The organism is Gemella haemolysans (assembly GCF_012273215.1).
Taxonomy (GTDB): Bacteria; Bacillota; Bacilli; order Staphylococcales; family Gemellaceae; genus Gemella; species Gemella haemolysans_A.
Window position 1 is genome coordinate 342,920 of record NZ_CP050965.1, and the last position, 56,890, is coordinate 399,809.

The 56,890-nt window shown below is 30.6% G+C and carries 70 protein-coding genes, 2 tRNA genes, 1 other RNA gene and 3 pseudogenes (2 of these 76 cut by a window edge); 75 read left to right on the plus strand and 1 reads right to left on the minus strand.

Annotated features, from left to right (window positions below; genetic code table 11):
• From FOC48_RS01605 to FOC48_RS01710, 22 genes are all read left to right on the plus strand, one after another.
• A protein-coding gene (locus FOC48_RS01605; RefSeq protein ID WP_003146652.1) for a hemolysin family protein crosses the window boundary here: on the plus strand, nt 1-317 show its 3' portion. It extends 985 nt beyond the left edge of the window; the window shows 317 of its 1,302 coding nt (coding positions 986-1,302); the start codon falls outside the window, past its left edge; it ends in the stop codon at nt 315-317.
• 215 nt (nt 318-532) lie between these two features.
• Complete coding sequence (gene purR, locus FOC48_RS01610; protein WP_003146651.1) at nt 533-1,387, plus strand: pur operon repressor; 855 nt, start codon at nt 533-535, stop codon at nt 1,385-1,387.
• Complete coding sequence (glmU, locus tag FOC48_RS01615) at nt 1,380-2,762, plus strand: bifunctional UDP-N-acetylglucosamine diphosphorylase/glucosamine-1-phosphate N-acetyltransferase GlmU (RefSeq protein ID WP_003146649.1); 1,383 nt, start codon at nt 1,380-1,382, stop codon at nt 2,760-2,762. Before purR ends, glmU begins: the two co-directional genes overlap by 8 nt.
• 270 nt (nt 2,763-3,032) lie before the next feature.
• Nucleotides 3,033-4,340 carry a DRTGG domain-containing protein gene (locus tag FOC48_RS01620; RefSeq protein WP_003146647.1) on the plus strand — a complete coding sequence of 436 codons (1,308 nt, stop codon included), beginning with the start codon at nt 3,033-3,035 and terminating at the stop codon, nt 4,338-4,340.
• A gap of 16 nt (nt 4,341-4,356) precedes the next feature.
• Nucleotides 4,357-5,349, plus strand: coding sequence for a DHH family phosphoesterase (locus FOC48_RS01625; protein WP_003146646.1), 993 nt, complete (start codon nt 4,357-4,359; stop codon nt 5,347-5,349).
• 354 nt (nt 5,350-5,703) lie between these two features.
• Entirely contained in the window at nt 5,704-6,717 is a 1,014-nt protein-coding gene (locus FOC48_RS01630) for a methionine ABC transporter ATP-binding protein (RefSeq protein ID WP_003146644.1), read from the plus strand.
• On the plus strand, nt 6,717-7,379 hold the full coding sequence (locus FOC48_RS01635; RefSeq protein ID WP_003146643.1) for a methionine ABC transporter permease: 663 nt from the start codon (nt 6,717-6,719) through the stop codon (nt 7,377-7,379). Before FOC48_RS01630 ends, FOC48_RS01635 begins: the two co-directional genes overlap by 1 nt.
• Nucleotides 7,380-7,605: 226 nt before the next feature.
• Nucleotides 7,606-8,484: a ribosome biogenesis GTPase YlqF gene (ylqF, locus tag FOC48_RS01640; RefSeq protein ID WP_003146642.1), complete on the plus strand. Its 879-nt coding sequence runs from the start codon at nt 7,606-7,608 to the stop codon at nt 8,482-8,484.
• Nucleotides 8,474-9,250 (plus strand): ribonuclease HII, encoded by a 777-nt coding sequence (locus tag FOC48_RS01645; RefSeq protein ID WP_003146640.1) that lies wholly within the window; start codon nt 8,474-8,476, stop codon nt 9,248-9,250. Before ylqF ends, FOC48_RS01645 begins: the two co-directional genes overlap by 11 nt.
• Nucleotides 9,243-11,102 (plus strand): ribonuclease J, encoded by a 1,860-nt coding sequence (locus FOC48_RS01650; RefSeq protein WP_003146639.1) that lies wholly within the window; start codon nt 9,243-9,245, stop codon nt 11,100-11,102. The genes FOC48_RS01645 and FOC48_RS01650 overlap by 8 nt, the downstream gene beginning before the upstream one ends.
• A gap of 114 nt (nt 11,103-11,216) precedes the next feature.
• Nucleotides 11,217-12,425 carry a DNA polymerase IV gene (locus FOC48_RS01655; protein ID WP_172497808.1) on the plus strand — a complete coding sequence of 403 codons (1,209 nt, stop codon included), beginning with the start codon at nt 11,217-11,219 and terminating at the stop codon, nt 12,423-12,425.
• A 15-nt stretch (nt 12,426-12,440) separates the two neighbouring features.
• On the plus strand, nt 12,441-13,121 hold the full coding sequence (locus tag FOC48_RS01660) for a tRNA (adenine(22)-N(1))-methyltransferase (RefSeq protein WP_003146636.1): 681 nt from the start codon (nt 12,441-12,443) through the stop codon (nt 13,119-13,121).
• Nucleotides 13,122-13,146: 25 nt separating this feature from the next.
• Nucleotides 13,147-13,917, plus strand: a complete 771-nt coding sequence (locus FOC48_RS01665) for a threonine/serine exporter family protein (protein ID WP_003146634.1) — start codon at nt 13,147-13,149, stop codon at nt 13,915-13,917.
• A gap of 10 nt (nt 13,918-13,927) precedes the next feature.
• A complete protein-coding gene (locus FOC48_RS01670) occupies nt 13,928-14,377 on the plus strand; it encodes a threonine/serine exporter family protein (protein ID WP_003146633.1) in 450 nt (149 codons plus the stop codon).
• Between the two features lie 43 nt (nt 14,378-14,420).
• A complete protein-coding gene (locus FOC48_RS01675; RefSeq protein WP_003146632.1) occupies nt 14,421-14,678 on the plus strand; it encodes a hypothetical protein in 258 nt (85 codons plus the stop codon).
• Between the two features lie 148 nt (nt 14,679-14,826).
• Nucleotides 14,827-15,090, plus strand: an RNA gene (gene ffs, locus FOC48_RS01680) — signal recognition particle sRNA large type.
• An 87-nt stretch (nt 15,091-15,177) separates the two neighbouring features.
• Entirely contained in the window at nt 15,178-16,539 is a 1,362-nt protein-coding gene (locus FOC48_RS01685) for an MATE family efflux transporter (protein ID WP_003146631.1), read from the plus strand.
• Between the two features lie 128 nt (nt 16,540-16,667).
• On the plus strand, nt 16,668-17,096 hold the full coding sequence (locus FOC48_RS01690; RefSeq protein ID WP_003146629.1) for a DUF1836 domain-containing protein: 429 nt from the start codon (nt 16,668-16,670) through the stop codon (nt 17,094-17,096).
• Between the two features lie 18 nt (nt 17,097-17,114).
• Entirely contained in the window at nt 17,115-17,957 is an 843-nt protein-coding gene (locus FOC48_RS01695) for a DegV family protein (RefSeq protein ID WP_003146628.1), read from the plus strand.
• Nucleotides 17,958-18,544: 587 nt separating this feature from the next.
• Nucleotides 18,545-19,198, plus strand: coding sequence for a fructose-6-phosphate aldolase (gene fsa / locus FOC48_RS01700; protein ID WP_003146624.1), 654 nt, complete (start codon nt 18,545-18,547; stop codon nt 19,196-19,198).
• A gap of 155 nt (nt 19,199-19,353) precedes the next feature.
• Nucleotides 19,354-19,503, plus strand: a complete 150-nt coding sequence (gene rpmG / locus FOC48_RS01705; protein ID WP_003145675.1) for a 50S ribosomal protein L33 — start codon at nt 19,354-19,356, stop codon at nt 19,501-19,503.
• 206 nt (nt 19,504-19,709) lie between these two features.
• On the plus strand, nt 19,710-20,048 hold the full coding sequence (locus FOC48_RS01710) for a nucleotide pyrophosphohydrolase (RefSeq protein WP_003146623.1): 339 nt from the start codon (nt 19,710-19,712) through the stop codon (nt 20,046-20,048).
• Between the two features lie 152 nt (nt 20,049-20,200).
• On the opposite strand, the gene FOC48_RS01715 is transcribed toward FOC48_RS01710, so the two are convergent.
• The gene (locus tag FOC48_RS01715; protein WP_003146621.1) at nt 20,201-20,731 is read right to left on the minus strand and encodes a hypothetical protein; all 531 of its coding nucleotides are present in this window, start codon (nt 20,729-20,731) and stop codon (nt 20,201-20,203) included.
• A 376-nt stretch (nt 20,732-21,107) separates the two neighbouring features.
• Between FOC48_RS01715 and FOC48_RS01720 the strand changes: the two genes are divergently transcribed.
• The 53 genes and pseudogenes from FOC48_RS01720 to FOC48_RS01995 form a co-directional block, all read left to right on the plus strand.
• A tRNA-Gly gene (locus FOC48_RS01720) sits at nt 21,108-21,181 on the plus strand.
• A gap of 20 nt (nt 21,182-21,201) precedes the next feature.
• Nucleotides 21,202-21,275: transfer RNA gene (locus tag FOC48_RS01725), tRNA-Asn, on the plus strand.
• A gap of 179 nt (nt 21,276-21,454) precedes the next feature.
• A complete protein-coding gene (gene obgE, locus FOC48_RS01730; RefSeq protein ID WP_003146619.1) occupies nt 21,455-22,759 on the plus strand; it encodes a GTPase ObgE in 1,305 nt (434 codons plus the stop codon).
• Nucleotides 22,760-22,771: 12 nt separating this feature from the next.
• The gene (locus tag FOC48_RS01735) at nt 22,772-23,218 is read left to right on the plus strand and encodes an ACT domain-containing protein (protein WP_003146618.1); all 447 of its coding nucleotides are present in this window, start codon (nt 22,772-22,774) and stop codon (nt 23,216-23,218) included.
• A gap of 91 nt (nt 23,219-23,309) precedes the next feature.
• On the plus strand, nt 23,310-24,650 hold the full coding sequence (rlmD, locus tag FOC48_RS01740; protein ID WP_035466928.1) for a 23S rRNA (uracil(1939)-C(5))-methyltransferase RlmD: 1,341 nt from the start codon (nt 23,310-23,312) through the stop codon (nt 24,648-24,650).
• 503 nt (nt 24,651-25,153) lie between these two features.
• Nucleotides 25,154-25,975, plus strand: a complete 822-nt coding sequence (locus tag FOC48_RS01750; RefSeq protein WP_003146613.1) for an alpha/beta fold hydrolase — start codon at nt 25,154-25,156, stop codon at nt 25,973-25,975.
• A 74-nt stretch (nt 25,976-26,049) separates the two neighbouring features.
• Nucleotides 26,050-26,841: a 23S rRNA (uracil(1939)-C(5))-methyltransferase RlmD gene (gene rlmD / locus FOC48_RS01755; protein WP_231291943.1), complete on the plus strand. Its 792-nt coding sequence runs from the start codon at nt 26,050-26,052 to the stop codon at nt 26,839-26,841.
• A 758-nt stretch (nt 26,842-27,599) separates the two neighbouring features.
• Entirely contained in the window at nt 27,600-27,806 is a 207-nt protein-coding gene (locus tag FOC48_RS01760) for a helix-turn-helix domain-containing protein (RefSeq protein ID WP_003146610.1), read from the plus strand.
• Nucleotides 27,766-28,053, plus strand: a complete 288-nt coding sequence (locus FOC48_RS01765) for a class I SAM-dependent methyltransferase (RefSeq protein ID WP_254263188.1) — start codon at nt 27,766-27,768, stop codon at nt 28,051-28,053. The genes FOC48_RS01760 and FOC48_RS01765 overlap by 41 nt, the downstream gene beginning before the upstream one ends.
• Before the next feature lie 8 nt (nt 28,054-28,061).
• Nucleotides 28,062-28,523, plus strand: coding sequence for a DNA-methyltransferase (locus tag FOC48_RS01770; RefSeq protein WP_231291933.1), 462 nt, complete (start codon nt 28,062-28,064; stop codon nt 28,521-28,523).
• Entirely contained in the window at nt 28,504-28,938 is a 435-nt protein-coding gene (locus tag FOC48_RS01775) for a DNA cytosine methyltransferase (protein WP_003146607.1), read from the plus strand. Before FOC48_RS01770 ends, FOC48_RS01775 begins: the two co-directional genes overlap by 20 nt.
• A 262-nt stretch (nt 28,939-29,200) precedes the next feature.
• Nucleotides 29,201-29,332 (plus strand): DUF1413 domain-containing protein, encoded by a 132-nt coding sequence (locus tag FOC48_RS01785; protein ID WP_438590710.1) that lies wholly within the window; start codon nt 29,201-29,203, stop codon nt 29,330-29,332.
• Nucleotides 29,333-29,465: 133 nt separating this feature from the next.
• Nucleotides 29,466-29,834: an ArsR/SmtB family transcription factor gene (locus tag FOC48_RS01790; protein ID WP_003145044.1), complete on the plus strand. Its 369-nt coding sequence runs from the start codon at nt 29,466-29,468 to the stop codon at nt 29,832-29,834.
• A 145-nt stretch (nt 29,835-29,979) separates the two neighbouring features.
• Nucleotides 29,980-32,061: pseudogene (locus FOC48_RS01800) on the plus strand (heavy metal translocating P-type ATPase).
• Nucleotides 32,062-32,221: 160 nt separating this feature from the next.
• A complete protein-coding gene (locus FOC48_RS01805) occupies nt 32,222-32,683 on the plus strand; it encodes a Csac_0668 family 2Fe-2S cluster-binding (seleno)protein (RefSeq protein ID WP_231291942.1) in 462 nt (153 codons plus the stop codon).
• Between the two features lie 701 nt (nt 32,684-33,384).
• Nucleotides 33,385-33,859 (plus strand): annotated as a pseudogene (gene tnpA / locus FOC48_RS01810) (IS200/IS605 family transposase).
• Between the two features lie 542 nt (nt 33,860-34,401).
• Complete coding sequence (locus FOC48_RS01815; protein WP_003146602.1) at nt 34,402-35,019, plus strand: SAP domain-containing protein; 618 nt, start codon at nt 34,402-34,404, stop codon at nt 35,017-35,019.
• 181 nt (nt 35,020-35,200) lie between these two features.
• Nucleotides 35,201-35,737, plus strand: coding sequence for a ClbS/DfsB family four-helix bundle protein (locus FOC48_RS01820; RefSeq protein WP_003146601.1), 537 nt, complete (start codon nt 35,201-35,203; stop codon nt 35,735-35,737).
• Nucleotides 35,738-35,872: 135 nt separating this feature from the next.
• On the plus strand, nt 35,873-36,637 hold the full coding sequence (locus FOC48_RS01825) for a class I SAM-dependent methyltransferase (RefSeq protein ID WP_003146600.1): 765 nt from the start codon (nt 35,873-35,875) through the stop codon (nt 36,635-36,637).
• Between the two features lie 50 nt (nt 36,638-36,687).
• On the plus strand, nt 36,688-36,849 hold the full coding sequence (locus tag FOC48_RS01830; RefSeq protein ID WP_172497810.1) for a hypothetical protein: 162 nt from the start codon (nt 36,688-36,690) through the stop codon (nt 36,847-36,849).
• 17 nt (nt 36,850-36,866) lie between these two features.
• Nucleotides 36,867-37,211, plus strand: coding sequence for a hypothetical protein (locus FOC48_RS01835; protein ID WP_003146598.1), 345 nt, complete (start codon nt 36,867-36,869; stop codon nt 37,209-37,211).
• 81 nt (nt 37,212-37,292) lie between these two features.
• Nucleotides 37,293-38,570 carry a hypothetical protein gene (locus FOC48_RS01840; RefSeq protein WP_003146597.1) on the plus strand — a complete coding sequence of 426 codons (1,278 nt, stop codon included), beginning with the start codon at nt 37,293-37,295 and terminating at the stop codon, nt 38,568-38,570.
• A 492-nt stretch (nt 38,571-39,062) separates the two neighbouring features.
• Nucleotides 39,063-39,698, plus strand: coding sequence for a TetR/AcrR family transcriptional regulator (locus FOC48_RS01845; RefSeq protein WP_003146595.1), 636 nt, complete (start codon nt 39,063-39,065; stop codon nt 39,696-39,698).
• A 278-nt stretch (nt 39,699-39,976) separates the two neighbouring features.
• Nucleotides 39,977-40,717 (plus strand): ABC transporter permease, encoded by a 741-nt coding sequence (locus tag FOC48_RS01850; RefSeq protein WP_003146594.1) that lies wholly within the window; start codon nt 39,977-39,979, stop codon nt 40,715-40,717.
• A 46-nt stretch (nt 40,718-40,763) separates the two neighbouring features.
• Nucleotides 40,764-41,606, plus strand: coding sequence for an ABC transporter ATP-binding protein (locus tag FOC48_RS01855; protein ID WP_003146593.1), 843 nt, complete (start codon nt 40,764-40,766; stop codon nt 41,604-41,606).
• Nucleotides 41,607-41,627: 21 nt separating this feature from the next.
• Nucleotides 41,628-43,310, plus strand: a complete 1,683-nt coding sequence (locus tag FOC48_RS01860) for an ABC transporter ATP-binding protein (protein ID WP_003146592.1) — start codon at nt 41,628-41,630, stop codon at nt 43,308-43,310.
• 378 nt (nt 43,311-43,688) lie between these two features.
• Complete coding sequence (locus FOC48_RS09915) at nt 43,689-43,916, plus strand: hypothetical protein (RefSeq protein WP_003146591.1); 228 nt, start codon at nt 43,689-43,691, stop codon at nt 43,914-43,916.
• A gap of 1 nt (nt 43,917) precedes the next feature.
• Nucleotides 43,918-44,472, plus strand: a complete 555-nt coding sequence (locus FOC48_RS01870) for a hypothetical protein (protein ID WP_003146590.1) — start codon at nt 43,918-43,920, stop codon at nt 44,470-44,472.
• 345 nt (nt 44,473-44,817) lie between these two features.
• On the plus strand, nt 44,818-45,084 hold the full coding sequence (locus FOC48_RS01875; RefSeq protein ID WP_172497812.1) for a disulfide bond formation protein: 267 nt from the start codon (nt 44,818-44,820) through the stop codon (nt 45,082-45,084).
• Between the two features lie 262 nt (nt 45,085-45,346).
• Nucleotides 45,347-45,613 carry a hypothetical protein gene (locus FOC48_RS01880; RefSeq protein ID WP_003146588.1) on the plus strand — a complete coding sequence of 89 codons (267 nt, stop codon included), beginning with the start codon at nt 45,347-45,349 and terminating at the stop codon, nt 45,611-45,613.
• Nucleotides 45,614-45,822: 209 nt separating this feature from the next.
• Nucleotides 45,823-46,206, plus strand: a complete 384-nt coding sequence (imm48, locus tag FOC48_RS01885; RefSeq protein ID WP_003146587.1) for an Imm48 family immunity protein — start codon at nt 45,823-45,825, stop codon at nt 46,204-46,206.
• A gap of 38 nt (nt 46,207-46,244) precedes the next feature.
• A complete protein-coding gene (locus FOC48_RS01890) occupies nt 46,245-46,697 on the plus strand; it encodes an SMI1/KNR4 family protein (RefSeq protein WP_003146586.1) in 453 nt (150 codons plus the stop codon).
• Nucleotides 46,698-46,880: 183 nt separating this feature from the next.
• Nucleotides 46,881-47,207 carry an Imm59 family immunity protein gene (locus FOC48_RS01895; RefSeq protein WP_003146585.1) on the plus strand — a complete coding sequence of 109 codons (327 nt, stop codon included), beginning with the start codon at nt 46,881-46,883 and terminating at the stop codon, nt 47,205-47,207.
• Between the two features lie 193 nt (nt 47,208-47,400).
• Nucleotides 47,401-47,508, plus strand: a pseudogene (locus FOC48_RS09920) (HNH endonuclease); the annotation flags it as partial.
• Nucleotide 47,509: 1 nt separating this feature from the next.
• Complete coding sequence (locus FOC48_RS01905) at nt 47,510-47,953, plus strand: SMI1/KNR4 family protein (protein WP_003146584.1); 444 nt, start codon at nt 47,510-47,512, stop codon at nt 47,951-47,953.
• A gap of 156 nt (nt 47,954-48,109) precedes the next feature.
• On the plus strand, nt 48,110-48,466 hold the full coding sequence (locus FOC48_RS09925) for a hypothetical protein (RefSeq protein WP_254263189.1): 357 nt from the start codon (nt 48,110-48,112) through the stop codon (nt 48,464-48,466).
• 204 nt (nt 48,467-48,670) lie between these two features.
• Complete coding sequence (locus tag FOC48_RS01915; protein WP_003146581.1) at nt 48,671-49,048, plus strand: immunity 22 family protein; 378 nt, start codon at nt 48,671-48,673, stop codon at nt 49,046-49,048.
• A 38-nt stretch (nt 49,049-49,086) separates the two neighbouring features.
• On the plus strand, nt 49,087-49,629 hold the full coding sequence (locus FOC48_RS01920) for an ankyrin repeat domain-containing protein (RefSeq protein WP_003146579.1): 543 nt from the start codon (nt 49,087-49,089) through the stop codon (nt 49,627-49,629).
• Entirely contained in the window at nt 49,616-49,951 is a 336-nt protein-coding gene (locus FOC48_RS01925) for a DUF2185 domain-containing protein (RefSeq protein WP_000868444.1), read from the plus strand. Before FOC48_RS01920 ends, FOC48_RS01925 begins: the two co-directional genes overlap by 14 nt.
• 157 nt (nt 49,952-50,108) lie before the next feature.
• Nucleotides 50,109-50,570, plus strand: coding sequence for an SMI1/KNR4 family protein (locus FOC48_RS01930; RefSeq protein WP_254263190.1), 462 nt, complete (start codon nt 50,109-50,111; stop codon nt 50,568-50,570).
• Between the two features lie 80 nt (nt 50,571-50,650).
• On the plus strand, nt 50,651-51,151 hold the full coding sequence (locus FOC48_RS01935; protein ID WP_003146576.1) for an SMI1/KNR4 family protein: 501 nt from the start codon (nt 50,651-50,653) through the stop codon (nt 51,149-51,151).
• Nucleotides 51,152-51,396: 245 nt separating this feature from the next.
• Nucleotides 51,397-51,729 (plus strand): HNH/ENDO VII family nuclease, encoded by a 333-nt coding sequence (locus FOC48_RS09740; protein WP_196792836.1) that lies wholly within the window; start codon nt 51,397-51,399, stop codon nt 51,727-51,729.
• A 21-nt stretch (nt 51,730-51,750) separates the two neighbouring features.
• A complete protein-coding gene (locus FOC48_RS01945) occupies nt 51,751-52,314 on the plus strand; it encodes a suppressor of fused domain protein (protein ID WP_172497814.1) in 564 nt (187 codons plus the stop codon).
• A gap of 158 nt (nt 52,315-52,472) precedes the next feature.
• Entirely contained in the window at nt 52,473-52,871 is a 399-nt protein-coding gene (locus FOC48_RS01950; protein WP_003146570.1) for a hypothetical protein, read from the plus strand.
• A gap of 471 nt (nt 52,872-53,342) precedes the next feature.
• Nucleotides 53,343-53,798: an SMI1/KNR4 family protein gene (locus FOC48_RS01955; RefSeq protein WP_003146567.1), complete on the plus strand. Its 456-nt coding sequence runs from the start codon at nt 53,343-53,345 to the stop codon at nt 53,796-53,798.
• A gap of 471 nt (nt 53,799-54,269) precedes the next feature.
• Nucleotides 54,270-54,410, plus strand: a complete 141-nt coding sequence (locus FOC48_RS09745; RefSeq protein WP_155801192.1) for a hypothetical protein — start codon at nt 54,270-54,272, stop codon at nt 54,408-54,410.
• Between the two features lie 40 nt (nt 54,411-54,450).
• Nucleotides 54,451-54,681 (plus strand): hypothetical protein, encoded by a 231-nt coding sequence (locus FOC48_RS09930; protein ID WP_003146564.1) that lies wholly within the window; start codon nt 54,451-54,453, stop codon nt 54,679-54,681.
• Complete coding sequence (locus FOC48_RS01970) at nt 54,678-55,067, plus strand: hypothetical protein (RefSeq protein WP_003146562.1); 390 nt, start codon at nt 54,678-54,680, stop codon at nt 55,065-55,067. The genes FOC48_RS09930 and FOC48_RS01970 overlap by 4 nt, the downstream gene beginning before the upstream one ends.
• 86 nt (nt 55,068-55,153) lie before the next feature.
• The gene (locus FOC48_RS01975; protein ID WP_216842918.1) at nt 55,154-55,588 is read left to right on the plus strand and encodes a hypothetical protein; all 435 of its coding nucleotides are present in this window, start codon (nt 55,154-55,156) and stop codon (nt 55,586-55,588) included.
• 2 nt (nt 55,589-55,590) lie between these two features.
• Nucleotides 55,591-56,040, plus strand: a complete 450-nt coding sequence (locus FOC48_RS01980) for an immunity 22 family protein (protein ID WP_003146559.1) — start codon at nt 55,591-55,593, stop codon at nt 56,038-56,040.
• Nucleotides 56,037-56,423 (plus strand): hypothetical protein, encoded by a 387-nt coding sequence (locus FOC48_RS01985; protein WP_003146557.1) that lies wholly within the window; start codon nt 56,037-56,039, stop codon nt 56,421-56,423. The genes FOC48_RS01980 and FOC48_RS01985 overlap by 4 nt, the downstream gene beginning before the upstream one ends.
• 12 nt (nt 56,424-56,435) lie before the next feature.
• On the plus strand, nt 56,436-56,822 hold the full coding sequence (locus FOC48_RS01990) for a hypothetical protein (protein WP_172497816.1): 387 nt from the start codon (nt 56,436-56,438) through the stop codon (nt 56,820-56,822).
• A gap of 12 nt (nt 56,823-56,834) precedes the next feature.
• On the plus strand, nt 56,835-56,890 hold the start of the coding sequence (locus FOC48_RS01995) for a hypothetical protein (RefSeq protein WP_003146555.1). The gene runs 199 nt beyond the window's last position; only the first 56 of its 255 coding nucleotides appear in the window; its start codon is at nt 56,835-56,837; its stop codon lies beyond the right edge, outside the window.

The following is a 56,890-nucleotide window of genomic DNA, read 5'->3' on the forward strand; positions in this document are numbered from 1 at the left end:
TAGTTACATTAGAGGATATAGTTGAAGAAATTACTGGTGAAATCCGAGATGAATTCGATGAAGATGAGCAAAGTTTAGTTAAAAAATTAAAAAATGGACATTATTTAATTGATGGTTGGGTACCAATCCAAGATGTCAATGCATTATTCCATGCTCACCTTCCGCATGAAGAAGTTGATACAATAGGGGCATATATTTATTTAGAAAAATATGAAGCGAAAGTTGGAGCTGTGTATTCTATTGATAAATTAACTTTTGTTGTGAGAAAAGTAGAAGAAAATCAAATACGAACTTTAGAAGTTTGGAAAGAAAAATAAAAAGAAAAAGAGAAGATAGTTTAATAAAGCTATCTTCTCTTTATTATAGATGATGTGATAAAAAGTTTAGTTAATTAAAATCAACTTAAAAATTATTGTATACCCTTTACTATTCCGAACAATAGTGGTATTATATACATATAATATACGAATAAAATATATTGATTGTATAATCTGTGGTAAAGTTACCGTTTATACAATGTAAGGAGTATAAGATGAAGTTAAAGAGAAGTGAAAGAATAGTAGTGATGACGGAGTATTTATTAAATAATCCGAATAAATTAATTCCATTAACGTATTTCGTTTCAAAATTTAATCAAGCTAAATCTTCAATAAGTGAGGATATACATATAATAAAAAATGGTTTCAAAGAAGAAAACATTGGAGAAGTTAAAACTTTAGCAGGAGTAAGTGGAGGTGTTATCTTTACACCGACTTTAGTAGAAGAAGATGCTAAAGAAATTCTTAGTAGTTTTCTTGATAAAATTAATGATGGAAATCGTTTGTTAGCAGGTGGTTATATTTTTATGTCAGACATAATAGGTGATCCTAGTCTGATGAATAAGTTAGGCCGAGTAGTTGCTACTGTCTATAAAAATAAAGAAGTGGATGCAGTGGTAACTGTTGCGACAAAAGGTATTCCAGTAGCTTATGCCATAGCTTCAATATTAAATAAACCTGTAATTATTATAAGAAGAGATAATAAAGTTACAGAAGGAACTACTGTTGCGATAAATTATGTTTCAGGATCTACCAAGAAAATAGAAACAATGATTTTATCTAAACGAAGTCTAAATACTGGTTCAAAAGTGCTATTAGTTGATGACTTCATGCGAGGAGGAGGAGTCCTTACGGGTATGGAGAGTCTTATGAATGAGTTTGATGTTAATGTTGTTGGTAAAGTAATAATCACACAGTGTTTTGATTCGCCAAGAGAACATGAAGATGATTACTTATACCTTTCAAAAATTGAAAATATTGACGAATTTAACGGAACTTTCGATGTAAAATTAGGGAATGTTATTGAAAAATTAAGACAAGTAGAAAAAGAGGATGTTGAAAATGAGTAATAATAGATATGCAGTAATTCTTGCAGCTGGAAAAGGAACTAGAATGCAATCAAAACTATATAAAGTATTGCATAAAGTTTGTGATAGAACGATGGTAGAACTTGTATTAGATAGCCTTAATGATTTAGAAATGCAAGAGGTAATAACTGTAGTTGGTCATGGTGCGGAACGAGTTAAAGAGGTGCTAGGAGATAGAACAAAATTTGTTTTACAAGCAGAACAATTAGGAACTGCTCATGCTGTAAAAGTAGCCAAAGATGAATTAAAAGATAAAGAGGGTACGACTATTGTAATGTATGGAGATACTCCTTTAATTCGTCCAGAGACTATTAATAGTATGCTAGATCACCATGAGAATACAAATGCAAAAGCAACTGTATTAACAGCAATAGCTGATGATCCATTTGCTTATGGTCGTATTATTCGTGATGTGAATGGAAAGTTAGTGAAAATTGTTGAAGAAAAAGATGCAACAGAACAAGAGAAAAAAATAAAAGAAATTAACTCAGGAATTTATTGCTTTGATAATAAATTATTATTTGAAATGTTAGAAAAAGTTAAGAATGATAATAATCAAGGTGAGTATTATCTTCCAGATGTACTAGCATTAATCCGTGAACAAAAAGAAATTATTGAAACATATTTATGTGATGATTTTGATGAAACATTTGGTGTAAACGATAGAGTAGCGTTAGCTTATGCTGAAAATGTTATGAGAAATAGAATTAATACTAAACATATGCTAGCAGGAGTTACTCTAGTAGATCCTACAAACACTTATATTGCACCTAATGCTGTAATTGGTCGTGATACAACAATTTATCCAAACGTTACAATTAAATCTAATACTGTAATTGGAGAAGATTGTCAAATTAAACCTAATTCATACTTAGAAAACGCACAGATTGGAAATGGAGTAAAAGTTTTATCTTCAACTATTAGCGATTCGAAAATTGGTGATTATACTAGCGTTGGTCCATATTCTCACATTAGAAATAATTGTGAATTAGGTCAACACGTAAGAGTTGGTAACTTTGTAGAATTAAAAAATACTACTTATGGTGATGGATCAAAAACAGCTCATTTAAGTTACTTAGGTGATACTGAAGTAGGAAGTAATACAAACATTGGTTGTGGAACAATTACTGTAAACTACGATGGTAAAAATAAATATAGAACAAAAATAGGAAGCGATGCATTTATAGGGTGTAACTCAAACTTAATAGCTCCTTTAGAAATAGGTGATGGTGCTGTGGTTGCTGCAGGAACTACTGTTACAGAGAATGCACCTTCGGATGCTTTAGTAATTGCTCGAGTGAAACAAGAGAACAAAGAAGGTTATGCTAAAAAAATGCCTGCGGGTAGAAAATCGTAAAATATTAATATGATACAATTAAAATCGTGTTATAGTAAAAATATGGAAAATAAACTGTATCACTAAATTTTTCAAAAATATTCAATATATTTTTTAAAGTTGAAAATATACATAAATAATATAAAAGAGGATGAGAAATAAGTAAAATTAGTTATTTTTCGTCCTCTTTCATCTTGAAATAGTTCTGTAAAAAGTATATAATTACATATGTATAGAATGTGTTACAAATAAATTATTTGTATTATAATAAAAATATAAGGAGGAATCATTATGAAATCAAAACACCAAAAAATATTAGAATATATAAAGAGCTTACCGATTGGTAGCAAGATTTCTGTACGTCAAGTAGCTAAAGAACTGAAAGTTAGTGAAGGAACAGCATATCGTGCAATAAAAGAATCTGAAAATCGTGGTTTTGTATCATCGATAGAACGTGTTGGTACAGTGAGAATTCAGAAAAAAGAACGTGATAATGTAGAAAAATTATCATATTCAGAGATTGTAAATATAGTAAGTGGACAGTTAATCGCAGGACGCGGTGGAGTTCATGAAATAGTGCAGGACTTCGCAATTGGGGCAATGGATTCTGAACAAGTAGGACAACACATACGCAAAGGAACATTGTTAATAATAGGGAATCGTCCAAAAATTATTGAAATGTCACTGGAGAAAGGTTGTGCTATTTTAGTAACAGGTGGATATGTACCAACTGATTCTATTAAAGCACTTGCTGATAGTAAAAATTTACCTTTAATTATTACGCCACATGATACTTTTTCAGTAACTCACTTAATAAATCGTGTAACTAATGACCAAATTATTAAGAGGGATATAATTACTGTAGAAAGTATTTATATGAAAGTAGATAAATTATATATAATAAATCTAAATGATACTGTAAAAGATTGGTATGATTTACAATTAGAAGTAGGTCATACTAGATATCCAGTAATTAATGAATATGGTAAATTAGTTGGTATTGTTACAGCTCGTGATGTTTTCTTACAAGAAAAAGATGCACTTATAAAAGAAGTGATGGAAAGAAAAGTAGCAACTACTACTTTAGAAACACCTATATCTTCAGTAGCTAATACTATGCTATCTGAAGGATATGAATTAATGCCTGTAATAGACTCGAAAAATACATTACTCGGTGTAGTTACTAGAAAAATAGTTATTAACTCATTATTAACGAATAATAGATTCCAAGAAGGTCATAATAATGATACATTTGATGAAATTATGCGTAAAGGTATAGTTCCAAGAGCTGATGGATTACAGGTTAAAGTTATCCCTCAAATGTTAGATCAATTTGGTACATTCTCTAGCTCAGCTCTATTAAGTATTATTGATGAATCTATTCATATTACAAGTTATAACTACAATAGAAGTGAAGTGCTTATGCAAAATACTACTCTTTATTTCTTAAAATCTGTGCCATTAGATAGAACAATAACAACAAAAGTAAATATTTTGGATATAGGACGTAAAACTGCTAAATTTGATGTTGAAGTTTATGATAAGACAGAATTAGTTGCAAAAGCAATGGTAACTTGTCAAGTATTCCAGAGAAATTAGAGAAAGAAGAAATTAGATGAATACAAACTACGAAAATTTATATGAGGAAATTTTTCAAAAAATTAAAGAAAATGATAAAATTATAATTCATAGACATGAAAGACCAGATCCAGATGCATATGGTTCTCAAGGGGCAATGTATCAAATTATTAAGGAAAACTTTCCAGAAAAAACTCTAATAACTGTAGGTAAGGATTCTCCTTCATTGGACTTCTTGTTCAAAAATTCAGAAGTAACAGAAGAAGACTATAAAGATGCTTTAGTTATTGTAACAGATACGGCTAATTTTCCTAGAATTGATGGGAAACTATTTACTAAAAATAACTTTTTAATTAAAATTGATCATCACCCACCATTAGATAATTATGGAAGTATTAATTTAGTTGATACAGAGGTTTCATCTTGTAGTGAATTAATATATAATTTTTATACATATTTAAACGAAAAATACAATGTGAAATTGAATGATGAAGCGGCAAAACTACTTTATCTTGGTATTGTGGGAGATACTGGTAGATTTCTATTCCCAAATACTTCAAATAATACTCTAAAAGTTGCATCAGAACTTATAAAGTATGATTTCAATATGAGTGCATTATTAGATAAAATGGAAATTATCAGTGAGAATATTATGAGATTTAGAGCGTTCATTTTTGAAAATTATGATGTTTATCAAGATGGAGTTGCGTATTTAAAAATTACAAAAGAAGATATGGATAAATACGGTGTTGATCCAGGAGAAGTTTCAACAGGAGTAAACTTACTTAGAAGCTTAAAAGGTCTATATGCGTGGTGCTTTGCAATAGATGAAGGAAATAAAGTACGTGTTCGACTTCGTTCTAAAGGTCCAGTTATAAATACACTAGCAGAAAAATATGCCGGTGGTGGTCATCCATTAGCAAGTGGTGCAACAGTCAAAAACTGGGAAGAATTAGATGATCTATTAGATGATATGGCAAGAGTAGTTAGAGATTACCTTGTTGAGAATAATATTAAATTGGAAAATTAGTGGAATATTTTCAGAATTTTCAAAGGATAATTTCAAAAATTATACTTGACACTATAAAAGTATAATGGTATACTTAATAGAAATTAATAAAAACCAATACTCGTATAAGTAATATATGTAATATTTAAAGAGAGTACCGTAAGCTGAAAAGGTATAATATGAAATATATGAAAATGGTTCGAGTGGTTAATAAGGTAAACGTAATTGTAAACTTTGTTCGGCGATCCACGTTATAGGATAGACTATGTTAGTAGTTATTACAAGTAAAATATAAGGTGGTACCGCGTATAACGCCCTTATTCCTAGATGGAGTAAGGGTGTTTTTTATTTTTTAAAAAGAGAAAGGAGCTAGACATGATTGAATTAAAAAAAGTAAATAAGATTTATAACAATAAAGTTCATGCGCTAAAAGATATTAATTTAAAAGTTGAAAAAGGTGATATTTACGGTATAATTGGTTATTCTGGTGCTGGAAAAAGTACGTTAGTAAGACTGTTAAACGGACTTGAAGTGGCAACAGATGGAGAGGTAATTATTGATGGTGATGACTTCAATAAAATAACTGAAGAACAGCGTAGATTGAAACGTCAAAGAATTGGAATGATTTTCCAACACTTTAATCTATTATGGAGTAGAACTGTTGCTGAAAATATAGCATTCCCATTAGAAATTTTAGGGAAATCAAAAACTGAAATTAAAGAAAGAGTAGAGGAATTGGCTAAGTTAGTTGGGTTGGAAGATAGATTAAATGCTTATCCTTCTCAATTATCAGGTGGTCAAAAACAAAGGGTAGGTATTGCTCGTGCATTAGCAGGTAATCCTTCGATTTTACTTTGTGACGAAGCGACAAGTGCGCTTGACCCTGAGACAACTGCTGAAGTATTAAATCTTATTAAAGAAATTCACAACAAAACTAATATAACTGTTGTCCTAATTACTCATGAAATGAATGTAATTAAAACTATTTGTACAAAAGTTGCTGTTATAGATGGTGGTACAATTGCTGAAAATGGTCTTGTTTCTGAAGTGTTCTATCACCCAACACAAGAAGTTACGAAGAAATTCTTAGCTCAAACTTCATTTGCTTCGGAATTTGAAGAGAGAGAAAATATTGAAGAATGGAAGAAAGTATTTACGGATGGTATTATTATTAAATTTACTTTTGACAATAATACTTCGAAAAAACCTATTCTTAGTACGTTAATAAAAGAAATTGATTTTGATTTTAATATTATTAATGGTCACATTGATAAGACAGCAAATGCGAATATAGGTACGCTGTTTGTTCAATTAATTGGTTCGAAAGAAAATACAGATAAAGTAATAGCTAGATTAAATGAACTAGGTATTTTAACGGAGGTGTTATAATGTTTGATTTTTCAAGAGTTAATTGGGATAAAGTACAAGACAAAACAATTGAAACACTTATTATGACTTTTGAGTCACTAATCGCAGTGTTCATCATCGGTTTATTTTTAGGATTACTGTTATACTTAACATCTAATAGTAAGAGTACATTTGGACGTGGATTCTACACAGTTGTTACAGCAATTGTTAATATCTTTAGAGCGATTCCGTTTATTATTTTAATTGTATTATTAATTCCATTCACTAAGGCTTTAATCGGTACAATTATCGGTGTTCAAGCAGCAATTCCAGCACTTATTATTTCAGCTGCACCATTCTACGCTCGTTTAGTAGAAATCGGATTACGTGAAGTGGATAAAGGTGTAATTGAAGCAGCTCGTGCAATGGGAGCTAAAAAAACTACTATTATTTTGAAAGTTTTAATTCCTGAGAGTTTACCAGCAATAATTTCAGGATTAACTGTTACGGCGATAGCATTAGTTGGATCAACGGCGATGGCAGGAGTTATCGGTGCCGGAGGACTAGGTAACTTAGCTTACTTAGATGGTTTCCAACGAAATAACAGTACTTTAACATTTGTTGCGACAGTGTTAATATTAATAATAGTATTTGCACTTCAAATTCTTGGTGATACTATTGTTAAGAAAGTAGATAAAAGATAAATAAAAAGAACAAGGTAGCGTAGCTGTCTTGTTTTTTTATTTATATGAGGTTGTGTGTGAAAATGAACGATTTTTTAATTGATAGATATGGAAATTATAAAATATTAATGTTTTACGAATAATTGACACTAAAATAGGTTAAAAAAACTTGAAAATGTGGTAAAATAGTAAAGACTGTATAAAACAATAGAAATTTAAAAAAATAAAAAGATAAGGAGTTAAATTTATGGTTATTCAATGGTTCCCGGGTCATATGGCCAAGGCAACAAGAGAAGTGAAAGAGAAACTGAAACTAGTAGATATAGTTTTTGAGTTAGTAGATGCACGCTGTCCGCTTTCTTCACATAATATGTACCTAGATGAAGTTGTTAAAGATAAAAAGAAGATAATTATATTTAATAAAATTGACTTATGTGACAGAGCTGAAACAGCAAAATGGAAAAATTATTTTGAGAATAAAGGGTATACTGTGGTATATACTGATGCAAAAAATAGTAATAACTTAAACAAAGTAATCGATAAAGCAAAAGAAGAATTAGCAGAAAAAATAGCTCGCCAAGTTGCAAAAGGAATTAAACCAAGAGCAATTAGATCAATGGTAATAGGTGTACCTAACGTTGGTAAATCGACGTTTATAAATAAACTGATTAAGAAAAATATAGCTAACACTGCAAATAAACCTGGTGTTACTAAAAAACAACAATGGTTAAAATTAAATAAAGATATAGAACTATTAGATACTCCAGGAATACTTATGCCAAAGTTTGACAATCAAGAAATTGGTAAAAAATTAAGTTTAATTGGTTCTATAAAGGATGATATTACTCCACTTGATGATGTTAGTTTATATTTAATTGAGCTTTTAAAGGAAAATTATTTAGAGAATCTAAATAATTTGTATAAGATAAATGTTAATAGTGATGATGAAAATGTATTTATTATGGAAAAAGTAGCCGAAAAAAGATTTAAAAAAATTGGTGGAGATTATGATTACGATTCAACAATTAAACTATTAATTCAAGATTTTAGAACACAAAAATTTGGACTTATTACGTTAGATAATTATAATTTTTTATTAGAAAATGAGGAACAAAATGAAAATTAGTGAGGTAAAGGAACTCTTAAACCAAGAAGTCATTTCCGAGGAAATATTAAATGAACTAAAAAAAGATGAAAGATCAGGAGTTCAAAAACTACTACTAAGTTATGCTAAGAAGCAAGAGAAAAAACTTTTTTATAAAAAAGAGTATGAAAAAAAATCATTTTACGAAAATAAATGTTATAATAATGGATGTAAGTATATTTGTGGAATAGATGAAGTAGGTAGAGGACCGCTTGCTGGACCAGTAGTTGCTGCCGCGGTAATTCTAAAAAAAGACAGCTATTTCGAAGGATTAAATGATTCAAAGAAATTATCTGCAAAGAAACGTGAAGAAATATATGAACAGATAAAAAACGAAGCTGTTGCTTATGCTATTTGTGAAGTTGATAATATTGAAATTGAAAAATATAATATTTACAACGCTGCGCGTATAGCGATGCAAAGAGCTGTTGAAAAGTTAGAAGTTAAACCGGATTTTCTACTTATAGATGCTATGCCGTTTGAAAATTATCCTATACCTAATTTTAGTATGGTAAAAGGTGATGAGAAGAGTGTATCTATTGCAGCAGCATCAGTAATGGCGAAAGTTTATCGTGATAATTTAATGAAAGAATATGCAAAAAAGTATCCAAACTACGATTTTGAAAATAATGCAGGATACGGAACTAAGAAACATTTAGAAGGCCTAAAAGAGTATGGTGTTACACCAATTCATAGAAGAGACTTCGAACCAATAAAATCAATGTTACAAGGAGGAAAAAATGAGTAATAACGGAATAATTATTGCTAAAAATTTACAAAAGAACAATAGCCCGAAAAATAATCAAGCGTCTAAGAAAAATAATACTAGACCTAAAAATTCAAAAAAAGTTGTGGCTAAAGAGCAACAAAATAACTCAAAACAAGTAGTACAGAAAATTAATAATGTAAATAAAGCTAAATCTCAACAAAATAAATCTAAAAAGTTAGCTAAAATTCGTATCACTCCATTAGGAGGGGTAGAAGAAGTAGCTAAAAATATGTATATGGTAGAAATCGGTGATGAAATTTATGTTCTTGATGCAGGTTTAATGTTCCCTGAAACAGAAATGATCGGTATTGATGCTGTTATACCTGATATTAGTTACTTAGTTAGAAATAAACAAAAAATTAAAGGGATATTTTTATCAAATGGACATGTAAGTTCAATGGGGGCTGTTCCTTATATTATTGATAAACTAAAATGTCCTGTTTATGGTTCTAAGTTAACAATTGATTTATTAAAAAATCACCTTAAACAATTATCAATAAAAAGAAGAATTAAGTTTTACTATGTAAAAGATAATAATAAATATGATTTTAATAATGCTAGTGTTACATTCTTCAAGACAACATATTCAATGCCGGATTCTTTAGGTATTTGTATTGAAACTAGTCAAGGAAATATCGTTTATACTGGTGAGTTTAAATTTGACCAATCAGTAAGTAAAGAATATAAATCTGATATTGTGAAAATTAGTACACTAGGTCAAAAGGGTGTTCTTGCACTACTAAGTGATTCAAGTAATGCTAACGTTAAAGGATATAATGTTCCTGAAAATGAAGCTGCTGAGCAAATTGATAATGCATTTTATCAAGCTAATAAACGTATTATTGTAACATGCTATGCTTCTAACTTTTTAACAATCTCTCATATTGTTAGAGCAGCACTGGCTCAAAATAGAAAGATTTTACTTTTAGGTCAAGCTATTGAAGCATCTATTAATACTGCTAGAAATATGAATTATTTACAAATCGAAGATAGTAATTTAATTTCTATTGGCGAGTTAAAAAATTATCCACAAAATGAAGTTTGTATACTTTCATCTGGAGATCAAGGAGAACCAATTGAAGCGATGAAAAATATCGCTGAGAAAAAAGTTAATGGAATTCAGATTGAATCTGGAGATACGATTATGGTTGCTGCGACACCATCTCCAAATATGGAAGTAATGTTATTCCAAACACTAAACCTATTAGTTAAACTTGGAGCAAATGTTGTTACAGCTTCTAAACGTCTACACGCTGCAAGCCATGCAACAAAAGAAGAACTAAAAATGATGTTAAACATGCTTATGCCTAAGCATTTTATTCCAGTTCAAGGGGAATTTAGAAACCTTCGCAAACATGCAGAAATTGCTGCAGAAACTGGCGTGGTTGCAGAGAATATTCACATCTTATCTAAAGGGACAACTTTGGAAATCAGTGGAAGCAAGTCTAAAACTTTACAAAATAATATTCCAGTAGGGAACGTATTAGTCGATGGTCGCGGAATTGGTGATGTAGAAGATAGTGTTCTAAAAGATAGAAAATTACTTTCTAACGATGGAATTTTCGTAGCTTCATATGCAATTAGTAAAAAAGAGAAAACTTTAGTAGGAAAACCAGTTATTCAAACAAAAGGTTTCGTCTATGTTAAGAAAAGTATGGAACTGATTAAAGAAGCGGAAGAAAAAGTAATCGAGTACTTAGAAAATAATCCAATTAAGAGTATCAGAGAATGTGCAGCTGTTAAGGCTGAGATAAGAAGTATGTTATCTAGCTTACTATATGACAATACTAAGAGAAAACCAATAATAATAATTAACTTTTCATTAGTTTAATAATGAAAACATAACGGGAAATTAAAATAGGGTGGGATTAATTAATGTTTTGAAATTAAATTGACAGAAACCCTATTGTTCCCGTTTTTAGTCTATTAAAAGGGGTGAAAAAAAATGTCTAAAGTTATTGCTCATATTGATATGAATTGCTTTTATGCAAGTGTAGAAGAAAAATATAATCCTGAATTGAAAGGGAAACCTTTAGCAATAGCAGGAGAAGTGAAAACTAGACATGGAATAATTGTAACCTCTAATTATGAAGCGAGGAAATTAGGGATAAAGACAACTATGCGTGTAGGAGACGCCAGAAAGATTTACCCTAACATAAAAATACTTCGACCTGATATGCCGAAGTATCAGAAAGAATCAAAGATGATTTTTGATTTAGTACGAGAATATACAGATAAGATTGAGATAGTCTCGGTTGATGAAGCATATATAGATTTAAGTGATTTTCATGAACCGATAAAGGTAATAGCCATAATACAAAGAAGAATATATAAACAATTAGGTATGCCTTCATCGGTAGGAGTATCTTTTAATAAATTTTTCGCGAAGATGGGTTCAAATTTGAAAAAACCTTTAGGATTTTCTATTATAAATAAAAAAAATTATAAGGATATCCTTTGGAATTTGGATATTGGTGAAATGCACGGTTGTGGGAAAGCATCTACAAAAAAACTTAAAAATATTGGAATTAATACTATTGGTGATGTTGCTGAAGCAAATGAAGTAATTCTACATAGTCTATTAGGTGTTCAAGGTTTAAGACTAAAGAATAGGGCTAATGGGGAAGGTAGTGATGAACTAAAATATACAGTTGATAGAAAAACAATTGGGAATTCGAAAACATTTACAAATGATTTAATAGATGAAGATGATATTTTAAGAGAAGTTAAGAAATTAAGTGAGAAAGTAAGTTCAAGAGTTCAATCACGTAATTATGTAGGAAACAATATTTCAATCATGGTAAGATTTAGTGATTTTAAAACCATTACTAGATCTAAAAAGATTCCAGAATTTATATCTGGTACAAATGAAATTTTTAATTATGCATGGGAGCTTTTACTGGAACACTATGATTTTTCACGTGGCGTTAGATTACTAGGGGTTTCACTAAATGATATTAAAAAGTCAAAAGAACTTAAGGTGCAACTAGATATTTTTGATAAAAAAGATTACAAAGAAGAAGAAAGACTAAGAAAGATTTCTAAAAAGTTAAAAGCTGAATTTGGCGACAATATAATAACTGACTTTGAAAATATAGGAAAAAAAGAGAAAACTGTTATTACTACGAGTTTTAGTAAAGATTTTCTCGATTAATAAAAAGGAGAAATGATGTTAGCAATTAATAGAAGATTAAAATTAGTAGCTGAATATGTTGAGAATAGAAGATTAGCAGATATTGGTAGTGATCATGCATATCTACCTATTTATTTAGCAAAAAATAATAAAATTGATTTTGCAGTAGCCGGAGAAATAGTTGAAGGACCGCATAAAGTATCAATAAAAAATGTTCAAGAAGAAAACCTTGTAGGGGTTATTGATTGTCGTAAAGCTGCAGGTCTAGATGCTATTGAATTAAGTGATAATATAGAAGTAATTACAATATGTGGTATGGGTGGTAAGCTAATTGCTGATATTTTAGAAAAAGGAAAGGACAAATTAGCAAATAAACCAAATCTACTATTACAACCTAATGTTGGTGAAAATTTCGTTAGAGAAAAATTACAAGAATTAGAATATGAAATAACTACAGAAAATATTATCGAAGAAGATGGTCATATTTATGAAATTATAGTAGCAAAACCAGGAGTTATGAATTTATCAGAAGATGAAATAAACTTTGGAAAATATTTGTTAGTAGAAAAGAATGAGCTATTTGTAAAAAAACAAAAATTAGAGCTGTCTAAAATTGAGTATATTTTAAATCAACTTGAAAAAGCAACAGAAGTTCAAGAAAATAAAGTGGAAGAATTTAAAAATAAATATAAAAAAATATTAGAAATTATTTCATAATAATTTATTTAAGAGGAGAGAAGGTATGTTACAGTCTTTACGTGATGAAAAAGAAGCTAAAATGTTATTGAATTTTAGTATGAAAATAGCTAAAAGCATGTTGGCGTATGGAGCTGAAGTATATAGGGTTGAAGATACTGTAAATAGAATTTATAGATCGTTTGACAATATAAAAGCTGCAAATATTCTAGTGACATATAACTTTGTAATTGTCTCTTTTGTTTATGATGATAATACTTATACTGCGATGAGAAGAGTTGTATTAGGGGATCGTGATTTAGAAAAAATTGCTCTATTAAATGATATCTCAAGAAGAATGGTAATGGGGGGGTGTACTCTAGATTATGCCTTCAAAAAAATGAAAGAAATAAAGGCTAGAAAAAGATATTCAAATACTTCTGTGATTATTGCTTTAACCTTATCAGGTCCCTTTTTTGCGATAATGTTTGGAGGAACGTTTAAGGATAGCTTATACGCATTCATTGTTATGGCGATTGAAGCTATGTTCTTGACTTTAACTGCGAAATATAAACTTACATCTTTTGTGAGTAATTTTTTAGGAGCATTTATAGCTACCATTATGGTAATGGTGTTAAACAAGTTTTTCTTAATATATAATCCTTTTAGTATTATTATTGCGGGATTAATGCCGCTTGTTCCTGGAGTGCAGGTTACGAATGCTGTACGTGATTTTATGGCTGGTGATTATTTATCAGGGATGATTGGAATACAGGCAGCAATCTTTGTATCAACAGCTATTGCACTTGGTGTAGTTATGGGATTGAAATTGGTGTAAGGAGAAATTTATGGAGAATAATGTTTTTATACAATTTATTGCAGGATTTGTAGTTAGTGTAGCATTTGCAATTTTCTTTAATGCGCCGAGAAAATCATTGTTTACTTGTGGACTGATTGGAGCTACCGGTTGGTTAATTCAAGTGGTAGTTAATTTGTTATTAGCAGACGTTGTTGTGAGTAGTTTTTTAGGTGCTGTTTGTGTTGGTATATTATCAACAAATGCATCTAAGCTTTTAAAGCTACCGGCTACTATATTTATTTATACAGGGATGGTGCCATTGGTGCCAGGATATGGTATGTATAATACAATGCAAAATATAGTAACAAAGAATTATGGTGTAGCTTCAAAAGTAGGGATGGAAACACTCCTTCAGGCTGGAGCAATAGCAATGGGGATACTACTAGCATCTGTATTTTCTTCTTCAATTCAGAGGGTAAAAATACAAAGAAAACGTTAAAAGTGATATAATGGTAGTAAGATTTTATATAAGGAGATTATTCATGGAATATATTTTATACTTTGCAGAAACTTGTCCAGATACTGCACCATTTAAAGAAAAACTAGCAGAATTAGGAATTACTTATAAAGAAGTAGAAGTTATGTCTTCATTAAAAAACTTTAAAGAGTTCTTATTTGTAAGAGACACATACACTCAGTTTGAAGGAATAAGAGGAAATATGAAAATTGGTATTCCTTGTTTAGTTATTAGTGAAAGTGAATGTATCTTAGAATTAAGCGAATTAACTAAGTTAAAATAATAAATGTTAGAAAAACTCCAAAATAGTATTTTTGCAGTAGTATTATATTAAAAAATTATAATTCTACTAGATGAATTACTAATTTGGAGTTTATTTTAGAATTTTTATTAATCCCTTGATTTTTACATTTAAATTTGATATAATTAAAAAATGCTAGGTGGGGAGTTAGCGGTGCCCTGTACTTGCAATCCGCTTTAGCAAGACCGAATACCGAGATGCGGGTAGAATAGGGAATGTCGAGTTTAACACGTAATGTTGAGACTAAGGCACCTTACGACGCAATACTTATGAACCATGTCAGGTCCGGAAGGAAGCAGCATTAAGTAAGTCTATTGTGGGTGTGAGTTTTTGTCGAGGTTGAGTTGGCGATTAGACTAACGGTTTTTTATCTATTCAAGTCTCGGTTGCATATAGTATAAATCGATGATATCTAAAAGTAAATTAGCTTTTGGATTTTTTTTGTGTGTGAAAAGAAAAAAATATATAAAGGAGAGGACATATGTATCAAGGGAAAAACTTTTCTGAAAGAGCAAGAATTTTTGTTAATTTATTACTACCAGTTTTAGTTTATCAAGTAATTTCATATTCGTCAGGAATGATTGGGACTTTTATGGCAGGACACTATAGTCCTACAGACTTAGCCGGTGTGAGTATGGGTGTTAATATTTGGAATCCAATTATGTATACTTTAAATGCGATCGTTTTAGCGTTAATTCCGATAGTTTCACAATTGATTGGAAAAAATAAAGAAGAAGAGATACCTACAGTAGTTAGACAATTTCTGTACATAGCTGTAATTATTAGTATTGTCTTAATTGTTGGGTTAAATACTTTAGCAACACCAATAGTAGACCGATTAGGTATGGATAGTAATATTGCAAAAATAACTAAGAAATATCTGTTTTATGAAAGTTTTGGAGTGCTATCAATCTTCTTGTATGTAGTTTTACGTTCGTTTATAGATAGTTTAGGATTGACAAGATTATCGATGATAATGATGATAGTGTCTGTACCTATAAATGTATTTTTCGCGTATAGTTTTATTTTTGGGAAGTTTGGTATGCCAGAGCTTGGTGGAGCTGGAAATGCAGTTGCTGTTTCAGTAACATATACAGTATTGTTTTTCATTGCATTATTTATAGTACTAACAAACCCTAAAATTAATAAGTATAAAATATTCGAAAAAGAAAAAGTTAGATTTGAAAAATGGGGAGAAATCTTTAAACTAGGAGTTCCAATAGCACTAGCTACAGCACTTGAGACGGTTGTTTTTTCAACGTTATCTTTAATGGTATCACGTTTTGATACGACGGTTATTGCTTCCCACCAAGCTGCGTTAAATTTCTCTGGATTTTTATATACTTTACCAGTTAGTGTTGCAAATGCTGCAACAATTATAATAGCATTTCATGTAGGAGCAAAAGACTATAAAATGGCAACAGAGTATACAAAACTAACGGTAATAATAGGAATGATATTCTCTAGTATAGCAGGCTTAATCGTACTATTATTTGATACGAAGATTCCATATTTATATACTAGTGATAGCGGAGTAATAACTTTAACAGCTGAGCTATTATTATTCGCAATTGGTTTTGCTATTTGTGATTCATTTGCATCAGCACTAGCAGGAGTGCTTCGTGGATACAAAAAAGTTGTACCGATTTGTGTGGTAATGTTTATCGGTTATTATCTAGTAGGTATTCCTACGGCATATTATTTTGTTTTTAAACAAGGTATTGGTATAGAAGGTTTATGGATAGGTTGGATAATAGGACTTGCAGTATATGCTTTAGGTGTCTTATTCTACTATCTATATATGAGAAAAGGAATTAAGAAAAAAATGAAATTAGCTAAATAATAAAAAGATTTTGTAGTAAATGCAAATACTACAAAATCTTTTTTATTTTACCTGTATAACCACTTGACTCTAATTTTAAAAAACTATATAATGTGATTATCAGAACTAGATAAGAAGGAGGAAAGAATTTGAACAAAGTATATCCAAAATGGTCTGAGTTACCAAATATTGATTTGTACTTAGATCAAGTACTATTATACGTTAATCGATTAGATAGCTCCTCAATTGTCGATGATGATAAAGGTTTAACTTCAGCGATGATAAATAATTATGTAAAAAATGGTCACTTAGATAAACCAGTTAAGAAAAAATATAATCGAAAACAATTAGCAAGGTTAATAGTAATTACATGTTTAAAAAATGTATTCTCAATACAAGAGATTAGTAAGACGATAAATAGCCTGACTTCTGAAGGGACTTCTGAAGAGATGTATGATAATTTTGTTATGTGTATGAATGGCGAGAAGAGACAGGGGCTAGCAGAAGTAATAGTGGCAGCCTGTGATACTGTGAGATTATATAAAAAAACGCATGATCTAGTAGAAAAGTTAAAATAAAATACTTGGAGGTAAATTATGGAGTGGAAAATTGTAGTTGATACTGCTTGCGATTTTAGAGAAATTCCTAATAAAGCTGAGAATGTTGCTTATGAGAGAGTGCCATTTTCATTACAAATAGAAGATAAAGTTTATGTAGATACGTTAGATTTAAATATTGACGAAATGATGAGGGAAATGTATGCTAGTTCAGAGCCGGCAAGATCAGCTTGTCCTAGTCCAGAGGCATATCTAGCTGCGTATAAAGGTGCTGATAATGTTATAGTTCTAACTCTTACTGGTGGAATGTCAGGAAGTTACAATAGTGCAGTAATCGGTGAAAAGATGTTGAGAGAAGAAAACGAGAATGCTAACATTCATATAATCAATACACTTTCTGCAGGTGGTCAAATTGATTTATTTCTTCTTAAGATAAATGAATTAATTAAAGAAGGATTATCTTTTGATGAAGTTGTTTCAGAAATGACAAAATACCAAGAAAATACTAAATTAATTTTTTCTTTAGAAAAAGTGGATAATCTTGTTAAAAATGGACGTTTATCAAAATTCGCAGCTGCTGTAGTAGGGTTATTAAATATGCGTATGGTAGGAGAAGCGAGTAAAGAAGGAACTCTACATTTACTTCATAAAGTACGTGGTGAGAAAAAGGCGATATCTACTGTAGTTGAAGAGATGATTAAAGCTGGATATAAAGGTGGAAGAGCCGTAATTACACATAGAAATAATGAAAATATTTGCAAAAAAATAGAAGAAAAATTAAAAGAGAAATTTTCGAATGTAGAATTTATTATAGTTCCTACATCTGGAATTTGTAGCTTTTATGGTGAAGAAGGCGGAATGCTTTTAGGATATGAAATATAATCCGTATTTTAGAATAGTATAAATAATAAAAGAGAAGAAGTGTATTATAAAAAACACGTCTTCTCTTTTTGATAAATTTAACTAACTCTGTTTAGCTCTTTTTTTACGTTTTCGAAACTTCCCAATTAAAAAACCAGTCCCTTGACCACAAAGGCTGAAGAATATATACCCTAAACCATAGATAAGAATATCAAAGTTTAAAATGATTAAACATGATATTATATAAAAAATTCCTATAATAAATGAGAAAATATAGCTAAAGTCTTCTTTATTATATGCATATAGAAACGAAATTAGAAAACTAATAACAGGGTATAGGATAATCAATAATAAAATTATCATCCCAGATCTATTCGATATAAAATAAGAACACAGAGGGAGTATTATAAATAAAAAGAAAGAAAAAATTAAATATGGTACTTTTTCTAAAAATTTCTTCATCATCTGCCTCCTAATTATAGTGTTATTCTATCATATATTGGATTGAAAAACAATAAAGAAATAGTTATAATTGAAGCTATAAAATTGAAAACACTTTCTGGATGTGATATTATGAGGTTACTATAAAAATGAGAGGGGATAATATAATGAAATTTTTTATAGATACAGCAAATGTCGAAGATATTAGAAATGCTAATGAATTAGGAGTAGTTAGTGGAGTTACTACAAATCCGTCATTAATCGCAAAAGAAGGACGCGATTTTAAAGAAGTTATTAAGGAAATTACTTCAATAGTAGACGGTCCTATTAGTGGAGAAGTAAAAGCTACTACTACTAATTGGAAGGATATGCTAGAAGAGGCAAGAGAAATTGCAAAAATTCATCCTAATATGGTTGTTAAGATTCCTATGACTGAAGATGGATTAAAAGCTATAAATGTATTAAAAAAAGAGGGAATTAAAACAAATGTTACTCTAATCTTTAGTCCAACTCAAGCGTTATTAGCAGCTAGAGCTGGTGCAACATATGTTTCTCCATTTTTAGGTAGATTAGATGATATTTCTCATAATGGATTATTATTAATAGAAGAGATAGTGGAAATTTTTGCTAATAATGATATTGATACACAAATTATCGCAGCAAGTGTGAGAAATCCAATTCATGTTACTGAATGTGCTAAATTAGGATGCGATATTGCTACTGTTCCTTATTCTGTAATTAAACAAATGGTTAAACATCCATTAACTGATATTGGAATAGAAAAATTCAAACAAGATTACTATAAAGTATTCGGTGAGTAATCTATAGAAGCAGTTTACGTAATATAAAGTTATATTTCTTTAAAAAAATTTAAAAAATTTCCACTTTATACTAGAAATATTTATAAAGTAATGTTATAATATATTTTGTTGTATGAAAAAGTTGTTAAGATTAAATTTTATAGGAGGTTATATTAATGCGCGTAAATGTAACATTAGCTTGTACAGAATGTGGTGACAGAAACTACATTACTAAAAAGAACAAAAGAAATAATCCAGACCGTATTGAACTTAAAAAATACTGTCCAAGATTAAAAAAAGTGACTTTACACAGAGAAACTAAATAATAAAGTTAGAGAAGCCTTAAAGTATCAACGTTTAAGGCTTTTTATTTTGTCTTTTGACAATGTTTTGACTGTGTTTTGACTTTCCTCTGATAGTATAAAAGTATACTTGAATACCATATATTGACTCACACTTGACCCACATATTGCAAATAAGGATAATGAAATTATCTAAATACAGTGTTATAATGTATTTGAGGTGAAGGATAATGAAAGAAACTATAGAGAAAATAAATAAATTTAGAGATGAGAGAAACTGGAGACAATTCCATAATGAAAAAGATTTGGCTATATCAATATCTTTAGAAGCTAGTGAATTATTGGAACTATTTCAATGGAAAACATCAGAGGTAACTGTATCAGAAAAATTACCACAAATTAAAGAGGAATTAGCAGATGTTTTTATTTATGCTTTTATGCTTGCAGACAACTTAAATCTTGATGTAGAAAAAATTATTACAGATAAGTTAATTATTAATTCTAGTAAGTATCCTATTAAAGAAAGTTTTGGATCAAATAAAAAATATACAGAATTAAAAGGGGAATAACTGTGTAATTTAATTTTATATAGAGTTTTGATTTATAATAAATTCAAGTAGGATAGGGAAGCATTATTCTAAGTATGGATTAATCATATTAATAAGAAAAGGCTTGATATACATTATAATTTTCTGTATATCAAACCTTTTTATTCTATGTATTATTTAGTTACTGGAACTTCAAAAGTGGCTGTTTCCATTGTTTTACCATCTTGATTGAATTGGCTAAAAGAAATTTTAATTTTGTCACTTTCCGTACTTAAACCGTATCCCATAGCAGATTCTGAGATTGCACCAATTGGAGTAGGTTCTGGATATTTTGAAGAATTAACTGGATAAATTCTAGCTTCCTTTTCCGCTCCATCAACAACTGTTCTAGGTGTTAAAAATAGGTCTTGATATTCATTTTTAAAACCTAAGTTCTCATAAGTATATTTTATGATAACTACTTGTGCTATTTTTTCTTTGATATGTTTAGTTCTATCTTGAGTAGTTTTAACCTCTGTTATTTTTAATCTCCATTGACCATCTACAATCCATTCTTCATTAAGACCGTATACTTTATCTTTTGAGTTTTCATTTTTTGATGTTGTTGCTTTATTTTGGCTAATTAGATCGCTTTTAAACAATGAACACCCACTTAGAATTACAGAAGATGATAACAGGACTGTAAATAGTAATTTAGATTTCATATTTTCCTTCTCCTAATTTATAATGTTTAATTTTTATAAAATATCTTGAATTACCTCTATATAAAAAAATTATATAATACTAGAATAGGTTGGTCAATAAATGTTAATTACATTTTTAAATTTTAGAGTAGGGATAAAATTTATAGTTTATTACAAAAATACCTTTACAAATTAAAGAAAAAATATTATACTATGTATTATCAATTGAAAATATTGTTAATTTATCTATAGATTTTTCTTGTTTTTTCAAAAGAATTCTTTAGTGAAGCTAACAAAATTAAGAATTTTTAAAAAAATAAAAAAAAATTAAAAAAGTTGTTGACAAACAATAATATCTATTATATAATTAATACATAAGTTAATAACAAATATTCATGCGGGTGTAGTTTAGTGGTAAAACCTCAGTCTTCCAAACTGATGTTGTGAGTTCGATTCTCATCACCCGCTCCATTTTTTTATTTAGAGATTTTTCCACAGTAGCTCAGTTGGTAGTAGCATCTGACTGTTAATCAGAGGGTCGCAGGTTCGAGTCCTGCCTGTGGAGTAAAGTACGGCTGTGTATGCAGCCGTATATTTTTTTGTTTAAAATTTCGCTAAATATTATTATCAAAGGAAAAATTATGTTATAATAGTTCATGGTATATGAACTTTTATCAAGTTGAATTTTATATAGTTTAAAAGTTGAAGTTTAAGAAAATAAAGAGAATTGTATAGGAGATTTTTATGTTTTTAGATGAGGTAAAAATATTCGTCCGATCAGGTGATGGTGGGAATGGATTAGTAGCATTTAGAAGAGAAAAGTATGTTCCAAAAGGTGGTCCAGCAGGTGGTGACGGTGGACGTGGAGCAAACGTTGTATTTATAGTTGATGAAGGTTTAAGAACTTTCATGGATTACCGTTATCAGAAGAAATTCGTAGCACCTAATGGTGAGAACGGAATGAGCAAAGGTATGCATGGTAGAAAATCTAAAGATTTATACTTAAAAGTACCACCTGGGACTGTAATTCGTGATACTGATACTGGAGAGGTATTAGCAGACTTAGTAGAACATGAGCAAGAAGTAGTAGTAGCTCGTGGAGGTCGTGGAGGACGTGGAAACTGTCGTTTCGCAACTCCATCAAACCCAGCACCAGAGATCGCTGAAAATGGTGAACCAGGAGAAGAAAGAAATCTGACTTTAGAATTAAAACTTATGGCAGATGTAGGTCTTGTTGGATTCCCTTCAGTCGGTAAATCAACATTATTATCAATAACATCAAAAGCAAAACCAAAAATTGCTGATTATCACTTTACAACATTAGTACCAAATCTTGGTGTAGTAGAAACAAAAGATCACAGAAGTTTTGTTATGGCTGACCTTCCAGGATTAATCGAAGGAGCTAGTCAAGGTGTAGGTCTTGGTCACCAATTCTTACGTCACATCGAAAGAACGAAAGTTATTGTTCACGTAGTAGATATGTCAGCAACTGATGGTCGTGATCCATATGAAGATTATAAAATTATTAACCAAGAATTAGCAGAATATAACATGAGACTTTTAGAAAGACCTCAAGTAGTAGTAGCTAACAAGATGGATATTCCAGTTGCGAGTGAAAATCTTAAAGAATTTAAAAAACAATTAGAAAATGATGGTGAAGATGTGGATATCGTTGAAATTTCTGCCTTCACACGTAGTAATATTGATAACTTACTTTATAAAATAAGTGATATTCTAGATAACACAGATCCAAATACGTTATATGAACTTGATACTGAAGAAGAAAGTATGGAAAACAGAGTTCTTTATAAACATAAACCTAAGGATGAAACATTCAAGATTACTCGTGATGACACAGGTGCTTATGTAGTAAGTGGACCTGGTATTGAACGTGCATTCTTAATGACTGATTTCAACCGTGATGCTTCTGTTAGACGTTTTGCTCAACAAATGCGTTCTATGGGTGTAGATGATGCTTTACGTGACAGAGGATGTAAAAACGGTGATACTGTTAAGATCCTTAAAGGTGAGTTTGAATTCGTAGAGTAGGAGATAACCACTGTGGATAAAGAAAAAGTTTATTATATAATTAGAGAAGATGTATTGCCAGAAGCTGTAAAGAAGACATTGGCGATGAAAAAAGCTTTAGAAGAAGATTCGAAATTATCAATTTTAGAAGCTTCTAAAAGATTTGATTTAAGTAGAAGTGCATTCTATAAATATAAAGATACAATTTTCCCGATTCAAGATGTGAAAAGACAATCTATTCTATCACTATCTATTGATGTTGATGATATTCCTGGAATATTAGGCAGAATTTTAGCGGTTGTTAATGAAGCTAAGTGCAGTGTACTTACTATTCACCAAACCGTGCCGATTAATGCAAAAGCTACGATAATTATTTCTTTAGAGCTAAGTTCAGGTGATATAAATATTGAAAAATTAAATAAACGAATTAAAGATCTTGAGTTTGTTAATTCAATTAAAGTAATTGGTTTAAGCATGTAAAGATAGTTTAATAAATATTAAATGTAGGAGAACAGAGTAGGGAAGTCAGTTTCCTATGTCTGTTCTCCTTTTTATTTTAGAAAGGTTAATTATGCAGAAAAATGATATATTCGAAGGGAAAGTTATAGATTATACCCACGATGGTCTTGGTGTAGTAAAAATTGATAATTTTCCGATTTTTATTAAAGATGTTATAGAAGGTGAAGTAATCGAGTTTAAGATAATTAAATTAAAGAAAAATCTTGGTTATGGAAAAGTTCTTAATATTATTGAAAGTTCTAAAAATAGAATTGATGGTATTCCGAAAACTTCAGGAGCAAATTTAGTTCATATGAACTATGAAGAACAGTTGAAATTTAAAAAGAAAAAAGTTCAAAATGTTATGGATAAAGCTCTTGGGAAGGATTATGTCGAAGTATTAGAAACTTTAGGAATGGAAGATGGATACCATTATCGTAATAAGTCTGTGATTCCAGTACAAAAAGTTAATGGTGAAGTTAAGATGGGATATTATAAACCACGAAGCCATGATGTTGTTAATATAGAGAAATGTTTTATTCAATATGACGAACATAATGTATTAATGAACAAATTACGTAGTCTAATTTCAGAGCTTAACTTATCTGTCTATGATGAAAATAACCACTCAGGGGCAATTAGACATATTATGTTCAGAACAAATACCGTAAAAAGTGAAATCATGGTAGGTATTGTCGTGAAAGAGAAGTTTAATAAATTAGATGAATTCGTTGAAAAAATATCTAAATTAGATGATAGAATCGTTAGTATTATGTTGAATATTAATGATAAGAAGACAAATGTAATTTTTGGTGATAAAACTGAAAAATTATTTGGACAAGATTATATAACTGACACTCTAGATGGAATAGAGTTCAAGATTTCACTTCGTTCATTTTATCAAGTGAATCCAGTTCAAACAGAGGTATTGTATAGTAAAGCATTAGAACTTGCTGAGTTAAAAGAAACTGATACGATAATTGATGCTTACTGTGGTATTGGAACAATAAGTCTATTCGCAGCGAAGAAAGTTAAGAAAGTATACGGTATTGAAATAGTAGAAGCGGCTGTTTTAGATGCTCGTGAAAATGCTAAAAATAATAATATTGAAAATGCTGAATTTTTACTAGGTAAGAGTGAGGATGTAATAAAAAAATTAATCTCACAAAATATAAAATTAGATGCAGTTATCGTTGATCCACCACGTAAAGGATGTGAGGAAAGTTTCCTACGCGATTTGGCTTCAATGGGAATAGAAAAGATAGTCTATGTTAGTTGTAATCCATCTACATTAGCTAGAGACATGGAAATCATGAGAAGTCTAGGTTATAAACTAGGTGCAGTGCAACCTGTAGATATGTTCCCAGGAACGTATCATGTAGAAGCAGTAACACTTCTTGAACGAAATAATTAGAGAAGTAGAAGAATATTTTATAATCTCAGATAGTGCTCGTAGAATGAGGAGAGAAACCTTTGATATGAAAAGAAAGTTTGAACCTCCGAGTGTGTTGATTGATATTAAGGATTAGGAACTGATAGCTGTTTAAGCCTAGTAATACCGGAATTTCTGGACAATCGGACTAATTTGTTAAAGGGGAGGATAAACGCTATTCGATAACTTATTCAAAGGAAAAAAGGCTAAAAAGTGTGAGAGTTGAGTTGTTGAATTAGATATTGTTGTTATTCTGAGATGGAGAGGTAGAGGATATAACCGTGTGTATGATAAGTTTTGTATCATAGATATGGACTATTTAATGCACGTATCATATAATTGGACATCAACAGCTAATGATAGTGAAGAGATCTTAGCTACTGCACTTAATCATGAACTTGTAGCAAAGTTTGCAAAGAGTTTATGAAATTATATAATGGGATTTATTTTAAACAATGACAAATTAGTGTTGTGGGGGGATAATAATGCTGGAAAAAACACTAGAGACTTCATCAGGAGTGATTCATTATTGGATAAATGAAATTAATAAACAATCAAGAATCGCTCTTATATTTTTGCCAGGACTTACTGCTGATCATAGATTGTTTGATAAACAGATAGAATATTTTAAGGATAAGTTCAGAGTATTGGTTTGGGATGCACCTGGACATGCTTCATCATATCCTTTTGACCTTGATTTTGATTTGTTTGATGAAGCAAAATGGTTGTATGAAATATTAATAAATGAAGGAATTGATCAATCAATCTTAATTGGACAATCAATGGGAGGTTATCTAGGCCAGATTTATGCAGAACTATTTTCTGAAAAACTAAATGGTATTGTTACTATTGATTCAGCTCCTCTTCAAAGGCGGTATTATACCGTAATAGAATTATGGTTATTAAAAAAAGTAGAAGTAATATATAGAATTTATCCATGGAAAATACTTTTGAAACTGGGGCCGAAAGGAGTATCAACAACTGAATACGGAAGAAAATTAATGTTGGATATGATGATGGTTTATGATGGAAACAAAAAAAGATATTCTCATCTAGTAGGGCATGGATATAAAATCTTGGCAAAAGCAGTAGAAAAAAATCTGACTTATGAAATAAAATGTCCACATATGGTGATATGCGGTAAAGAAGATCGGGCAGGTTCCTGTATCCGATATTTGAAATTATATGAGAAAAAATCTGGGAAGCCTGTTGAGTGGATTGATAATGCTGGTCATAATTCGAACACTGATAGACCACATGTTGTAAATAAATTGATTCATGAATTTGTGAAAAAGTGTGACATATAAATACTAGGCTGTCGAGTTAATACCGTTTAACGATAACCTTATTCTATCGTTAAACGGTTTATAGACATGTTTCCATCTATCAAGTAAATCCAGTTAAAACAGAAGTATTATATAGTAAAGCGTTAGAACTTGCTGAGTTAAAAGAAACTGATACGATAATCGATGCTTACTGTGGTATTGAAACAATAAGTTTATTCGCAGCGAAGAAAGTTAAGAAAGTATATGGTATTGAAACAGTAGAAGCGGCTGTTTTAGATGCTCGTGAAAATGCGAAAAATAATAATATAACTAATGCAGAGTTTTTACTAGGTAAAAGTGAAGATGTAATTAAAAAATTAATCTCGCAAAATGTGAAATTAGATGCAGTTATTGTGGATTCACCACGTAAAGGATGCGAAGAAAGTTTCTTAAGAGACTTAGCTTCAATGGGAATAGAAAAGATAGTTTATGTGAGCTGTAATCCAGCAACTCTAGCACGTGATATGGAAATTATGAGAGGACTAGGTTATAAACTAGGTGCAGTGCAACCTGTAGATATGTTCCCTGGAACGTATCATGTAGAGACGTTAGCACTTTTGTCCAAACTTGATGTCGATAAGCACATAAGTGTTGAAATTGAGTTGGATGAGATGGATTTGACAAGTGCGGAGAGTAAAGCAACATATGCTCAAATCAAAGAATATGTTTGGAAAAAATTTCAATTAAAAGTTTCAACATTATATATTGCACAGATAAAAAGGAAATGTGGAATAGAATTACGAGAACATTACAACAAGTCAAAAAAGGAGAAACAAATTATTCCACAGTGTACACCTGAAAAAGAAAAAGCCATCATGGATGCTTTGAGACACTTCAAAATGATTTAATAGAAAAGAATGACAGCTATGACTTTCTGCATTTATTACTTTCCTACTTGGTATTGGAACGGCGTTGTTGCATATCATTATGGTGTTCTGCTTATTTTGGGCGTTAGCTTCTTTTATTGCAAGTTTAAGAGTAAGTTAACATATTTTTAGAAGTGTAAGTTGAATGATTGGTAAAATAGCAGGTATATATCTCTAAGTGTTATAATATATTATTAAGATGAAATATATTAGTTATTTAAAGATAAGAGAAACGAACGGGCAGAGGGGGGAAATTAAAACAAAATTATATTAAAAGAACACGCTAATTATGAAACTGGGATTTGTTATGAATCCCAGTTTAATTTTTATAATTGGATTAATAGAATTATTAAACTATACAATAAAATCAATTTAAAGAAAAATAAATATTAGATAATCTTAGACGATAGAAATTAAAAACTCTATTGTCTATTTTTATACTCAAAAGTTGGAGGGTATGATGATGAGGAAAAAATTCTATATTAGGTCAAATAAAAAGCTTTAAGATAGATGACAAAACTAAGTCTAATAAGAAAGACCATAGCAAAGGTGCAGAGAGATAAATATCGGTAGTCTCCGGACTGCCTTTATTTTTTTGCTTTTTTAAAGTGATGTATCAATTGATTAAAAATAACCCATAGTTAATGTTATAATAAATTTGTATGTAATAACAAACATAAGTATTTTTTAATGTATATATGTACGAGATTAGCTATCGAAAAAATAATCTTGGAGGTTATATGGAATTAAGTTATAAAAGGTTATTTAAAAAACTTATTGATTTAGATATACAACATAATGAGCTTATGGAAAAAGCAAATGTAAGTAGGAGTACATTTTATAAATTAAAGAATGGTGAGAATGTAACTACCGATATTTTGCTCAGAATTTGTGATGCATTGGATTGTGACATATCAGAAATTATGGAGTGTATTAAAAATGATTGAAATAATAAATGGAGAATGCATAGAAGAATTGAGGAAGTTAGACTCATCTACGGTTGATTTAATTATTACAGATCCTCCATATAATATTGCGAATTTCATGAACGGGAGAGATACAAATCTACAAAAAATGCGTTCTAATTTTTTTGGTGCTGCTGGTTGGGATGATTTAGATTTTAATGATTGGAAAGACCATATGAGATTGTTTTTAAAGAATCAAGTAGGATACTTAAGAATGGTGCTTCCATGATAGTTTTTATGTCAATATTAAGGGTTGAAACTCTTGTTGAAATAGCAAATGAATTTGGTTTTTATTATAAAACCACTGGAATTTGGCGCAAAACAAATCCAATGCCTAGAAATATGAATTTACATTTTGTTAATTCAAATGAGTGCTGGATATATTTTACTTATAAAACAAAAACAGGAACATTCAATAATAAAGGTAAATTGGTTCTAGACTATATTGAAACATCTGTCACGACTGCTAGGGAAAAGAAATTAGGTAAACATCCAACACAAAAGCCAATTATATTATTCGAACATTTTATAAGATTGCTTTCAAATGAGGGCGATTTAGTAGTAGATCCATTTCTAGGAAGCGGTTCTTCTGCAATTGCAAGCTATAGATTAAATAGAAATTTTATCGATGTTGAATTAGAAGAAAAATATGCTAAATTAGCGAATATGAGGGTAGAAGATGAAAAGACAAGTTATTGATTTGTTTTCTGGAGTTGGTGGACTATCTAAAGGATTTTTCGACTCAGGATTTGAAATTGTTTTAGCAAATGAAGTTGACTATTCTATAGCTAATTCTTATAAAAAAAATCATCCTAAAGTGAAAATGATTAATGAAGATATTTCAAAATTAGATATTGATGATGTTTTTAATGAGTATAAAAATATAGACGTAATTGTTGGGGGACCACCTTGTCAAGGATTTTCTCAAAAAGGGAAAAGAAAAATAATGGATGATCCACATAATTATTTATTTAAATATTTTTTTGAGGTAGTTAGTGTTGTTAGACCGAAGTATTTTGTGCTAGAAAATGTACCCAACATATTAATTGCAAATAACGGACATTTTAAAGACGAAATTTATAGCTTATATTCCAGTAATGGTTACACGTTATGATGATACCCTAGTAAGGAAGATTATCCAGAATGTTAGTGTTTATGATGACCACTTTGTAATATGCTTTAAATCTGGAATTGAAATGGAAGTATGATTTAATACTAATATAAACCGTCAATTAAGAGTTAGGTTCTCTTGATTGGCGGTTTTTGCATTGACTTTTACATGATTTATACATGTGATATTATCAAAAATGTTGTTTATAAGGTTATTGATAAGGAGTTGACCACATGAGTGATGTAATAAGCTGTTAGATGAAGCTATTAAAGAAACCGAAAACTTGTACGAAGGAGAAGTCTTTATTTTTAAGGAATTGTTTAAAGGATATGTATGGAACAGGATACCGAGAAAGGACTGTACTAATGTCTTAGTAGATGTTTTTGAGATATTTTAAATAATATAAAAAACACTTGAATAAATGCTCATATAACTATTGACACAAGAGAAAAATAATAATATAATAAATATACAACGTATGAATGATTATTCAAGTAATCAGATGAAATGATTTAAAAAGAGGTAATAATATGACTAAAAAATTTAATTCAATTGAAAGATGTGACTGCAATGTAATTCATGAGGATATTGTAAATCAAGTTAGAGATAAAATGCCTCAAGAAGAAAGCCTTTATGATCTAGCAGAATTATTTAAAGTATTTGGAGATTCAACACGAATCAGGATATTATGGGCTTTACATGAAGCTGAAATGTGTGTTTGTGATATCGCTGTATTACTTAACATGACACAATCAGCAATTTCCCATCAGCTGAGAGTCTTAAAACAAGCTAATTTAGTGAAAAACAGAAAAGAAGGCAAAGTAGTATATTATTCATTAGTTGATGATCATGTAAGAGAAATATTTGACCAAGGTCTAATTCATATCAACGAGAAGTAGTAATGCGGTAGAATAGAATATTTTTTGAAGATATTTGGGCATATATTTAAGTCTTCATTTCAAATGAGCAATGCTTCAAGAAAATTTGAAAAAGACTTGTAGTATTCAAAATAAAATTACAAATAATATTTAGGAGGATTTAATAATGAAAAAGAAATTTATACTTGAAGGTTTAGATTGTGCAAATTGCGCGGCAAAAATGGAAAAGGCTATTAATGAGCTTGATGGAGTGAAAGAAGCTACTGTTAACTTTATGACCACAAAACTCGTTATTGATGGTGAGGATGAAAAAATGCCAACAATAATAGCAGAGGCCGAAAAAATAGTTAAAAAAATCGAACCCGATACAACTATGAAAAAGGCTTAAAGGAGGCTATTTAGTATGACAAAACGACTATGGCGAATAATTATTGGTGCAGCCGTGTTAGCTACAGCAGTATTGCTTAGTTTAAATAACGAATGGTTACAGATTGCTCTCTTTATAATAAGTTACATTATTGTAGGTGGAGATGTTGTAAAAAGAGCTGTAAAAAATATTTTTAAAGGTCAAGTTTTCGATGAAAATTTTTTAATGAGTATTGCAACAATTGGTGCATTTTTTATTGGTGAGTATCCTGAAGGTGTTGCAGTTATGCTGTTTTATCAAGTTGGAGAACTGTTTCAAAGCTATGCAGTTGGCAAGTCGAGAAAGTCAATTGCAAGCCTTATGGATATTCGACCAGATTATGCAAATGTTAAAAAAGGTGATGAACTTGTCAAAGTTGACCCAGATGAAGTACAAATTGGAGATATTATTGTAATTAAAGCAGGAGAAAAAATTCCTCTTGATGGCAAGGTAATTGAGGGAAGTTCAATGATTGATACATCGGCACTAACAGGCGAATCTATTCCTCGTGAAGTAGAAGTTGGAAGTGATATCCTAAGTGGGTGCATCAACATTAATGGGGTTATTACAACAGAGGTTACCAAGGAATTTGGAGAATCTACTGTAAGTAAAATTCTTGATTTAGTTGAAAATGCAAGTAGTAAAAAATCCAATTCAGAACAATTTATTACGAAGTTTGCGAGATATTATACACCGGTTGTGGTTATAATTGCAGTTTTTCTAGCTATTATACCACCTCTTGTTATAGACGGGGCGACTTTTAGTGATTGGATATATAGAGCACTAGCATTCCTTGTGGTATCCTGTCCGTGTGCTTTAGTTATTTCAATTCCTTTGAGTTTCTTCGGTGGAATAGGTGGAGCCTCAAAAAAAGGTGTTTTAGTCAAGGGTAGTAATTATTTAGAGGCATTAGCAGAAACTGAAATTGTTGTTTTTGATAAAACTGGAACACTAACGAAAGGTGTATTTAATGTACAGGAAATTCATCCAGAAGGAGTTTCCAAAGAAGAGCTACTAGAATTAACTGCACATGCGGAAAGCTATTCCAATCATCCGATTTCACTTTCACTGAAACGTGCATATAGCAAAGAAATAGACAATGGACGTATTTCAGATGTAGAAGAGATATCAGGTCATGGTGTTATTGCAACAGTAGATGGCAAAAAGGTTATGGCAGGAAATATCAAACTTATGAAAATGATGGATATCCCTTATTTCAAGGGAGAGCTGATCGGTACTATTGTACATGTTGCTGTTAATAACAAATATATAGGTTACATTGTAATTGCCGATGAGGTAAAGGAAGATTCAGCACAAGCAATCAAGGAACTTAAGGCAGCTAATATTAAACAAACAGTTATGTTGACAGGTGATAATAAAAGTATTGGTTCAAAAGTTGCTAAAGAGCTTGGTCTTGATAAGGTTTATGCAGAACTGTTGCCAGCAGACAAAGTTGAAAAACTAGAAGAATTATTTTCGCAAAAATCTAAAAAAGGTAAACTTGCCTTTGTTGGTGACGGAATCAATGATGCACCTGTATTAGCTCGTGCAGACATTGGAATAGCAATGGGTGGTTTAGGTTCTGATGCGGCCATTGAAGCTGCTGATGTTGTAATTATGACTGATGAACCATCGAAAATTGCTACTACAATGAAGATTTCTAAAAAGACACTAAAAATTGCACATCAAAACATAGTATTTGCAATTGGAATAAAAATAATTGTTCTTATTTTGAGTGCTTTTGGAATAACTACTATGTGGGCAGCTATATTTGCAGATGTAGGTGTAACTATCATCGCAGTATTAAATGCTTTTAGAGCTTTGAATGTAAAGAATCTATAAACTATTTTTCCTATTCACCCCTTGAATGATACCGATAATTGACGATACAATCAAGGGGTATTTTTTAATTTAAAAACTATAAATGAAAATTGGTTGGGATTTACCTTGAATTAAATGGTTTTAAAGATATGGAGGTTATGTAATTGAAAGTTATTGATGAATTTTCTGTGAATGTATCACACAAAATTTAAATAGAACAAAGGAGAGTTGCCCTGTCTGTAATAATGAAGGAGTAACAGTTAGTAGGACAACCGTTGAACACTTGGTGACAGATGATTATCGTAATGCCGTTGATGGAGATCAATATAAGATATGCATGAATGAGGACTGCGACGTTATTTACTATAACTTAGATAAAGAAATAAAATTCTTAAAAGACCAAGTTAGGGTTCCTATCTGGTTTAAGAAAGATGCAGATCCTAAGTATGCTTGTTATTGCAGCAAAGTCACAGAAGATCAGGTAATTGAAGAAGTTGTAAAGCATGGTGCGAAAACCGTTAAAGAAGTAAATGCCATAACTGGAGCAATGAAAAATTCGCTTTGTAAGGAAAACAATCCTTTGGGGGTATGTTGTCATAAGATTATTCAGGAAGCCATTGATAAGGGATTAATCATGAAATGATTTGAGTTGATATGTTCTCACGAACAGACAAAACCGTTGATATCTTCCCACAAACGAGAGCCAATGTTGGATATGTTTCCGACTACGAGTGTGGATATGTTTCCCTTAACCATAGGGGTTGAAGCAGTTGTTTTAATGACAAGAGAGTAGACCGAAGCCGTTAATTACGAATGCTTTATGTGATAGCTGTCGTAGAGGAGTAGTAATACAGTAACAGAGAACCGCTGAGTGCGTGGTATTGCTACAGCGAACAAGAGGGTGAAAATCCTGATTTTAAGCTATTTTACAAGCATTTTGTATTTGTAGATAAAGGCAATTTTGACGTTAAAAAAGTCCTAAAAAGGCACATAGATGTAAATGTATTTGTAGATGTCGTTTGCGTATCTAAAAAGCTTTTATAAAGCGAATTTAGATATCAATAAACCACTGCACCTATGAGTTTTCATATGAACTTTGTTAAATTTTAGGACTTTTGGATCAGCCCCTTTTTTTATTGGCTGTATAATAAATCCGGGGCATGGAAAAAACCATGCTCCAGATTTTAATTAAGGGCTTTAGCCAGTTGAGGAGGCGAAGTCTCCGAAACAAAAAACCACCCGCTATGCGGGTGCGAGACAAAAGTTAAACAATTGAAAAATCATCCTTTCTTGATAAAATAAGAGTAGTTCAAGCTCTAAAATAAAGAAAGGATGATTTTAATTATGACAAATAAACATAATAGTTTATCGAATACAAAGTGGTTATGTAAATACCATATTGTATTTACACCTAAGTATATACGAAAAATAGAATTTAATCAATACAAACGAGATATAGTAGATATAATAAAAAGGTTATGTAAGTATAAAGGAGTGGAAATAATAGAAGGACACATAATGCCAGATCATATACATTTGCTACTATCAATACCGCCAAAATATAGTGTATCAAGTTTTATGGGGATTTGAAAGGAAAAAATTCACTGATGATATTTGATATTCATAAAACTTGGAATATAAGTATTGGAATAGAAAGTTTTGAGTAGAAGGATACTATGTAAGTACTGTAGTATTAAATGAAAGTACAATAAGAAAATATATCAGAGAACGATAATCGCATGAGATTACAATAGACAAACTGATAACGAAAGTATATACAAATCCATTTGGAAATAAAAAAATAGATAAACCCGTTTAACGGGTAGCGGGGGTTAAAATACAATAGGGCTTGAACGAATGTGAAAGCCAGTGCCTTGAGGTGCGTGTTAGTAACAAAGGGTTATACCCGAAGAGAAAACCACCCCTTTTCAGGGGGCATTATTGGTATCGTTTTGACATACCCATTTTAAGGTGAAAATAGGCGTTCTACCATTCCTGTGTACAGTGGATATGAAATGCGTTACTCGTTGGAGAACCGAGCCATGTTGAAGCAGTCGTTTTAATGACAAGGGTGTAGGCTGAAGCCATTAATTACGAATACTTTATGAGATAGTTATCGCAGAGCGTTAGTGATGAGGTAACAGTGAATCGATGAGTGTGTAGTATTAATGTCAAAAGTTGTAACTAGTGAATAAATGAAGTGTAGAAAATAAAGGCTTATTCTAAGGCTATCGTTAAAGGATATTGGTAACTTGGAGTAAGTCTTTATTTTAATTTACGAAATCTAAGGAGTATTGTATAATAAAATAAATTAAGTTGATTAAGAGGGAAATATATAATTTAAGTTTTGGAGGTGAGTGTGTGATAGAAATTAGACCTAGTTTTAAAAATATAGAATCATTTGAGGAATTTAACAAGTACTATTGGTATCGAGAGGAACTTTCACAAATATGTAAGTCTCTTGGACTAGAGTATAGATGTACAAAGAAAGAATTGAACTATATTATTGAACAATATTTCAAGGGGAATAGAATAGAAAAGTCTATAAGGAAAGTAAATAAAAAACATGCCGAAGTAATATCTTTAAATACACCATTGCTAGAATGTGGTTTTTCTTTTAACCAAAAATTTAGAGATTATTTTTCAGCTGTAACAGGAGTTAGCTCGTTTAAATTTAATGCTGATATGGCAACGGCTTGGAGAAAAGTAAAAAGTGATAATGATAAAGAATTTACAATTCAAGATATGATAAAAATATATTATGGAGAGTCAGATTATGCAAAGTATGATAATTCGACTTGTCAGTGGAATCAATTTTTGAAAGATTTTTGTGCAGATGAACACAGCAATAATTATTCTAACAAGTTAAAAGTTGCGGCTATCCTTTGGAAAGAAGTTAGAAACTCAAAAAATGAAAAAATTTATTCAAAACAACTTCTAAATGAATATGGATTCAAATTAGAGGAGTACTGCAAATAAAAATATATCGGATACTTTTTAATGATAGTATAAGGTTGTCGTTAAAAGGTTTATAGATGCAGGTAGGATGATTGGATATACTTTTCATATGGAGTGTGTGGCGTTACTTGTGAAAGGTGATTAATAGAAGAAAATTATAAAAGATAAATAATATAGTATTTTGTAAAGGGAGGGATTAATTGTGCCAAGACCAACGACAAAAAATGATTTAATGATAGTTGCCGAGGAAAGTTATGAAAAGTTAAACTTACATATTTCAAAGATGACGAGTGAAGAGTTAAATACACCTTTTAATTTTTCAAAAGATAAAAAGAAAAAAGAAGCTCATTGGAAAAGAGATAAAAACTTAAGAGATATCTTAATTCATCTATATGAATGGCATAAACTTGTTTTGAATTGGGTACGTTTCAATCAAGAGGGAGAAGAGAAATCATTTATTCCTGAACCATATAACTGGAGAACTTACGGCGATATGAATTTAGAATTTTGGAAAAAGCATCAGAATACGTCTCTGGAAGATGCAACAAAAGCTTTACAAAAATCTCATAAAGATATTTTGAAACTAGCCGAAAACTTTACAAATGAAGAATTATTTTCAAAAAAAGTTTATAAATGGGTTGGCGGGAGTACATTGGGATCTTATTTTGTCAGTGCTACTTCTAGCCATTATGATTGGGCTATAAAAAAAATAAAGGCCCATCAAAAAAATTGCAAGTAAGCCATAAATGGAAAAATACAAGGAAGTAAAGATAAATTAACGTAAACTTCCTTTTAGAGGAGTATCGCAAATAAAAATATATTGAATACTTTTTAAAGATAACTCACATTTGAAAAATTACGAGGAGATTATAAGATGAATAGTTATATAAAGTTAAATGAAGATAGATGGAATAATGTAAAAAATGACTATACTGAGCCGTTGACACACGAACAATTAGAAGAAGCTAGAAATAATCCAATTTCTGTTGCATTAACTGTTGGGAAAAAAGTTCCAAAAGAATGGTTTGAAAAAGCAAACGGAAAAAAGATATTAGGTTTAGCTTGTGGTGGTGGTCAGCAAGGTCCAGTTTTTGCTGTAAAAGGTTATGATGTAACTATAATGGATTTTTCTAAATCACAATTACAAAGAGATGAAATGGTTGCTAAAAGAGAAGGCTTAAAAATCAACACAGTTCAAGGTGATATGACAAAACCATTTCCATTTGAAAATGAAACATTTGATATTATTTTTAATCCAGTTTCAAATGTATATGTAGAAGATTTAGAAAATATATATAGGGAAGCCTCTCGAGTATTGAAAAAGGGTGGATTGTTAATGGTCGGATTTATGAATCCTTGGATATACATGTATGATGCTGACATTGTATGGGACAAACCCGATGAAGAATTACTTTTAAAATTCTCAATACCTTTTAATTCGAAAGAGCTTGAAGAGGAAGGCAAGATAACTATAAATCCAGAATATGGATATGAATTTAGCCATACCTTAGAAACTCAGATCCGAGGACAACTTAAAAATGGACTTACTATGATAGATTTTTATGAATCGTGTGACAAAAGACATAGACTATCACGTTATGGAAACGACTATATAGCTACACTTTGTATTAAACTATAATGGTATAGAACATACTTTAGGAGATTAGTCCGTTTGAATTTAATGCTGATATGGCAACGGATTGGAGAAAAGTAAAAAGTGATAACGATAATAAATTTACAATCCAAGATATGATAAAAATATATTATGGAGAGTCAGATTACGCCAAGTATGATAATTTGATTTACCAAGGGAAAATATTAAAAACTAAAGTTAAGTATAATATAAGATAAAAGATAGGTGATATTAAATGGTTAAGTATAGTGATGAGGATATTAGAAAATTAAATAAGATAACATTAAAAATAGCTGGAGATTATTTGGGAATAAGTTCTCAGGCAGTCGCCTTAGGGTTAAGAAATAATCTTCTTCCTATAGGTTTTGCTATTCATAATGAAGAAAAAGATAGACGTTTTACAGAAAGTTGGTCTTATCATATTATTGCTGAAAGAATGATTTCTTATAATAATGGGAAATTATCTGAAATACGTGTTGAGCATATAGAAAAGAGTTTGGATAAAATTATAGATGAATTCAATAGCTTAAAACAAGAGCTACTTTTTATATTAAGCGAAAATGCAGAAGTGAAGAATTAGAAGTTTTTGAATATGCATTTTCGCTAGGAAAATATAAAGATAAGGATGTAAAGTATAAAGGTAAAGGTGATTTATGTGAAGATGATTAAAACATTTTTTAGAGAAGAACTCTATGAAGAAATTTGGGAAATAAGTGCTAAGCAAGTTTCATTAAAATATGATTTAAACTACTCTGATTTACTAAAAAAATGTAGAGAAGCTGATATCCCGATTCCTAAGAGTGGTTATTGGTATAGGAAAAAAACTGGACAAGATTTAACTGATTTTATAATTCCCTTACCTAAAAATAAAGTTAGTGAAGTTCATATTTATAGAAAGACCTTAAAAAATAGTAAATTAAAAAATACCATGAGGAAAGAAGAAACGTCTAAAGAAAATTTCATAGATAATTATACAATAGATGCTGATAGTATTAAAAATTCATTGTCATTCTTGGATAAAACTAAGGTTAATCGTATTATTGAAGTGATTTCAGATCAGACTCATTATTCAAATAAAAGACTTCATAAAATTGTAGCAAATTTGAGAGATAGTATAGAAGAATGGAATAAAAGAGAAAAAGCAGCTGCATATCCGTATTTTGATTCTAGGTATAGGTTTAATAATCTGGATAAACCAAGGTTTGTAAAAGATATTCCTTTAAGTTCACTTCCTCGCTTATATTGTTTTTTAAATACACTTATCACTATTATTGAAAAACTTGGAGATAATATCACAAAAGATTTTGATATTAAAATTAATAAAGATATTGTTAGTTTTGAAATTGTAGAATTGACAGATAAAGTAAATCATGAACTAACTAAAGAAGAAGCAAAAAAACTCGCTGAATATAATGATAGTAAGAGATATGATACATATGCCAGTAAACCTAGAATAAGAAAGTATGATTATATTCCTAATGGTAAATTTCGTTTTAAAATTATAAATGGGAGATATATTAAAGATAGTCAGCAATTTACAATTGAGCAATCAATACCAGAAATTGTCATTATGATTTATCAGGAATATTATAAAGTTAAAAACTTGAGGATTGAACGAGAAGAAGCAGCACGTCGTTACGCAGAAGGGATGGAAATCAAAAGAAAATTACAAGAGGAGATTGAAGAAGAGAAAAAACGAACTTTATCTCTGCTTAATATGTTAGATGATTTTCAAAAGGCAAATGATTTGAGGAAAATGGCTGATCGCTTAGAAGTGGTTGGTAAAATTAGTGATGATGAAATTAACTGGATTAGAGCTAAGGCTGATTGGCTTGATCCTGTGGTATCATCAACTGATGAATTATTAGGAGATAGGAATCATCATGATTCTAAAGAACAAAAAGAGAGATATCTAAGTGAGAAAAAATATTATTGGTAAATTTATTGATTGTGTACTTAAGTGATGAAAAAATAATGAAAAATTTGTTGTTAAGTTAAAATTATTTTATGAAGAGTAAAAGCTATTAAAGAAAAAGAGATATAAAAATAGGAAAATTACAATAATAATACCCCTTTTACTGGACTAAACAGTAGAAGGGGTATTATTATGTGTTATAGTATTAAATTTAATAATTTTGATATTTAACATATATGCTGGAATATTTTCTTTGGACTGTTAAAAAAGAATAGTCAGGTTAAACATTTTTTTGATTTTTTTATTTCTCAATTTATTTACTAATTAGATGTGACATAAAAGGAAAAAAAAAAATAAAAGTATATGTCTAAAATAGATAGCTTAGTATTACAACTAGAATTTACATTAGGACCAAACTTTTAAAATAAGTTTAGGAAATAATAAGAAACTTGACATTATTAGTTTAGTGGATTATAATGAAATTACATACCATTGGTATGATAGGAAGGAGATATTATGGCGAGGAATAGAAATCCACATGAAACTAGAAAAAAAATACTAGAAGTTTCTAAAGATTTATTTTTAAAAAAGGGATTTGATAATACCTCAATACAAGATATAATAAATGGATTAGGTGGATTGACGAAAGGTGTTATTTATCATCATTTTGAATCGAAACAGGAGATATTACAATCAATTATTAGAGAAAATAATCAAGAAATTCTAAATTATAATTGGAGGGGAGATACTGGATTAGAAAAAATACAAAATTCTTTGATGGATGCTCTCTCTAATTTTGAACAACAAAGGCTTGTATATTCAGCTTCGATAAAGTTAAGAAGTCCACGTTTGTTAGGAGAACAGTATTTAAGTTTATTTTCTGATTTTTTACCAGAAATTAGAGAAAGAGTTTACGAAGGTGTTAAAGATGAATCAATTAAAACAGAATATCCAGAAGAACTGGCTGATTTGATTGTTTTAACTTTGAATATTTGGATTGGATTCCAAATTTCTGTTTATTCAGTAGAGGAACTGAAGAGAAAAATGAAATTCATTAAACTTTCTTTTGATGGACTAGATGTAAACTTGATTTCTGATGAAATGATGGGGGTAATTTTCCAATTATTTGATCACTTAAAAGGTGTTAAATAGATAGACTTATTATATGCTTGTTAGTAATAACTTTTTATCGATTTAATCAGTTATTGTTCTATAAATATATTTTAAGTATTTGATATTTTAAAAATAACATACTTAGGTATGTTATTAAAAATCTTATTTACATACCGGTAGTATGTTTATATTTTTTAAACTTATACATACTGGAGGTATGTATAATATTGTTATTTTATTAAAATGATTATTTTAAATATGTGTTAAGAACAGTTTAAATAATATGAAATATATTTACTTTTAGGAGGAAAAAATCTATGTTGTCGCTTATTAAGATTGAAATCAATAAGGTTTCTAAATCTAAATTATTGTTGGCTTGGTTTGTTACTATATTGATAGTATCAGGTGTTACAGGAATTATTATCATGGGGCTAGGTACGGATAATAAATTAGGAGAATTTGTAGGGCAGAGTTCTAATGATTTTAGAATTGCTGATAAATGGGGAAATTGGGCAATTGCAACATCATTGTTTTCATCTTTATTTACAAAAGCAGCATTTTTAATTTTTGAAGCATATTTATTGTCTACGATTTTTATTGATGAATTTAAACAAAGAACAATTTTTCAGTTGTTTTCTTATCCTATTTCTAAAATAAAATTACTATGGGGAAAAGTTATATCGGTAATTTTAATATCATTTATTGCTCATTTTACTGCACATGTAATTATTCAATTATTAATTAATTTAGTTGCGGTTTTAACTGAATCAAACTATATCCCAGTAGTTAATCAATTAATTAATTTAGTTGGAATTTCGTTTGGGACAGTACTAATTGGGGTATTACCTTTTGTTATAGGTATGATTAAGTATTCAACACCTATAACAATGCTTTCAGGACTTGGTTTAGCAGCATTACTAACTAATGCAACCCCAGGGAGTTTAACTAATAATTTTGTTGGCAACCCATTGTTCTTAATCTTTGCTAGTTTCATAAGTATAATTATTGCTTCAGTTTCAATTTATAATATTTCAAGAAAAGATATTAATATCAAATAGTTATAGATTAATTTAGTGGAATGAATTTTTTCAGGAATAAAATAAAATGACTAAAATAAGCAATTTTTTGATAATTACTTTAAAAGAAGATACTATACAAGTTGGTATTTATGCTCCTGAAGAAAAGAATCCTGGATTGGAAGTTGGATATAGAAAGAGAGGTATAGAAATGAGAAATGTTGTTGAAATTAAAGAACTTTTTAAAACTATTGATAAGGAAGAAATCTTGAGTGGTATTAACCTTCAAATTGCTGAAGGAGAAATATATGGTTTTTTAGGTCCCAATGGTGCCGGGAAAACAACTTTAATGAAATGTATGTTGACCTTATCAACTATTACATCTGGTAGTATTGAAATTTTCGGGAAAAGTTTACAAGAACACAGAGAGGAAATTCTAAGTCAGATTGGTAGTATTATTGAAACACCAATTTTTTATGAAAACTGTACTGCAAAAGAAGTCTTGAAAATTCATGCTCAGTATATGGAGAAAAATATTACTGAATTAGATATAATGAGTAGCTTAAGTATGGTAGGATTAAAAAATACGACTAAAAAAGTAAAAGAATTTTCGTTAGGTATGAGACAGAGACTTGGTTTAGCTAGAGCTTTTTTAACAAAACCTAGATTATTAATTTTAGATGAACCAATCAATGGTTTAGATCCAATAGGAATTCAAGAAATTCGAAATCTTTTGCTGTCGCTTTCTAAGGAACATGGAATTACAATATTAATCTCAAGTCATACCTTATCTGAAATTTCACAAATAGCAGATAAGATAGGTGTTATAAAAAATGGAGAAATGATTGAACAAATCTCTATGAAAGAAATTATGAGGGAGAATATTGACTTAGAAGAATATTTTATGTCGCATTTTATAAATAAAATTTAAGAATTAGGAGGTAGATTAAGAATGAAACAATTGATAAAGAAGCATAAAAAATTTTTTTATACTTTTATGATTTTTAATATGCTAGTTCCTTTAACTAATATTGCTTTTGCTTATTCTATTAAATGTATTATCGATAGTGGAATGTCCCAGAATAGAGAAGCTTTAACCCAAGCAATACTAGTGGGGGCTGCTGTTATTTTCATCTATGCTGGTCTTAATTTTATATCTCTTCGATTGAGAAATAAACTTGTTAGAAAAATTATGTCAAGATATAAAAACAAGGTGTTTCAATCAATTTTAGATAAGAATTATAGAGAATTTTCTAAGGGAAAATCAGGGAAATATATTTCTATATTGACTGAAAATATGAAGAAAATCGAGCAGGACTATTTATACCAGTATTTTAATATCTCAAAAAACTTTTCTTTGATGATTTTCTCATTAATAGCCATGTTTATAGGCAATTGGTTTTTAACTTTATTGGTTATCATTGCCAGCATTTTTCCAATGATAATTTCAGGAGTTATTGGGCAAAAAACAGCTTCTTTACAAAATAGTATTATTATTGCGGATCAAAAGTATTTAGCTAAGGTTAAAGATATTCTATCAGGCTTTCTGGTTATTAAAAGTTTTAACGTGAAAGAGGATGTTCGTCAAGACTACAGCCTTGAAAGTGAAAAATTGGATGAGATATATTTTATGAAAGGTAAATTTGATATTCTATCTAATATTATTTCTCAGCTTTCAGGGATGATTGTTTTTTTAGTAGCCTTTGGTGGAGGAATGTATCTCGTCTTCGATGGTCATACCACAATTGGAAGTGTAACAGCTATTGTTCAATTAGTCAATTTTGTAGTAATGCCACTAAATGAAATTGGTATGGGAATAAGTAAATTCCGTGAAGGACAGGCGACATTTGGTTCGTTTGAAATGAAGGATATAACCGAACTTCAAACTGGTAAAAGGAAAGAATATTTCAATGATGTTATTTCTTTTTCAAATATTGATTTTTCTTATCCTAATTCTGAAGAAAAAATTTTTAATAATTTATCTTTGAATATCAAAAAGGGTGAAAAAATTGCAATAGTAGGTATGTCAGGGAGTGGGAAATCAACTTTACTCAATTTATTACTGAATTTTTATGATGTGACAAGTGGGCATATTTCAATTGATAATCAAAATTTGCAAGATATTTCATCAGAGAGCCTATATAATTTAATGACTGTTGTTCAGCAAGATGTTTATATTTTTGATGATACCTTAAGTGCAAATATTACCCTTAATCAACCTTTCACAGAAGATGATATAAAGCAAGCTGTGCAGCAGTCTGGGTTAGAAAATTATATTTTAGAAAATGAATTAGGTCTACAAACTTTATGCGGAGAGAATGGATCAAATCTATCTGGTGGAGAAAAACAAAGACTTAGTATTGCACGTGCCTTAATTCGTAAAACCCCAATCTTATTATTGGATGAGGCTACCTCATCTTTGGATAATCAAGTTACTGCTGAAATTGAAAATTCAATCTTGAAAATTCGAGATTTGACAGCTCTTGTTGTCACACACAAGTTGAATGAAGCTATTTTGAAAAAATATGATAGAATTATTTTTATGAAAGATGGTATCATTGTAGAAGACGGTCCTTTTCGTGATTTGATCGATAGAAAAGGTGAATTTTATAAGTTGTTTGGGTTGAGTGTGTAACTTTAATAGTAAAAAATATAATATTATAAAATGTAAATCAAAATTAATGAGTCGATTATGAATTGCTTAATGTTTTAAGAGTATAGTTCATATATTTGAGAAATCTGTATGATTCTGTATATTCACTTATAATATTGATAATCTATATCAGTAAAATATATTTGTTGTTTTCTAATTCTTAATATATAATCTTTAAATAAGAAATATACATGTTTAGGAGAACAAGAATAAAGTTAGAAGATTTTACAGAACAGGAACAAGGATAGATAAAGAAAGGTCTTACTTTTTCAGTAATCAGTGATAAAGAGGTTGCAGAAAGAATATTTTCATTAGTTCCTGAAGAATTACTGAAGAAAATTCCATTTTTTGTAAGAAAACATGCTAATACTCGCACAGTTAAGAGAATTTTTATTGAGTATCCAGAAACTTTATGCTGTAGCTCAAAAAGAAGGTGAGTGGTCAGAAATGTCAGGCGATGAAGATGAAGGGAATAAGTTAAATATAACGGAAAAGTATATATCAAAAAGTTCATCATTAATTGTAGGAAAAAATATCGGCGATGCTTCTACAGGAATGATGAGTTGTTTGGGAAGAGTATTTGGGTGAAATGATGAAAGATAATTATGAAATTATTCCTGTAGGAATCTATCAAAAGCAATCTGTTTTTTATGATAAAAGCAGACAAAAATTACTACTCAGAATAGATAAAAAAGAAAGCAGCTATAGTCAATCTTTCTTAGTGATGATTATACTGTTTATGTTGCCAATAGTTAGATGGTTAAATCAATATCTATTTATAAATATTTTATTATTTAATATTTTAATACTGATATTTGGGACAATTGCAGTTTTTTCTGTTTCGCGAATCTATGTTAAAGAGCTGTATAGAGGGATAGAATTATCAGATTTATACCTGTCGAGAGAATCATATGGTATATTTCTTCATCAAGAAAAAAGAAATTCTAAGATTGCGATTATAACTATCATATCTTTATTTCTAATAGTTACAATTTCTGCTATTCTATATTTACTGACATCGATCTTTTTATTCTTATTTGTTTCCGTCGGTTTACTTTTTCCTTTTTGTTTATTCTTAAATACAAAAACGAAAGAACGATATATTATTTTAAATCAATTGATAAAGGAGTTAGAGAATGAGTAAGTACTTGACTATTGGAAGTGTTGTTCAATTGAGTAAAAGACATGTACGATTATAAAAAATAGTTCTCTTTGGCTACTATAAAAAGAATCCAGTTTATTACGATTTGAATGAAGGAAGTCTTAAAGTATCTCAGTAAAAAGAAATTCCTTACAAAATAAATGGTTGGGTTCTCAGTGTAGTATTAGTAGCTCTTCCTATCATGCAGAAGATTTCTTCATCATGGACTGTACTGAAAGGTGGTGCTGACCAAATATTATTACCGCAAGACTGGCTATTAGAATGGATTACGGACTTTAGTATAGTTCCTAATTGATGGATTATCAATAATTGAAGGAGAAAAGAGATATGACAAGTAGTTTAAAGCGAATTGCTGAAAAAATTGTTTTTATTATTGAAGAAGATTACCCCAAACAAAAAAGTGTTACAGGCTCAATTCAAAGTATTTATCAATTAGCAAATGAAATTGTAGAAAGTGGAGAAGTAGCAAAAAACATAAATTTTAAAAGTCTAGTTAGAATGTTTGCAGATGAGACAACGCATTATCAAAGTGAGATTATTTACTTACTTCAAGATTTAGATAAGGAATTGAAAAAAAATGAACATAAAAGATAGTTTACAACATTTTTCATTGAATCGAACAGAAGAGAATAGGTCGAATCTTCTTCCAGATATTGAGAAATGGACGCTGTTCGTCCCTATAAGATGGGTAAATAAGTAGATGTTCCGCATTCTCCATATTTAAGATGGAACAGAAATTTTTTATCTGCAGTAAGTAGTAAGGTGTATATTTAAGCTGACCAAATATTATTACCACAGGGATGGTCGCAGGATTGGGTTGTGAATGTAAGGACTGTCCCTAATTAAGGAGTAGATTATGAGTATGAAATCAATAGAGATAGCCAATAAAATTTTAGAAATAATGGATAAACAGTATCCTTCAGAAATACAGGAAAAAGGAGCAATTAACACTCTTTATACCATTATTAGATCAATAAAGGAAACAGAAACTATCCCATCGAATGTTCATCTTAAGGAGCATGCACGTATGTTGATAGATGCAACTGCTAATTATAATTTAGAAATCATCTACCTACTTCAAGATTTAGATAAGGAATTAAAAAAGAATGAACGTCAAAGATAGTTTACAACGTTTTTCATCAAATAGAACAGAAAAAAATAGGGAACAGCTTCTTTCAAATTTGGAGAAAAGTTCACTTTTTGTTCCAGTAAGATGGATTGATGAGCAGACGTTCCGCATTCTCCATATTCAGGATGGAACAGAAAATTTTTATCTGCAGTAAGTAGTAAGGTGTGTATTTAAAATGAAAATAATTCCAGAAGGAGAAATAAATGGAAAAGCAATATGTAAGCGAGTCATTAAGAATAGCAAATGATATTATTCAATTGGTTAAAATTGATCTAGGGGACGAAATGAATAGGCAAATTTTAGCTTCCTATATATTTGGTGTTTTAAATGCTAAAGCAATTCAAGAGTCCATTTCTCCAATCGATGTTCAAGTTACAATGATTCGTGTTGGAATAAAAGCATTGGGCTATAGTCCAGAGGCAGCTACTCAAATGACGCAATTTGTTATCGATGCCACAGATAAGAATTTCCACCCGACTGTATATGCAATAATACATAGAGGAATAGAGGCGTTTTATCTCTATAGTAATGAGAAGTACGAGCAATTAAAAGAGGATTTTGATAATATAATGGCATCCATAAAATAAGGTAGATTTGCTTTAAGAAGAAAATAATGGGGGAAAGAATGTATTATTTTAAATCGTTAGAGAGACCTATCTCAAATTCAGAACTATCAGAGATAGAAAAAAAAATAAATGTAATACTTCCAGAAGACTATAAGGAATTTCTATTAGATGTTAATGTGGGTATTCCTAAAGAGCAGTACTTATCGTTTTTTATTGATGATTTAAATGAAGAAGTGATTTTGGGGACAATGTTAGGTATTTCAGAGAATAAAAACTTTAGTCTAACGGATTGGAACTCAGAATATCAAATGGAACTTCCATACGATTCATTTGTCTTTGGAACGGAATATGGAGGAGGGTTATTTGTTATGATTGTGAGTGGAGAGGATAGAGGAATTTATTTTTGGGACCACACATTTATATTTGACCAGTCGTCGGTAGATTCAAATGTATACTTTTTAGCAGATAATTTTACTAATTTTATAGAAAAGTTATATATTTCTGAACCATAGAAATACAAAAGAGGAATCCTATTTATGAGTGATAAATTCCTTGAATCAGCCAATGTGAGGTTTAAGTAATATTCAACAAGGAGAAATTGCAAAAGTCTTTGGAGCAGGTAGAGGAACTCAGATACAACTAGGGAATTCTTTGAAGTATTATGAAGATTTAGTTTTATTAAAAGAGGTGATAAAATGGATTCGGAACAAATTGAAAAATTCAAACAAGAAATAGAATGTATTATAAAAGAAAAAAATTATATATCTTTACGGTATGTTCTTTTCGATGAAACAAATAGAACACCATTTGCTGTACATATATTTTACAAAGATGATTTATTCATGGTGAATAGCAGAGATGAGAGGGGTTATAAAATTGGAAGAACATTTGAATTTGATAATTTTTCTGAGGCTGAAAAAAAATTCTTTAATGTATTGGACTTTATAGTACGTGAGGGTCGAAGGGAGATATCTAACAGAGGAAGCTATATGTATTCCTCACCTCTTTGGGATAAACCATAATGATAAATTTAGAAAAGCAACGTAGTGAAATTTGATTTGAATTTTATCGAGCACTCCCAGCAACAAGTATCGACTTCCTTTATGCGCAGTGAGGATTTTGTTCGGTATTATGAGCCGTATGTAAACACGGAGGAAGGCTACTGGGCTTTTATGTAGATATTACGGAGCTTCAGATTGAAAAAAACTATGAAGTAATACATGGCATCATCATGAGGACTTAAAGACATTACAAGAAGTGAATAAGAGCATTCGCGCAAAGTTTACCCATCGCGGAGGAGTTTCCCTAAAGAAAGGAAAATAAGATGATTTTAGAAGGTTTAAAAAAAATAAATGAGGAGCAAATTACTCGAGCTGAAAATACTTTAAATATCTCATTCCCCTTAGATTATAAAGATTTTATTCTATCGAATAATGGGATGTGCGCAGAAGGTGAGCTTGGTATAACACTTCCTTTGAATCAAGAAGTAATAGCCATAGATATTCTATATGGAATTGATACAGAAACCGAGAATTGCAACATTCTTGAATGGACTCAAGAATACAAAGAAGATTTACCTGAAAACACTCTTATTATTGGAGATGATGTACTGATGGGGTTCTTTATTTTAGTTTGTAAAGGAGAAGATAAAGGGGTGTACTATTATGATCATGCTTATAACTTAGAGGGTTCGGATGATGATGGAAATACTTATTTTATAGCTAACTCTTTTGAGGAGTTCATAAATCAATTGACTGTGATTGAATAATTGAAGTAATTTTTACAATCATATTTTTCTGAGTTATATTAAATTATACATATGAAATCAATGATGTTCATACCCCCGTGATTGTTGGCTTAAAGAATAGCTCAGAATTTCTAGGTTCTGAGTTTTCTAAGACAATCACGGATTTTCAGAATCTTGTTGGCAAAAACTCTGCGTGAGGTAATGCACTTTTCTAGTAAACATGCGGATGATGTAGTGCGAGGAGTAGGTGGTTCTGGGAAAGTAGAGCGCTTCTATGATGATATAAAAAATATAACAACTAAGAATATTCTAACAGTTAAAAGTGGATATTTTGAAAAATTTTTCAATTCTCTAACGGTAGAAGAGTTAGACTTTATTTGGGAGAAAAAGGAACTACGTAAGAAAATTGAACGTCAATTAAGATATCCTGGTGGAATGCATGAGTGGCATTTAGTTTCAAGGACTCCGCAATTCAAGTATTGGGATATAACTTTCGAAAAAATAGCGAGTTACGTACTGCAATTTCAGATGTAAAGTTTATTAACACTGAAGGAGTCCATGGTGGTTTAGGTTCTACAAAAGCACATAATGAATTGCTGGAAATTATTGATTCATCGAAAGATTATGATATGTTTGTGAGAAGATGAAATATCTGGGCTAACTATCGTCTTGAGGGAGGAGTTCAAGTATTACCTAAGGGGCTAAGAATTCCATAGCTAATAGAAAGGATTTAATAAAATGGAAACAGACAATACGGTATCTATTTGGATAGGTAATTTCAAAAATTTAACTGAGTTAGAAAATTATATTGATCTAACTTATGATGATGAGGGAGAGATCGTTGTTTCTGATTTTTTCAACGATTTTAAGATAGACATTAATGATATAGATGAAGATTTAATTGAAAAAGCAGTTTTGCCAAATGAAACAAACGATATATCTATTATTTTGCGCACTGCTTCCTATGAGGAACAGTTGTTGTGTAAATTGAACGCATTAGAGAGTCTGACTATAAATAAAGGCAATGTAGTTGTACTAATCTATAACTATGCTTATGATGGCTCTGTAAAATCCTCAGATTATTTAAATTTCATTACAAGTGTAGATTATAGATAAAACAATAATTTAAAAGTATGAGTAAGGAGATGGGTGATATGGAATCAAAAGCAATATTTGAAGCTGCACAGGTAGGCGATTTTAAATTACTGAAAGATTTATATATCGGTAGTATAAATCAGGTAAATAAGGAACAATTGAATCTTTTATCGGTTGTCCTCACTAATAGTGATAAAATTGAAGACCGAATTAAGATAATTAACTTCTTGCTTGATAGAGGTATAGATATAAACTATCAGGATAGAGATGGTAGAACAGCACTACATAATTTTTTTCAATTTAAAGCAAATTGGAGACCGAATGTAGATTACGCAGTAAATGTAATAGCTAAGTTAATTGAAGCGGGTATAAATATTAATGCAATTGATAAATATGGATCAGTAGCACTAATTTATTCTTTAACTGTTTTAAAATTAACAACGCAAGATGCATATCCTATTTATGAATTATTGTTAAAACATAATGCAGATTATACTCTAAAAAATGATGCGGGTAAATCTGCGTTAGACTACGCTAAAGAGTTATCTTGGAGAAATGATTTTTTAAATATTTTGGAGAAGTATGAAAATGAAAGTAAGTGATAATTATGGAGGATTTGTTCTATCAAGGAATGTAAAAAATGGATTACCTATTGCGTATACTTACAGAGAAAAATCTCGACTGTTACAATTAAATGGATGGACTATTTATTCTAGTTCCGATGATGAGGAATACGTAAATAATCCCCAAAATTTTGAAATTGTATCAGCAAAAACCATGTTTTCTATTGCACCCGTGATGGAAGAAATTTTTGAAGCGAAGTATGGGACGAATTTAGCGTGGCTATACGAGGAGGGGGTTCATGTTGGTTTCTATGATTTAAATGAGGAAAAAGAGGTGAAAATATCTGAAATTTTAGATTAGTTATATATAGTAGTATTATCATGATTGATTTTTTATGAGGTGTATGTAGTTCTTGTATAGCGCTGCTAATATATATAGTGAATGTGGTATTCATTCTAAATATAAAAAGAAAGGAAAGAATTAGAAAGTGGAAGATATTAGAACGGTAATCCTCCCTTTGCCTAGTATTGAATTAGTTAAGGAAAAAGAGGAAGAATGGTGCATTGATTTACCGAGTTCCTTTAAGGAATTCATAATCAGATATAATGGGATAATTCCTAAAAAGAATCTTTTTAAAATCAGTGATGATAAAGAGTATGTTATAGAAAGATTCCTTTGTATTTTAGATGATTTTGAAGAGAATTCCCTAGGAATGTACGATATTGATGCTATATGGAGTCCAATACTAGAAATTTTAAGTGTGGATCTAGATTCTGTTGGTGTAGAACTATTACCAGTAGCAACAGTGTTCGGTGGTGATTTTATATGTTTAGATTATAGAGAAGGGCCCCAGAACCCTAAGGTATGTTATTGGAAGCGCGAGGATTCATACGAATGGCATCCTAGTGTAGAGTTTATTTCAGAAACATTTGAAGATTTTTTAGGAATGCTATATTCTGAAGATGATATTGTCAAATAGCTAGTATTTGGTTACGGAATCATGCTTTAGGTCATTGGGCCGACGCTATAAGATAAATAGGAAGGATTTAATGTTTAATAATGGAATATAAAAATACGATAATAACACCATTACCTGACGAACAGTTACTGAATGAAGAAGAAAAGATATGGAGGGTTTCACTCCCAGCATCTGCTAAGGAATTTTTTAAACAATATAGTGGGTTGATTCCTAAGAAGAATATCTTTAGTGGAAAGTTACCTCAAGATCAGGAACGTATAATAGAACGTTTTTTATGTATTTTACATGATACTCAAAATCATACTTTGGGTATGTATGATATAGATGTAATTCTAACGCAATTAGATGAACGCTTACTGTATTCTGAAGATATTTTAGGAGTAGAATTACTACCTGTAGCGGCTTTATTTGGCGGAGACTTTGTTTGCTTAGATTATAGTCAGAGAAGGGAGAATCCTAGTGTGTGCATATGGCATCATGAATCTTCTTATGAACTTAATCCATCCACAACTTTTATCACGGATACATTTGAAGACTTTTTAGGAATGCTATATTCTAAAGATGATATTGCAAATAGCTAGTATTTGGTTACGGAATCATGCTTTTGAGTATATGTTAAGAGTAATGCACAAAATATAATGCAGGAGTCCTATTTATGGGTGATAAATTCCTTGAGTTATTTATTGAAAAAACTTTTTATAATGAGCTATTTAATAAATTGAAATCTTACATCTACCTTCATAGAGATGAAATAAAAGTTAGATTCTACACTTTATCTTTGATATCCTATAAAGCGTTAGATGATTTTACCGTCAAGGAGTGAAAGATACACTCCTGTTTAGAGAAAAAACTTTACAAGCGTCCATCAGGTTATAGGAAGAATGCAAAGGAAACTGTCTGGGATAAAACTAAGGATGAACAAGGTGTTGTCAAAGATCCTATTACTAAAAAGGTAATGGATATTGAGGAGCCTTGGGATATGGGACATAAACTGGGACATGGATTTAGAAAACACCAACAAAGTGCGGCTGATAGAAAAATAACTCGTAAACAATTTTTAGATGAATATAATAATCCCAATAGCTATAGACCAGAGCTACCAGAATCTAATAGAAGTCATATTGGTGAAGATAAGATGGATTTTTATTTTGGTTCATGATTTTGAAGAAAGGAACTTACTATGGAATATGATAAAAAAGAGATAGCTAGAAAGCTTTTAGATGATGTTGGCGGTACTCCAAGAGTATATGCATTTAAAGATGAATCTGGAAAAGAAATTGACATATTTTGTGGTGATGATTCTCCAATTGAACACGTATCTTCTTACTCAACTGTTGGGTTATCAGAGTACACTTTGAACAAAAAGATAGATGATAAATCTTTAAGAGCAGAAATTATTGGTTTAACAGATAGTAGGAATGATTTGTTTCCAAATATAATAAGTGACTGTGCTTTTAAAGTGATGGATGGATTATCTCCTTGTATACCAGGGACTGTATTTCTAAATGCAATAGATAATTATTATCTAGATTTTAATATGAACCACATGTTATTGACTATCCCATTTTTATGGGAGTTGCACGATTTGGAATTTGATCATGAATATGTAACTTGGTTGTTTGCAGTTCCGATTTCTGAGTCGGAGTACCATTTTTTTGTTGAGAATGGGTATCAAAAATTAGAAATGTTATTTGAAAAAAAACAAATAGATATTTATGATTTAAATCGTAGTCCTGTGGTTTAGATGATATTTTGAAAAAAAGGAGATAATTTGTACTTAGATGGTCGGTATAAAGATCATTTTGAGGTATTCAATAAAAGAGGTAAAGTAAAGGATGTTCTTAATCTTGATGGAACTTCTAATAGTAAAAAATTTAATTTAGCTTCTGGGAGGAGATTAAAATGATTAGTTCAGAGTTAAAAGATGTAATGAAACGATTGACTATTCTTAATGAGAATAATAAAGGTGTGCTACTTAGAGAAGAAAGCATCAGAGATATAGACAATACTATAAATATCTTTCTAAAAAAATATGAAGATCGTTTTTATGAAGGATTAAGATTGTTTAACAAGATAGACATTACTACAATTTCCTCTTCAGAGAATTTAGATTACACTATTGCTTTCTATAATTTATTAACTGGAATTAGGGGGATAATCGATTGTTTTGATGACTTTGATGATATTTTAGTTGAATTGAATAAAAACTTCATGTATCAAAGTGGCGAAATCACAAAAGAAGAATGGGAAAATTCAGGGGAAGTAGTCTTGGATGACGAAGAAAATGAATTTGGAGATTGAAGAATAGATATTGATTCCTCGCTTTTTATGTTCACTAGGAGGAAGGCTAATGGGATTTTATATAGATATTGTGGAGCTTCAGAAAGCCCAAGAAGCCTATATGAAGATGGTCGTAACTGCTCAGAGTCAGTTGGATACCGCACCACAAAAATGGATGGATAAAGGAGGGAAAGTTGAAATACTTGAAGATGGAACATGAGCATATACAAATTCTGAGGGTATCACAATAAAATATATTGAAGGATTTCCTGATTTTAAAAATGGTATTCCACCACAAGTAAAAAAAGAATTTGTAATAGAAAGTGGATTTGAGGAGAGATTAAAAGATTTTGCCAAGGCAGGAGATGCAGGTGTAGGTAATACTTGGCATCATCATCAAGATGGGAAAACGATATAAGCAGTTGATAGTGCTGTACACAGACAATTTGCCCATTGAGGTGGTATATCAATTATGAAAGGTAATAAATAAAAATGACAATAAAGCTTGATAAATTTGGATTTGCTAATAACGGGGAAATTTTAATGTTAGAAAATGAATTTGAAGTGGTTCTTCCGGAAGATTATAAGAGTTTTTTGTTGCAGGAAAACGGTGGTAGAAATACAGCTTATAGATATAAAAATTTAGTAAGAATTCCTCAAGTTAGTGAAGAAATTAATATTGATGTAATGTTTGGTGTTTCAACGAATGTAAAAAATGGAGATATTAAACAGTGGACAAGTGAATATCAAGATGATTTGTTCCCGAACTCAATCATTATTGGGGACACTATTCAGCATGGCTTCATAGTGTTCTGGCTGAGCAAGGATGATAATGCTGGAATTTATTATTATGATGATACCTATGAATTTGCATCGTCTACTGATGATATGAATACTTATTTTTTGGCAAATTCATTTAGTGAGTTTTTAAATATGGTAGAAAATTAGTGAATAATTATCTGCGTGATAGCTTTTTGTAGTATACTTTTAGGTTAGAAAATGCCCGAGTGAATAAAGTGTGACTTGCAAGGAACGGTAGATAACCTGTCCAGCCTTGTGGAGTTAGGAGTAGGAATTTACACTGCTCTGACGGATTCAGGTGCGGCTTAGCGTGGCCAGGATCCCAATGCCAGCTAAGCGGATAAGGCAGCTTATCGTGCTCAAGAGACAGGAAAAGCCCTTTAGGATAAAGTTATCCATATGGATGCCTATGATGCAGGAGATTAAGCGGCTGAGATGATTCAGATAGCCAAGAACAGTACTAAGGCAAGAATTCTCACAAATGTCGAAAAATGGGATTCAAAGGTTGACAATATCCTGTCTAAGATCAATAATGTCATTAGGAAATTTGGGGAGAAATTATTAGATACCCGAATCCCAGTCGGCATTCGTATAGAGGCAGTTGCCTTTGCGAGAGGTATGGGAACCATGCCTACCTTCAGCGTTGAGAGTAAGACTCTGCGTGATGTGATGCACTTCTCAAGTGAACACGCAGACGATTTAGTACAAGGAGTAGGTGGTTCTGGTAAGGACGGAGCGAGTCACACAAGTTGTCAATAATATGTCGAAGTTTTTTGAAACAGAATTTGGACAAAAGATTGTGGGAAGCCCTAGAAAGACTAAGAAGAAGTATGACGGGCAGATTGTTTATGAAGTGATGAAGAAGGTTGATAAAAATTTACGTAAAGGAGATTACCTGTGTTTGGATGGTTTACATATGGACCATTTTAAAGTTTTTGATAAACGTGGTAATTTGAAATCTGTACTTAATCTTGATGGTACTTTAAACACAGATAAGTTATTAAAAGCTAAAGGAAGGAAATTACATTGAAGGGAGAAATCTATAAACTTTATGAGGTGTGTAAACGATTCAATTCGAGGCTAGGATACTCGTTAGAAGAAAATAAGAAATTAAAAGATTTTAAAGAATTGATAGATGATAATCTATCTGATGACTTTCAAGAGCTTATGTCAGGTATTTCAGCATTCAAGGAAGAAATAATTGATCAAAGTATAGCTGATGAGCAATACAGTCAATTCTATTGCGAGTTATTGTCTTCGATGGCTAACTTTTCTTCTTACTTTGCAGATTTGCATGAAATAATTTTTGATCTAAACAAAAGACGCAGATTTAAAATGGGAGAAATTACCAAAGAGGAGTTAGTCAGTTCAGATGAAATAATTTTAGACGATGAGGACGATGAATCTGGAAATTAAAGAATAGATATTTATTATTTTTCTAAACGCATTAAAGATTTTGTCTGGCGGAGGATGTGACGCGAGGAGTAAGTGGTTCTGGTAGGATGGAGCGAGTCTATGATGATATTATTCCAACAGTTAAAAATGGTAAATTTAATGGGTGGTTTGATAATTTAGCTCCAGAAGAACTAGAGAAATTATGGGAAATCCCAAAATTACGTAAAAAAATCGAAGATAGAATAAGAAGACCAGGTGGCTACCATGAATGGAATCTTGTTTCTCGGACTCCTCAATTTAAAAAATGGGGAGTTTCCATGGATGATATCAAAGAAATGAGAAGTTTAATTGAAGATGTGCAGTTCATAAATCCTTGTGGAGTATATGGAGGACGGGGCTTTACAAAAGCTCATAATGAGATATTAAAAATTATTGATTTGTCATATGATTATGAGGAATTTGCACACAGATTAAATGAATGGGCAAGTCAAAGAATGAAAAATGGAATTTTAAATTTACTAGAAGGATTGAGAAGGTATTAAAAATGAAACAAAAAGTATCGTTATGGCTTGGTAATTTTGCCAGTCAAGAAGAATTTCAAGAATACTTCAAAATTTCATATAAAGAGGATGGTGCTACTAGATTTCAAAAATTTAAGCCAGATCCTAATTATCAAGAAGGAATTATTGGAGGTAAAGATGGCACAAGTTTTTGGTTGAGTAAAGACCATGCGGATGTTATTCAAGATGTCGCCAAAGGTGATAATCGCCTCTATGAAACCTTACTGGGCTTTGACGAAGGGTACTTAGGTGACAATCCACTTTATCGCTTGGATGTAGCACCGGAAGTTGTCTCTGAAAAAGGGATCTCAATCCCAAGTGGTAGGGAAGACGGTGCGAATGGTTGGTGGCGACCAGGGGGAAGAACCTATCCAGGAGACATGCCGGAGGGTGTCATGGACGGTATCAGTATAAAGGAAGGAGACGTCACATGAAACGCAGTAAATTAACATGGGAAGAAGTTATCAAGTTTGAGGAAATAAAAGGCTACGGTCAACAGATTTGGAGGCATAATGGCCAGTATTATCTTGTCGCAGATGAAGGAGGTATTGCGGAACAACGAGTGGTGTATGAATTGCCACTAGAGTTGTTTCAGTTGATTGAGAGTGGAGAAAAGAATTTAGTAGAGTTACATTTTAGGCTAAAAAATGATGCTTGGCCACCTAATATGTCACAAGAGGAAGCAAATAAGCTTTTTTGGCGAAAACACATTGAGGTTTTAAAAAATAATGCCGCAGCACAAAGGCATTTTACTCGTCAAGAGCTAGAAGAATTATTACCAGAAGGGTCAAAAATTCTAGCAAGTAGTGATAGTTAATATGGATTTGATATGGTAAACAGTAAATTAACTTGGGAAGAAGTTATCAAGTTTGAGGAAGTAGCAGGTTATGGTCAGCATATCTGGAAACACGGCGAACAATATTATCTTGTCGTGGATGAAGGAGGTATTGCGGAACAACGAGTGGTGTATGAATTGCCACTAGAGTTGTTTCAGTTGATTGAGAGTGGAGAAAAGAATTTAGTAGAGTTACATTTTAGGCTAAAAAATGATGCTTGGCCACCTAATATGTCACAAGAGGAAGCAAATAAGCTTTTTTGGCGAAAACACATTGAGGTTTTAAAAAATAATGCCGCAGCACAAAGGCATTTTACTCGTCAAGAGCTAGAAGAATTATTACCAGAAGGGTCAAAAATTCTAGCAAGTAGTGATAGTTAATATGGATTTGATATGGTAAACAGTAAATTAACTTGGGAAGATATTATCAAGTTTGAGGAAGTAGCAGG

What these genes read in the sequence shown, in the direction of transcription:
- fsa (WP_003146624.1), top strand. Translation starts at nt 18,545, where the DNA reads ATGAAATTTTTTATAGATACAGCAAATGTCGAAGATATTAGAAATGCT.
- FOC48_RS01710 (WP_003146623.1), top strand. Translation starts at nt 19,710, where the DNA reads ATGAAAGAAACTATAGAGAAAATAAATAAATTTAGAGATGAGAGAAAC.
- FOC48_RS01915 (WP_003146581.1), top strand. Translation starts at nt 48,671, where the DNA reads ATGGAAACAGACAATACGGTATCTATTTGGATAGGTAATTTCAAAAAT.
- FOC48_RS01860 (WP_003146592.1), top strand. Translation starts at nt 41,628, where the DNA reads ATGAAACAATTGATAAAGAAGCATAAAAAATTTTTTTATACTTTTATG.
- FOC48_RS01935 (WP_003146576.1), top strand. Translation starts at nt 50,651, where the DNA reads ATGGAATATAAAAATACGATAATAACACCATTACCTGACGAACAGTTA.
- FOC48_RS01750 (WP_003146613.1), top strand. Translation starts at nt 25,154, where the DNA reads ATGCTGGAAAAAACACTAGAGACTTCATCAGGAGTGATTCATTATTGG.
- glmU (WP_003146649.1), top strand. Translation starts at nt 1,380, where the DNA reads ATGAGTAATAATAGATATGCAGTAATTCTTGCAGCTGGAAAAGGAACT.
- FOC48_RS01635 (WP_003146643.1), top strand. Translation starts at nt 6,717, where the DNA reads ATGTTTGATTTTTCAAGAGTTAATTGGGATAAAGTACAAGACAAAACA.
- FOC48_RS01875 (WP_172497812.1), top strand. Translation starts at nt 44,818, where the DNA reads ATGACAAGTAGTTTAAAGCGAATTGCTGAAAAAATTGTTTTTATTATT.
- FOC48_RS01665 (WP_003146634.1), top strand. Translation starts at nt 13,147, where the DNA reads ATGTTACAGTCTTTACGTGATGAAAAAGAAGCTAAAATGTTATTGAAT.
- FOC48_RS01770 (WP_231291933.1), top strand. Translation starts at nt 28,062, where the DNA reads ATGTCAATATTAAGGGTTGAAACTCTTGTTGAAATAGCAAATGAATTT.
- FOC48_RS01920 (WP_003146579.1), top strand. Translation starts at nt 49,087, where the DNA reads ATGGAATCAAAAGCAATATTTGAAGCTGCACAGGTAGGCGATTTTAAA.
- FOC48_RS01990 (WP_172497816.1), top strand. Translation starts at nt 56,436, where the DNA reads ATGGTAAACAGTAAATTAACTTGGGAAGAAGTTATCAAGTTTGAGGAA.
- FOC48_RS01825 (WP_003146600.1), top strand. Translation starts at nt 35,873, where the DNA reads ATGAATAGTTATATAAAGTTAAATGAAGATAGATGGAATAATGTAAAA.
- ylqF (WP_003146642.1), top strand. Translation starts at nt 7,606, where the DNA reads ATGGTTATTCAATGGTTCCCGGGTCATATGGCCAAGGCAACAAGAGAA.
- FOC48_RS01760 (WP_003146610.1), top strand. Translation starts at nt 27,600, where the DNA reads ATGGAATTAAGTTATAAAAGGTTATTTAAAAAACTTATTGATTTAGAT.
- FOC48_RS01620 (WP_003146647.1), top strand. Translation starts at nt 3,033, where the DNA reads ATGAAATCAAAACACCAAAAAATATTAGAATATATAAAGAGCTTACCG.
- FOC48_RS01670 (WP_003146633.1), top strand. Translation starts at nt 13,928, where the DNA reads ATGGAGAATAATGTTTTTATACAATTTATTGCAGGATTTGTAGTTAGT.
- FOC48_RS01895 (WP_003146585.1), top strand. Translation starts at nt 46,881, where the DNA reads ATGGATTCGGAACAAATTGAAAAATTCAAACAAGAAATAGAATGTATT.
- FOC48_RS01630 (WP_003146644.1), top strand. Translation starts at nt 5,704, where the DNA reads ATGATTGAATTAAAAAAAGTAAATAAGATTTATAACAATAAAGTTCAT.
- FOC48_RS09745 (WP_155801192.1), top strand. Translation starts at nt 54,270, where the DNA reads ATGGGAACCATGCCTACCTTCAGCGTTGAGAGTAAGACTCTGCGTGAT.
- FOC48_RS09915 (WP_003146591.1), top strand. Translation starts at nt 43,689, where the DNA reads ATGCTAATACTCGCACAGTTAAGAGAATTTTTATTGAGTATCCAGAAA.
- FOC48_RS01845 (WP_003146595.1), top strand. Translation starts at nt 39,063, where the DNA reads ATGGCGAGGAATAGAAATCCACATGAAACTAGAAAAAAAATACTAGAA.
- FOC48_RS01950 (WP_003146570.1), top strand. Translation starts at nt 52,473, where the DNA reads ATGATTAGTTCAGAGTTAAAAGATGTAATGAAACGATTGACTATTCTT.
- FOC48_RS01905 (WP_003146584.1), top strand. Translation starts at nt 47,510, where the DNA reads ATGATTTTAGAAGGTTTAAAAAAAATAAATGAGGAGCAAATTACTCGA.
- FOC48_RS01685 (WP_003146631.1), top strand. Translation starts at nt 15,178, where the DNA reads ATGTATCAAGGGAAAAACTTTTCTGAAAGAGCAAGAATTTTTGTTAAT.
- FOC48_RS01695 (WP_003146628.1), top strand. Translation starts at nt 17,115, where the DNA reads ATGGAGTGGAAAATTGTAGTTGATACTGCTTGCGATTTTAGAGAAATT.
- FOC48_RS01850 (WP_003146594.1), top strand. Translation starts at nt 39,977, where the DNA reads ATGTTGTCGCTTATTAAGATTGAAATCAATAAGGTTTCTAAATCTAAA.
- FOC48_RS01835 (WP_003146598.1), top strand. Translation starts at nt 36,867, where the DNA reads ATGGTTAAGTATAGTGATGAGGATATTAGAAAATTAAATAAGATAACA.
- FOC48_RS01830 (WP_172497810.1), top strand. Translation starts at nt 36,688, where the DNA reads ATGGCAACGGATTGGAGAAAAGTAAAAAGTGATAACGATAATAAATTT.
- FOC48_RS01655 (WP_172497808.1), top strand. Translation starts at nt 11,217, where the DNA reads ATGTCTAAAGTTATTGCTCATATTGATATGAATTGCTTTTATGCAAGT.
- FOC48_RS01870 (WP_003146590.1), top strand. Translation starts at nt 43,918, where the DNA reads ATGATGAAAGATAATTATGAAATTATTCCTGTAGGAATCTATCAAAAG.
- rpmG (WP_003145675.1), top strand. Translation starts at nt 19,354, where the DNA reads ATGCGCGTAAATGTAACATTAGCTTGTACAGAATGTGGTGACAGAAAC.
- FOC48_RS01880 (WP_003146588.1), top strand. Translation starts at nt 45,347, where the DNA reads ATGAGTATGAAATCAATAGAGATAGCCAATAAAATTTTAGAAATAATG.
- purR (WP_003146651.1), top strand. Translation starts at nt 533, where the DNA reads ATGAAGTTAAAGAGAAGTGAAAGAATAGTAGTGATGACGGAGTATTTA.
- FOC48_RS01790 (WP_003145044.1), top strand. Translation starts at nt 29,466, where the DNA reads ATGACTAAAAAATTTAATTCAATTGAAAGATGTGACTGCAATGTAATT.
- FOC48_RS01975 (WP_216842918.1), top strand. Translation starts at nt 55,154, where the DNA reads ATGGAGCGAGTCTATGATGATATTATTCCAACAGTTAAAAATGGTAAA.
- FOC48_RS01980 (WP_003146559.1), top strand. Translation starts at nt 55,591, where the DNA reads ATGAAACAAAAAGTATCGTTATGGCTTGGTAATTTTGCCAGTCAAGAA.
- obgE (WP_003146619.1), top strand. Translation starts at nt 21,455, where the DNA reads ATGTTTTTAGATGAGGTAAAAATATTCGTCCGATCAGGTGATGGTGGG.
- FOC48_RS01715 (WP_003146621.1), bottom strand. Translation starts at nt 20,731, where the DNA reads ATGAAATCTAAATTACTATTTACAGTCCTGTTATCATCTTCTGTAATT.
- FOC48_RS01775 (WP_003146607.1), top strand. Translation starts at nt 28,504, where the DNA reads ATGAAAAGACAAGTTATTGATTTGTTTTCTGGAGTTGGTGGACTATCT.
- FOC48_RS01660 (WP_003146636.1), top strand. Translation starts at nt 12,441, where the DNA reads ATGTTAGCAATTAATAGAAGATTAAAATTAGTAGCTGAATATGTTGAG.
- FOC48_RS01890 (WP_003146586.1), top strand. Translation starts at nt 46,245, where the DNA reads ATGTATTATTTTAAATCGTTAGAGAGACCTATCTCAAATTCAGAACTA.
- FOC48_RS01945 (WP_172497814.1), top strand. Translation starts at nt 51,751, where the DNA reads ATGGAATATGATAAAAAAGAGATAGCTAGAAAGCTTTTAGATGATGTT.
- imm48 (WP_003146587.1), top strand. Translation starts at nt 45,823, where the DNA reads ATGGAAAAGCAATATGTAAGCGAGTCATTAAGAATAGCAAATGATATT.
- FOC48_RS01625 (WP_003146646.1), top strand. Translation starts at nt 4,357, where the DNA reads ATGAATACAAACTACGAAAATTTATATGAGGAAATTTTTCAAAAAATT.
- FOC48_RS01840 (WP_003146597.1), top strand. Translation starts at nt 37,293, where the DNA reads ATGATTAAAACATTTTTTAGAGAAGAACTCTATGAAGAAATTTGGGAA.
- FOC48_RS01650 (WP_003146639.1), top strand. Translation starts at nt 9,243, where the DNA reads ATGAGTAATAACGGAATAATTATTGCTAAAAATTTACAAAAGAACAAT.
- FOC48_RS01925 (WP_000868444.1), top strand. Translation starts at nt 49,616, where the DNA reads ATGAAAGTAAGTGATAATTATGGAGGATTTGTTCTATCAAGGAATGTA.
- FOC48_RS01855 (WP_003146593.1), top strand. Translation starts at nt 40,764, where the DNA reads ATGACTAAAATAAGCAATTTTTTGATAATTACTTTAAAAGAAGATACT.
- rlmD (WP_035466928.1), top strand. Translation starts at nt 23,310, where the DNA reads ATGCAGAAAAATGATATATTCGAAGGGAAAGTTATAGATTATACCCAC.
- FOC48_RS01985 (WP_003146557.1), top strand. Translation starts at nt 56,037, where the DNA reads ATGAAACGCAGTAAATTAACATGGGAAGAAGTTATCAAGTTTGAGGAA.
- FOC48_RS01675 (WP_003146632.1), top strand. Translation starts at nt 14,421, where the DNA reads ATGGAATATATTTTATACTTTGCAGAAACTTGTCCAGATACTGCACCA.
- FOC48_RS01955 (WP_003146567.1), top strand. Translation starts at nt 53,343, where the DNA reads ATGACAATAAAGCTTGATAAATTTGGATTTGCTAATAACGGGGAAATT.
- FOC48_RS01645 (WP_003146640.1), top strand. Translation starts at nt 8,474, where the DNA reads ATGAAAATTAGTGAGGTAAAGGAACTCTTAAACCAAGAAGTCATTTCC.